Consider the following 43,222-nt stretch of genomic DNA (forward strand, 5'->3'; position numbering starts at 1 on the left):
TGGATCGCGCTAAGGTAGCGCTAATCAGGCAGAACCGTCCTGCTATAAGATCTAAGTTCAGTTTCAACGTGGCTCGCGGCATTCCCTCACGATCTATACCCAATTGCATGACGCTCATAATGAAACCTTTACGTAACGTGGTGGTAGGGGTGGCATTGGTAGGAAGCTTTTCTAATTGGATTCTATCCAACTCCAGGTAAATCAAAAGTATTTGGCGACATGGCCGTTTCGACACATCAATCCGTTGACATTCAGACCAATCAAGCCAAGAAAGCTTCAAAGAATGGCATACCAGAGGCCACAGGATCTACGAAGAATGAAATGAAATCGGAGTCTTGCCCGATTTCTAGGCGGATCATCAAAGAAATATCGGTGGACAGGCGGAAGGCTATGGAGATGTTGGCAGATTTGTAACCATCACTACCACATAACATGGGATGACGCGATTGATGCCCATGATGAAGCCCTTGTTGATGGTGGAGCGCCGGGTATTTTGAATGAGCACGCGATTCGGTCAGCTTTGGCACGGCCGTATCACGGGTATTTTAAGTCTCTCCATGAGAAGGTTGCTGCCCTGATGCATGGGATTATTTCCAATCACGGATTCATAGACGGAAACAAACGAACCGCATTTTATCTGGCGGAACTGCTTATTAGAAGGAGTGGATGCAAACTATTGGCCAGCAATGATCTCATGGTCGATATGATTACATCTGTTGCTCGTGGAGAAATGACTTTTGAGGAGTTGACAGAGTGGCTTCGTGAACAGATTGTATCCGTTGAGAACCCTTAATTGGATTGGATATTTGTGAAGGTTAGAGTATGCATAATCGTGGGCAGAGCATTAACGATAGAACATTGCGCGCATGACTCTTCGGCCTTAATTTTGAGATGAGTCATTAGCCTGGAGCTAAGGAGTTAGTGGAGATGGATGGAGGCGTCAAGTGTACGGCGCCAATACCCTCGGAGGGTTTCAAACCTCACAGGTCGAAGGCTTTGATCAACTAGTCTGACTGGCTATGTTCTATCACCACCTGATATACGGTGCCATCAGATCCGATACAGCCTACGAGCCGCTGGGTGAGGATTGGTTTTCGAAATGATTTACGAATCATGTTGTAGAGGAAAGCAATTGGATTAGCATAGGCGCCGATGCCAGTCTATGGTTGCATTTAAGCTTCCAATGTAACATAAGGGTAATTATGTTACATTAATGAAAACGAATACTCTGAACTTGATATGGATTCTGGGCTCTCTTGGGAATATATGGTTTAGCTACTTGATGACCCACCGTTTACGGCACACAAGATCGCATTCCTAACGTCGGGTATGCGGACGGAACGTCAAACGAGGAGGATTGGGTTACTACTGTTAGATAGACTTCACTTTATCCAAGGCGTAATCATACAGATAATTCTTCTGTTCCTTTGTCAATGTCTGACCTGTAAAGTAAAGATGTGCTGCTAAATCGTCTTTCTTTACTTCCCATAGCCCCTCAGGGATACTAATATTTGTTTCAGGATGCGTCCTGTTCATCTCTAGAGACAGTCTTTCAAAAGATCGATATACTGGGTCTCCAGATTTTCTTGTCATAAGTAGAACGTGCTGTGGTGTCAAGCTCATGATTTTACGATAACTTGACGGATCAACGTGGATATCTCAAAATTGATTCACGGTTTTGGTGTTGTAAAGAGGTGGAATTGTAACTCATCTTGTATTTCGATTGGGGACCTTTAAACTTAGATTCAGGTTGTTACCCCTTCACGTTTGGGATGGCGGTCTGGCGGTTATCAAGCCCGTGAATCGTCTGTGAGGCTATGTAAAACCTGTCTACAGGTACCGAACGGTGAGACGTCAAGGAATCCCGTGCTGATTATAGTTTGAGTTATAATTCCCTTATCTTACACCGAGTATGGCATTGATGCGGGCCTTTGAGTAAATTGACGCTTAGGTCCCGCCAGCGAAGTATGGCATCTTATTGGCGGACAGTAAGTGATTTTCAAATTGGTAAATGAATCAACAAACTGCAGAAAAATTCTCGTTCCAGTTGCCTCGATGCAATCCGAATGATTATGATCGAATTACAAAAGAAATGGGAAAACGTATTGGCAAAGACACGGTTGATTTTGGGTTTGAGATCCTTGTTGAATCTAGCCAGAGATCTGATGGTCGATACTTAAGTCTTAGTTTTCCAGCAGATATTCCCATCCACCCAGAAGTCCTTTTGAGGCTCCACCATATTTTTCAAGTTACACTGGAATCCGTTCTTTCTGATCTTGAAATTCAGCCAATTGGATCTTAGGATTGGGCAGTACAGCTCCAGCATATAGGCCCGGACGAAGCTCCACTTCCTAACAAGTCAGAGCACTAGCTCCGCAATGAACCACAAGATCGTCTTGGACTATTGAATGGGGAACATGCGGCCTAATATCTCCCTGAATAGGGCCCTCTACTAGTTTTAGGAAAATCGATACAATGAACCAGTTGGTGGCTGGAGCGTCCCACGGTGGTTGATATCAATTCCTCAACAACAACTTTAAAATGGCCGGATTATCCGAAAATCATGTTCCTGAAATCACAGTGCAGGAACTCAAACATCTCATCGACAAGGATGAGCAACCCTTTATTCTTGATGTTCGGGAAGAATGGGAATATTCGACTGTGAATCTGGGCGGACACCTGATTCCCCTAAAACAACTTTCGGATCGATTGGATGAACTTGAACCGCACCGGAAAGACAATATGATTGTAGTTCATTGTCGGTCTGGAGGTCGATCAGCCCAGGCGGTCAGGTTCCTGCACGCTGCCGGTCTCACAAATACGAAGAATCTCCGCGGAGGTACTCTCGCGTGGAGCAAAGAAATTGACTCAAGTTATCCAACCTATTAAGTCTTCTAAAACTGCGACACCAATCCATGTAATTACAGGCCCTACCGCAACGGGTAAGACGGCCCTGGGCTTGAGATTGGCTCAAGCTCTGGATGGTGAAATTATTTCTGCTGACAGCCGCCAGATCTATAAGGAACTCACGATAGGTTCGGCAAAGCCCACCGCCGATGAATTAGCGCAGGTTCCCCATCACTTCGTTAACGAATTAAATCTTGGTGAACCATATTCTGCCGGCTTATTTGCCGAACAGGCCTCTGTACGTATTGACGAGGTTTTAGCACGCGGCCGTGTGCCAGTTGTAGTCGGTGGCTCCACACTCTACCTGCATGCACTTGTACATGGCTTGTCTCCAACAGCACCCTCTGACCCAGATGTACGGACAAACATTGAGAAACGACTTGAAGAACTTGGGAAAGAGGCTCTATATAAGGAGCTTTCGAAGATAGATCCATTGTCAGCCAGCACGATGGATCCAACAAAAACATCCCGCTTGGTGCGTGCACTTGAGGTTTTTGAGCTCACCGGTACGCCTCTATCCAAATTTCATGGCCAACCCACACCGCCTTCCCATGAATTTTGTGTCACGGTACTTACGCTTGAGCGCCCTACCCTTTACCAGCGAATTGAACAGCGAGTAGATCGAATGCTGGAAGAAGGGCTTATGGAAGAGAATCGCCAGATTCGAGATCTGCAATTGGATCGAACATTACCTGCCTTAAAATCAATCGGTTATCAGGAACCGTTGGCTTATTTGGATGGCCACTGTAGCTGGAGTGACATGGTCGAACTCATTAAACGAAATAGCCGGCGCTATGCGAAACGACAATTGACTTGGCTTCGTCGCTATGAGACATATCGTCAAATTTACGCGCAAAGCCCAACTGACGAGTTGCTGGAAACAATCCTGGCTTCACCACAACCATGACTTTATCTCATCCAGAAAACCCAATCGCCCGATTCATTCCCCTGAGTGATTGAGCAATAGAGCAGATCAGGCTGGTTCGGAGCTGGGTTGGAGAACGAATCCAGCCGAAGTGAAAAGAACCATGTTAGATTCAAATTCAGCGAGCATGTTAGCTTTGTTGGTAAGGAATAATTCGCGCCATTGCTGCGAGGTTCTGAAGTGTAAGTCTTCTTCCTGGGCATTCATCTTCCCAAATGATCTTAGGCGATTCGCCAATCGGTCCAGGATCGCTAAAAGTTTGTTCTGGAAGGATGTTGTATATACGGACTCAACTACGATTACTCTGCTTCGACAGACACGCATCGCCTCACGGAGTAGCATTTCAGCGTCTTTTGCATGATGTAATACGTAGTAGAGCAGTACCACGTCAAAATGCTTTGAAGGCCATGGTAAGGGCCCCTGTTTTAATGAAATATGGGGAAGATCTGTTTGATTCATCGAAACAACATCGGCAAGTGAGACACTTGCTCCCAATCCCTTTTGGATGGATTCTCCTACATACCCCTCGGCACAACCTAAATCCAGAACGGTCATTGCACCAATATCTTTCGGGAAAAATGGCTGGATTCTTTTGAATTTTTTACTCGCCCTTGCACGCATCAGACTCTGCAACCATCTTGGAGCATATCGAAGTGTTCCAGCAATGCCCCACCCTGCCCATCCAACAATGACGAACGTCCAATACGGGCCACCCACATAAAGGAGATAGGTCCCTATGGACCATACTCCAAGCCAAATCCAATGCCACCCGTGAGCTTGTAGGCTTGCGGTCAAAAACAACGGAACGAGCAGGTACCAAGGATGAACGGTTGTGCTCAAGACAAGATAGCAGCCTGTTGTAACGAGCATTGCACGTGCCAAAGACCAGCGCTGCAACAGATCCAAGATGTACAAAACTGGGATACTGCAAAGAAATATTAACCGCAGGAAAGGACCCAATTGCTTACTCCAATCCTCTCCGGTTAGCCACTGCAATGCAGATTTCAGGCTATAGTAAAGGCCGGAATTGAATTCAAAAAATCGAGCATACAGATCAAGTGATCCTGAAACGTTAGGTAGGACATATGGGGCGGCAAATGGGAGTGCAAGTAGAATTGCTGTGATTGCGCCCGGCCAGACAGCATTCCAACCATACCGCCTCCACAGGTATGGGAAAAAAAGAAATGGAAATAATTTGATCCAGCCTCCAATTGCAAGAAAAATAGAAGCCCACCTCCCGTGATTATTCTGGGCCAGATAAATCACCAAGATCAGTGCCAACAGAAGTGCCGACTCTGTATGAGCCTGGCCCGCTGTTTCCAGAATGACAACGGGATTCCATGCATATAAAAGGACAAACCCCGCTGAAACAAGCCGAGCCAGTATCAGGATGGCGAATAGCTCGGCTAGAATCAATAATCCTTTGATTAAATAATAGCTCAGAAACCCATCGGGTTGATGCCATGCAGTTCCAAACCAAAAAATCAATTGTGAAACTGGTGGATATACACTGATAAAGGATTTAGAATTCAGGCGCTCAAAGGCGGTATCCTGGTGAAGATCAAAAAGAGATGCGTCTTCTGGAGCGAATTTGTATGGATTTATGCCTTCATGCTGAACAACCCCATCCCATACATAGCGGTAGGCATCATCCGAAAGAGATGGCGGAAGGCCTATGAGAGATAGCCGGAACAGGAAAGCATATACGAGGACCGTTTTAAGGGAAAACTTTCCTATACGCCAGCACAATATCCAGCACACACTCCCAAATATGACCAAACCAAATACGAGAGGGAGATGTCCTCGATCAATAGAGACAAGTCCCAACACAAAAATTGAAGTACATAGCCCAACATGGAACATCCACTGCCATACTGGAATTGACCGCAATAGAGCAATCATTGGCTGTACTATCTTATTGATTGTGCTCCGCTTTTGCTACCATGGAATGATCAACATTACCATGGGGCTGTCAGTAGAATGTGGCCCCCGTGAAGTGAGGGGGCGAGTTGGGAAAATTGACGTAAATTTCTTCTTGGAAGCGCTTCCATACCCTTAATCATCTTTACCAAAATGATACATCCTAAACCAGTTTTGGGCAGAGAAACATTCTTTGTCAGCTTAGCGGCTCTAATTCTTGTTATACTCTCGGCTGGAGTTTTATTCCTTCCGTCGACTGCGCCTCCAGTAGACCGCGGTCTGAAATCTGAAAAATCTAAGTTTATCAAGGATCGGTTTGGTTATCCAGACAAATTCCAGGAGTATTTTGCAGATATTGAAGGACTAAATGATGGATATGCCCCCTACCCGCCCGGGCACAAAATGCGGGAGTTCCAAAAAGCGATTTTGAGAAATGCGAAGCGTGGTCGCGGCACAACCACGTTAAACTGGGTTGAGCGTGGACCAGGTCATGTGGGCGGGAGAAGCCGTGCAATCGTACAGGACCTGACGGATCGTTCCGGGGATACATGGTATGTTGCTTCCGTGGGGGGAGGCGTATGGAAGGCCCGTCGTTCCGAGTCGTTCGGGCTACAAAAGATCGAATGGACGCCGCTGACCGACCATTTGCCCAGTCTTGCAGCAACCACTTTGGATGTATCTCAAAGTAATCCCAACGTGGTATACTTCGGGACCGGAGAGGGCTTTAGCAATGTTGATGCCAGTACCGGAGTTGGAATGTTTAAGTCAACGGATAGTGGAGAAACCTGGACCCATTTAACCGCATCGGCTGTAAGTGTGGATCAGGACTGGCGTTTTATTAACCGACTCGCGATACATCCCGACAATCCAGATATTGTTATTGTCGTAACCAACGGGGCAATATTCCGCACTGAAAATGGAGGAGAGTCGTTCGAAAAAGTCTTAGACACTGGCAGGTTGCGCGTACAGGATCTGAAGGTTAACAAAGATAATTTTAACATTCAGTTTGCGTCAGTCAACGGAACTGCGATTATTAAATCTACCGACGGTGGGAACACATGGGAAGACTCATTTAGAGGTTTCGTATATGGTGCAGGGCGGATTGAGCTGGCGATTTCTGAATCCAACCCTGAAGTTATCTGGGCTTCAGTTCAGGGTCTTGGTGGGAATCGAGTAGGTACTAGTCAACAAGGGCTGCAAGCCCCAATCTCAGATCTCTATCGTTCTGTAGATAACGGGAATACCTGGCGTCTGATCGAATTTTCCAGAGATACACCCTCTCAGGCTAATACTTTTCTAGGTGTTCAGGGGTGGTATAACAATTCAATAGCTGTTCACCCATATTCTCCAGACACCGTATATGTTGGCGGCGTCTTCCGCTGGAAAGCATGGGTCAATAATGATGCCACGTTTGAGACTGGAGGCATCACTCGCTTCGAAAATAGTACCCCCTTTCTGGTCTTTCAGAACTTTGGGGCTCCGTTTGCAGGTGGTGCACTGGATGTAGGCTATTTAGACGACGGTGCCCAAGATATTTCCATAAGCGAAATGACATCTGTTGAGGTTCGCTTTGGACCTGGACTCACCCAAATGGCACATCGATTTACTGTACCTCCCAACGGTGGTATCAATGCAGACGGGGGGGCAGGCATTACGTATCCTGAATACATGTATGCTGACTATGTTGAGGTCCCGTTTCAGGTTTGGGATACGGACAGCAACCGGCAATTGATGGTCTCATTCCGAGATCAGGCCAATGATGGAGAATGGAGCCTCATCTCTCAAAATACCGACGGGCCTGGAGAGACACACAGCAGAGAATATATTTTTATTTCAAAGTATGACTATAACGCTTCCGCACCCAAGGCTGAGTATACAGAAAATGGGGGATTCAGTCAAGGTCTTATGTATTTTTTCTGGCCAATTCTCGCTCCGGATTTGGAAGAAGAATGGGACCCTAGCTCCCCTCCAGCTGGAATTTTAGACATAGACTTTGGTGCCATAGAGGGGCAGTACCGCAGTACGGAACTGTGGGAAAATGGGAACGTCCACGTAGATCATCATGCCCTTACGGTTTTGCCGATTAATCCAAGTACGAATGAGTTCCGTATCCTGAATGCAAATGATGGGGGTGCGGCCTTTACACTTGACAGCGGAGAGAATTGGGTCGAGGGAGACGAGACTCCAGGTTTCAATACAGCACAGTTTTATGACGCAACCAAACATCCAAATCTTCCAAGATATTTTGGGGGTACACAGGATAACGGCTCTTGGCTCTCTGGATTTAGCCCCAGCAGTCGTCGTGGATGGCCGAGTGAAGAGGCGCTGCCTGGAGATGGGTTCGATGTGGTCTGGAAGTCCTCTGATTCGTTGATGGGGTCAATTCAAGGTAATTTGATCGCACGATCGCTTGACGGCGGCGGTGGGGATTGGTTTGTTGCCGGTAACATTCTTAATTTTGAAGGACAATTTCTGACATCCATTGGATGGACACCAGAGTCAAAGGACGCTGTCTTTTCAATATCGCCCGAGGCTGGCCTACTTCGATCACTTAATTTCGGGCAGAATTGGGATGCGATTCGGCCTCCAGAGGCTGCAAAATGGGGAGGAGGAAATGGCGGCAGAGTGCGTGTTTCTCTTGCGGACCCCTCAATTGTTTGGGCAGGATATAGGTTGACGCAAACAGGTGGCGGCAGAGTGCTTCATGTATCTGAAAATGCCCTAACCCCTCTTTCTGAAATAGAATTCCGACCGGTCACTGCTCCCAGCTTTGCACCGTCGGCCCAAATTGCTGGATTAGCAACGCATCCCTTTACTCATACTACAGCTTACGTCACATTTGGCGTTGGATGCCAGCCTAAAGTGCTCCGAACTGAAGATCTGGGAAATACCTGGGAAGATCTTTCAGGATTTGCTGGCAATGATGAAGGTACCTGCGAAAGTACAAACGGATTTCCCGATGCTAGGGTATATGACCTTGAAGTCTTCCCTGACATACCGTGGGTTATTTGGGCAGCGACTGACATGGGAATCTTTGAATCGCGTGATCATGGCCAAACTTGGGCTTATGCAGATAATGGATTGCCTGCTGTCAGCGTGTGGCGTATCCGTATTGTTGATGATGAAATTGTCCTTGCCACACACGGCCGTGGAATATGGAGCTTAAACCTCAATGAGGTCCAAACAGACATAGAACGTGTTGCCAACGAGATTCCAGATTCGTTTGAACTGCTAAGTAATTACCCAAATCCGTTTAATCCGAGTACGACAGTCAGCTTTAAGGTCGCAACCCAGAGCCATATTCGCCTGACTGTATTTGATATGCTCGGACGTAAAGTCACGACTCTAACGGATCAGCCGTATACTGGTGGGATACATCAGGTTGAATGGGATGCTTCGGCGATGGCAAGCGGGCAATATATTTATCGCATGGAGGCAAATGATAAACTGATCGGTGCCAAAGCCATGGTGTTAATCAAGTAATCTCTTTGTGCCGCAGGCTACGTTTGGCAGTGAAATATCAAACGTAGCTTGCGGCCTTGTTGCTCAACATGGACCTCGTCTGCCATGGTTCGCATGAAATACTGTCCCCGGCCATGATCGGCCAATCGATTTGCCTCCGTCAGCGGATCACGCTGTGTCCAGTCTATACCATCACCCTCATCGGTCACAATTAGTTCGATCCGATCTCTCTCCTTAACCAAGTGGAGGGTTGCCTCTTTTTTTTCATCCCACTGGTTTCCGTGTTCCATTGCATTAGTCAGGGCTTCGCTCGCTAGGAGGATAACCCGGTAAGCTAAATTATCGTCTAAGTCCAGCGTGGGTACAAAATCCTGCAATGCCTCAACCGCATTGTCCAAATTTTTAAAGCTGGACGGTAATTTTAGTTCAAGCTTTTTCTGATGCATACTCTCCCCTACCCTATGGCGTTTTAATTACGGAGTTCAATACCCCGGCTAACATTTCTGTAAGACGATTACGACTAAACATAGATACAAAGGATTCATCGGGACTGGGGAAATTCTCTTTATTCCAATCGCTTGTTATTTGGTTGAGCGCTTGGATCACATCAGCTTCACTTTCCGGCTTGACTATGTATGCTGCTCCATAACGGAGCAATGTCTGACGGGCAGTCCCTGGTGGAACCAGTGCCAGTATAGGTTTTCCAGTCCCCATGTACTCATATAATTTACCCGTTGAGATACCTGATGAGCCCGGCCTGCTGCCAATGGTCATCCACAATACATCTGCTTCCTGCTGCAATTCAGCGACATGGGCATGTTGTACGTATCCCACGTATTGAACGACATCTTCTAATTTCAGGGTCCGAATCAGATCCGTGAACCCATTTGGTACGAGGCCAGCAAAGATCGCTGAGATTTTGGGGCGCATCGCAGGATTCTTTTTCAAAAACCCGCTGATGCCTCTCAAAAAATACTCTGGTGTCTGAGCATCGTAAAAAACACCTGTATAGACAAGTTTCAGCTTCTCACGCGCACGTATCTTTACAGGGGCCTCGTATTCATCGAATCCATGAGGGATGACCTCTCCCCTTATGTTTTCACCGCGATGCCGTTTCTCTAAGGCATCTAGGATTGGACGGTTGATTGTCGTAATTGCGGATGATTGTATCAGAACCTGTCGCTCCTGTTGAATATGCAGCCTCCGATGGAGGGCTGTTGGGTAGATATGTCTCGGATTACCTACCCAGTCGTCACGAAAATCTGTGATTAAGGGAAGTTTTAGTGTTCGGGAAAGTTTCCTCCCAATCAAGTGACCGGTATAGGGCGGCGCGCTGGAGAAAACGGCATCGAAGCGCTGGGCTGCTGCCTGACGTAAGCCTGCACGTAGTGCAAATAGCTTCCATCCCAATTTATTGTCCGGGATGAAAAGCCAATTGCTAATGTAGGCTAGCGTCTGTCTTCTTGTTTCTTGAGGTAACCGGACGGTAGCACCCGAGCGAAAGAGCCGTGTTGGATCAAGGCTCTTTGTGCGTATGACACGAATACCTGCATCTTCAATGGGAGACCACAGCGATTTATCATGAGCAAAATATCCCCCCGGCTTTGCTGTAATGACGGTCGGTTGCCATCCATATTCCGGTAAATGGCGTACGAATCCTGCAACTCGCTGGACTCCACTCAATCCGAGTGGAGGGAAGTAATATGCTACGACCAGTACATGTCGCATCCAATACGCTCAGATAGTTATCAGGTCGCGCTCAATGTGGGATAACCGCTCACAGGCGGACGAGCCAATCACCACTGTATCCTCAATTCGAATTCCAAATTTGTCCGGCAAATAAACCCCGGGCTCAATTGTAACCGTATGTCCTTTGAGTAAGGTGGCTGATGAGTTCGCCGAAATACGGGGCCATTCATGGACTTCTAGGCCAATGCCATGCCCAGTACTGTGGCTGAAAAATTCTCCCAACCCCTTTGAGGTCAGAATGGATCTAGCTGCTTGATCAACCTCCGAAGTTTTAATGCCATCATGAGCCACTTGTATGGCCTGATCTTGTGCTTCCTGAACCGCTTTATAGGCAGTCCTAAACTCCCCCTCTGGCACCCCGCAATACAGTGTCCGCGTCATGTCTGAAGCATATCCATTAAATATGCATCCAAAATCTAATAGTACCGGGTCACCTATACGTAATTTCTGATTACTTGGGCGGGCATGTGGGAGTGCGCTATTTGCACCAAAAGCAACGATAGTTTCGAAAGCCATTCCAGAAGCGCCACGAATCATGTGACGGTAATCAATCATTGCCGCCAATTCATTTTCGCGAACCCCCGGCGTAATCGACTCGCAAACTTCCTTGAATACAGAATCAGAAATCAACTGTGCTTGTCGCATCCTTGCGATAGCGCCCTCTGATTTCACCGCAACATGGCTGTTGAGTAAATTTTTCCTGGGAAGTAGTGATATCCCAGACAATGAAGTCTCCCAATGGGTGAATTCTGCAAGTGTCATATACTCCGGCTGGACGAGCAATCGGTCTGCTGCGTCCACTAGCTCCTTGTTTATTGCATGATTAACCAGATCACGTGATCCAATATGGATCTGTGCTTGCTGTACTTCCAGGGTTACCTGAGTCTCATATCGGCGATCCGTAAATAAATGTAGTTTGTCTTCTCTCACAAGAAGAAACCCATTTGATCCGGTAAATCCACACGCCCATCGAATATGTGGCAAATGGGTGATGATTAGCCCCGTTGCATCTTCAGAAGTCAGGGTTTCTTGAACCCAACTGCCTTGAATTCCAGATCCGGGTTCAGAGTTATGCACGATCAAGTGGTTTTAAACAGACAGGATGATCTAATGCGGGGTTGCCAATTTTTTTCGTGACGGGATAGACTTCTAAGTCCAAAAGGTCCTCCTGTCCGATTATCTCACAGGCTACATCGGGTTGATTGAGATAGGTATCCATCATGTCATGGTTTACGACTACCGGCATACGATCATGGATAAATGAGATATCCCTCTGTGCGGATCGTGTTAGGATCACGCATTCATTTTCGGTATAGAGCCCGGCGAGAAGGAGGGGGAAACCATTCTTGCTTCGAATACAGTACGGCTGTTTACCATCGGATACGGCACGCCATTCGTAGTACGCTGTAACCGGAATCACGCTGCGCCGTGTTCTGAAGGCATTCCTGAACATCGGTTTTTGCGTTACGGTTTCTGCACGTGCATTGATGACAGGACGTTTCATCTTTGCCCAGGTCGGCAGCATCCCCCATCTGAAGGTGATCCAGGCTTTGTTTTTGTTCTCATTGAGCTGCAAAGCATAAATCCTGCTACCAGGTGCAATATTATAGGAAGGCTCGGCCCAGACAATAGATTCGGCTCCTTGCTGGATTTCCAAAAATTCGCTAACTCGTTCCACGTCAAACGATTGCGCTATACGTCCACACATTGCACACTAAATGGAATCTCCTGAAAACAGTAATCGCCGGAGATCAGATACTCTACCCTGTTCATTCAGTCATCCGAAAAACATTCAGTTGATCATTGTTACTGACTACCATGATACGATGATCAATTTTAACGATTCGGCGTGTGTCTCCACGTATCCAGAAATTTCTACTGCCAGCATCCGTAAAGCCTAATTCTCCATCCCCGACCAACATAAGCCCTCGCCCACTACTCATACGACCTTCCTCAGCCCGATTTGAGTAATCATTACCTACGAGGAAGATATCAAGATTTCCGTCATCATTAAAGTCATAAGCAAGTGCATCTCTGACGGGCGAAAACTGTGCAGACGGGGGGAGAGGCTGAGGATCGAAGATTCCTTCGTCTGTGAGCTCAAAGATTACCGAAGAACTATTCTTTGCTTTCAGCACAATGGCAGGAGGGTCATATCCTGCCATGATTTCATCTGTTGTCGCCGCGGCATAATCTGAGTATTTCGGGAATCGTATTCGGACATCTGGTAATTGAGCGACAATTTGATCCCGCGACGCAACGGGGACATCAATTCCTTTCACATAGCTGCTGTATACAGTCTCCCAAGTTCCAGAGTTGTCAAAGTCTCCTGCGTAAAGGGTCGCCGGGTATTGGGGAGAAGCCTGAATTTGTGTATTTAGGCCTCTATTTCCGGCGATAAGGTCCGTGTCGCCATCCATGTCCAAATCGGCAGGGATCACCTGATTCCAAAACCCATCGGATTCTGTTAATCCCAGTTGACCACTACAATCCTCAAAAATGCCAGAATCGCTGATACAATATGCTCGAATTGGCATCCAATGACCCGCTATCAGGAGTTCCATTTTATCATCGCCGCGTACATCTGCCCAAACTGCCGTGGTGATCATGCCAGGATATTGTAAGTCTGGTGCCCAGCTTACTGTCCGGTCCTGAAAACCATCCGGTGTATTTTCTAATACATAGCTGCGGGGTGGCCTTCCAAATTGACCGGGAAGGTGAAGCCCTCCGACGAATAGGTCGGTATCACCATCTGAATCAATATCATAGGGAGCAATACTACTGGTGACGGTTTGCATTGGAGGCAGCAAATTCGGGGCATACACTAGGCCACCAAAGCCTGTATTGATGTACAGACGGTCCTGCCAGTACTCAGGTCTAGGGCCTGCCCCACTTGCCACATACAGATCCAGTAGCCCATCTCCCGAGAGATCCAGTAGGATCGCATCAACATCCTCATACTCTGCATGCTGCTCAAATACAGGGAGCTCTATCTCTGTGTAGGTGCGATCAATTTGCTGAAGAAACAGGGTTGCCGCCTGCCCCCTTCCACCGCCAATGAAAATGTCAGTTAGACGATCACCATTAATGTCTCCACTTGCAATAGCGGGTCCCTCCTGGGCTAGGTCACGAGGCAAAAGTGGTTGTTGGTCCCAGTCCGAATAATCATCTTCTCTATGCTGATAATTGAGGCCTGAGGACAAATCAACTGCAATAAACTCTTTCCCAGGAAGAGATTCGGTGATGCTCTCCTGATATGCTTCACTGTATTTCACCTGAATGGCCTGCCGAGTGGCAATTTTTTCCAGTCGCTGAAATCGGCCATCAGGCCAGTAAATCTCTACATCAACCTCGTCCCATTCTCCCGTTCCAAAAAACAGGGCCGGCTCAAGAGATGAAAGGTAGCCACGGACAAAAAAAGCTTCTTGCATAATGGATTTCTCCTCACCATGAAGTAAGACCTTTGCTCCGATACCGTGCTCGTTTCCCGGTGGACCTTCCAAAGTGATTCGGAGCGTTCCCCCCCTGCCCTGCTCTTCTGCCTCATTCCGATAGAGAAGTACGTCCTGGTTGATATTGCTAATGACAACATCCAAGTCAAGATCACCATCCAGATCAGTCAAGACCATTCCATTTGAATGAGTTGGGAGTTCAAAGCCCCATTCGGTCGTCACATCCTGAAACTGGAGTCCGTCCACTCCTCGGAATACGTAATTGGGGACGCGCGTCGTAGGCATTTGCTCCACCATTTCCAATCCGGACACCGCCTCTCCTAGCATCTGGGCCTGCCTGGACGCGTTCGGCAACGTGGTGGACAGAAAATCTAAATCCGTATAATCACGCAAGTAGCCGTTCGTCACGATCAAATCTTTGAGGAGATCCCGATCCAGGTCGGCAAAAAGCGGTGCCCAACTCCAGTCCGTATTGGAAACCCCCGCCAGTTGCCCAATTTCAACATAATCGGGGCCACGTCTCAAGTGTAGCATATTCCGCATGTACTGCTCATGGAAGCCATCTATCCGCAGTTGGGTATAGAATTCATAATCCTCTGGCCCCTTGAGCACCTTTTGGCGGTAATTATCTTCGGCAAGCATGTCCAGCGTGTAAATATCCGGTTGTAAATCATTATTGATGTCCGCGATATCTGCTCCCATAGACGCATAAGAAGCATGCGTCAGATATGACCGAATGGATTCAGCGAATGTACCATCCTGTTGATTGATATAGAGGTAATCGTCTTCGATATAGTCATTGGATATATAGAGATCTGGCCATAAATCCCCATTAATATCGCTGACAACTACGCTCAAGCCGTAACTCAGTGGATTGCCGAGAATCCCTGCCTCTTCACTAACGTCCGTGAATTTTCCGGCATCGTTTCGAAAGAGTTTGTCTCCCGCAAGTGAGTCACGCTGTGCACGCATATAGTCTACGACGAAGTGAGAATAGCGCCGTATGGAGTGATTCAGGAGATACATATCTAGATCACCATCATTATCATAGTCAAAAAACGTGGCATGATTGGAATAGGAAGGATCATCCAGGCCGTAGGCGGCTGCCTCATCCTTGAAGGTTAGATTACCCTGGTTGATGTAGAGTGAGTTTCGTCTGCGATCTGTTGTTACATTTCCGCTGCGGCAGACATAGATATCCAGGAGTCCATCCCCGTTTACATCCGCCATGGTTACTCCAGTGGTCCAAGTAGGCTCGTGGGTTATTCCGGCCTGCTCAGTAATCTCTTCGAACGACCAATTTCCACGATTCAGATAGAGGCGGTCAGCAGCCATGTTGGCCGTGAAATATAGATCGACTAGCCCGTCCTGATTCAGATCTCCTGCTGCAACCCCCGCCCCATTATAAAAGTATTCATACTCTAGTACATTGAATGCATCCTGCTCAACAATTCCATTTTCAAAGGATATACCGGTATGTTCCATCCGCGTAAATAGCGGACGCTCCCGGGTACAACCCGTGAGGATAGTCAAACCCAAAACAGTTCCGATGCAGAGCCAACGACCTATCGGCATACACTTGCCTTATTTTAAGATCTCCAACACCATCAAACGATAATGAGGCGGGTTTTTTCCATTCTCTGGATTCAATGCCTGATCGTATTCTCTGTTTTCGCTCAGGAAGCAGACATTGCACGAATTTTTACGGAGCAAGACTTTTCCTCTTATTCAGAAGCTTCGGCCTCTTACCTCGAGTGGCTCAAGCAGGCGGCAGATCCAAACGTGGGTGATCCGGAACAGCTTGCGTGGCATCTGCGCTGGATCGCAATGATTACACCGGAGGAATCAGTTGTCCATAAATCCGCGCAATCGCTCATCGGTGGAAAAGGGACACGTGAGGACTCGGAAACTATTATCAACTGGTGGCACCGCCAGGACCCGTTACCCGCTACGTATCACAATGAACGGATAGAAGAGCATCTGTATCGGGTTTACCACGCAAAACAGCACTATGCTGCTCGTAGAGATTCATTGGGAGTGGATGATCGAGGGCGAATTTTTGTGCGATTCGGTCGACCTTGGCGCCAAGCAGCGATCAACCTTGAAGATCCAAGGCTTCAGGTTTTACCACTGGAATATCGCCTCCCCCGGAATGAGATATGGGTGTACCGTGGCATTCACGATGACGCGCACTATCTTTTTGTACAGCTGTCTCGTCGAAGACCATACCGGATTGATACGCCTGAATCTCTGATTCCCCCCAACCTCCGGGGAACCCGGAGAAGGGTTGGACTCCTCCTTGCCTGGATGGAGGATATATTCGGGCAATTAGCCATGGAACATGACCACTATGGCGCAATCTATGACGCGATCGTAAACTATACAACATTACCCACATCCGTCCCCCTAAGGCCCTATGAATTCTCTCAGTGGGCGATCCAGGATACCCGAACCAGAGATGATCAACATCAGCTGCGTCGTGCGAAATCCGTTCCCCCCAGCGTAACCAATGTGTACGGCAATGCCATAGAACTGACTCCTCAACTAAGGTTCAGTCGATTTTTGGAGCGAGACGGCTCAACCCGGCTGGAGGCATATTGGGGTATTGACGTGAGCAAACTCCGCCCAAGTCGAAGTATGACTCGCCGTTTACAGCAGCTGCAGCAAAGGGTATCGTCTGATTTTATACTGAGTGTCGGCTTAACAAAGCATGGACCTGAATACGAGCCTCAAAATATTCAGCTCCGGCGATACCACCTGCCACAAGGAAGAGACTCAGAACAACGAATTTACTCCTGGATTACCCGTGATTTCTCCACATCTCCCATCACGATGCAGTGGTCTCTGCATTGGACGGTTCCGGATTCGATACCTCCACAACCGGCTGCTGCCTGGGCAATCGGGGTTGCTACGGTAGATACACTGGAATCGCTAAAAGGAGACGGTGTCTCATTGGAACTCAGCGACCTGAAGCCGCTCCGGTTGGAGTCTGCAGATACGTTTGACGGTGCAGTTCCCTACGTCGGTCGTGAGATCCGACCAGATACTCCCTTTGCTCTTTACTTTGAAGCCTATTTTCTGCGATTCAACGAGGAAGATCGGACTCGCTATACGGTTGCATATTCGTTGAGTGGCGAGGACGTAGACCCGATAACAACCTCTTTTGATTATGAGGGGAATGCGGCAACCGTTCGAGAATTTATGGTTATTGATATCGGAGAGTGGAGGGTGCCAGGGCCGCTGACCCTCACGCTAACAGTTACGGACCAGGTTGCAGGCACGACAAAGTCCAGATCTATCGGCTTTGACTATGAGGAGTAATCCCAGGATTGTCAGGCTTCTGTATGATATTCGACCTTGCCAGATTACAACGCACGGGTTGCGGGGCATAATAAAACGGGGGCATCCACAAATGCAGATGCCCCCGTTTGTTTGAGTGCTCAGGACTCAATTATTTGTCCCACCAGACACGTGTGGTTAACTCATCTGGTCCCTGGGCAGAAACTGCTGCAGAATAATTCTGCGGATTGGCTACTGCCTCATTCTCCCTGTAGCGTAAACGGCGAGGAATCGTACCGCCAGTTACATTACCAGGATAATTGACGGGAGTCAGTTCGGGATAACCGGTCCGTCTCCAGTTGGCGAAAGCTTCGTACTCGTTGAGTAATACGGCAGCCCAAAGCTGTGTGTTAATCATCTCCATGCCATTTGCAGCATCGTAGGGATTCGCAGCCAAGTAAGCGTCAATATCATCGCTTGAAATCGCCGCAGCCGCACCATACATCGCAAGGTATTCCATTGCGGCGCGGACACCGTTCGCATAATGAGTCGCAGCATCTCCACTATGCCAGCCACGCAGTGCAGCTTCGGCTTTGAGAAGCTCCACTTCGGCGTAGGTCATAAAGAACATTGGATCATCTTGCCCCTTGATCACATCATTAGGGACAAGGTATACATCCATCCCACACGGCTCGGCTCCGGAATCACAACTTACCCAACTGGAATGGTTTTCAATTCCATGGTCAGCGTCTGATCCACCCGCAATCCGGCCATTCGGCATCCCAATTGGATCGGATCCAGCTACAGGGGTTTGTCCATATACATACAGGCGTGGGTCATTATGCTCGACCATCCAGTTCGCGAAGAATTCGCTGATCCGAGGACTCCTGTCAGCAAGGAATACTAAGCCGTTTCCATTCCTCCAGCCGGAAGGGTCATTATGGGGAACATAGGCAATGTCATCATTGCTTTCCATCGTTCCACCGGCAATGGCCTTCTGGACCCAACTCTGCGCTGCACCGGCATCAACTTTAACTAGGCGCATACCCAATCGAAGCATCAAGGAATTGGCCAACCGCTTCCATTTCTCTACATCTCCCTGATACAGTAGATCGCCACCACCAAAGGACGGGCTACCTGCGCTTAATCCCGCAGCAGCCGCCTCAAGTTTTGCCAACATATCCGGGTAGATCGTTGACTGCGCATCATATTTCGGTTGGGTAACCCCTTCAATGAACCCCTTACCTGCCTCAGAATATGGAATGTCTCCATAAAGGTCGGTGAGTCGGTGATACATGATCACACGCACAATCTGTGTGATATGATGCATGTTTGCCATTTCCGGGTCTTCAGCAGTTTGCAAAAGGAGGTCCTCAATATTCTTGGCGATGTTGGGGTAATACCGATCCCACATCGCAGCAGAATAGGAGGCAATATATCCATACTTGTCACCTGCCCAATAACCAGGCAAGGTGGCAAAATGCTGAATCATTACGGAGCTGTAAATCAGATTGGTACGCCAATTTTCGTAGCGCTCACCGCTTATCCGCAATTGGATATTGGTCAGCTTAAAGTTTGGGTCAATCTGAGAAGCTTGCGTCGGATTTACATTCATCTCTTCAAAACCTGAGTCACAGGAGGCAATCAGGAGAGACAAACACAAAGCAGCCGCTATCGAAAGTCTATTCAATTTTGTCATAGTATTTGAGTTTTTCAAGTGATTAGGGCTACAAACGGACATTGAGATTGATGCCAATGCTTCGCGTTTGCGGCACCCCTGAGTGCTCAAGTCCAATCCCACGGTTCGTGCTGTTATACAGGGATTCTGGATCAAGATTGTCTACGTTGCTGTACAGCAACAAAAGGTTTCTGGCAACGAGAGAAACCGATGCAAATTTGACCGGAGTGCGGACAAACAGGCGTGATGGCAGATTGTAGCTGACCGACAATTCCCGTAGCTTCACGAAACTAGCATCGTAGACGAACTCCTCGCCGATCGTTCCGCCACCAATTCTTTGAAAGTAATCTTGTGGATCGACCTGAACCGTATTTGGCTGACCGTCTTGATTGACGCCATCCCCGACGATATAGCCCACATCACGACCTTCCAAGGTATTCTTATGAAGTCCGTTGGCATAGCCTGCACTGTTAGTAACGGAGAAGATCTCTCCACCAAAGCGCATGTCGAAAAGCATGTTTAGCGAGAGATTCCGCCAGCGCAATGCACTCCGAATGCCACCACTCAGATCGGGGGTGCCATTGCCGAGCACACACAGACTGGAGGTCCGCATCGGTAGCCCGTCTGCATCGTGTACAATTGGACCGGTTGCATCACAATCGGTAGCGTCTTCGCCGGTTGGTACGTTCTGGCGAAGATATTTGCGTCCTTTGATTGATCCGTAGGGTTCCCCGACATCAGCGGTCACAAAATTACCTCTGTGCCGACTTTCGCCGAGACTCAGTGAAGTTTGGCCCTCTACGAGCTCCACAACTTCATTCTGGTTACGTGCAAGGTTGAAATCCACATCCAAGCGCCAGTCTCCCTGGCGGACAGGAGTCGTTGTAATCAGCAATTCAACTCCCTTGTTGGAAATTTCACCTGCATTAATCACCTGGGCGCCAAATCCTGATGCACTTGAAATCGTCGTAGACAGAATCTGATTTGTCGCACTCTCCGTGTAGTAGGTAAAGTCTATACCGAAACGGTTCTGCAGAAAGCGTATGTCAAAACCTCCCTCAATCCCTACGGTTTTCGAGGGTTTTAGGCTGGCCAAGGGGATACTTCCTTGTGCAATATTCCCGCGAGGTTGGCCAAGATGGCTGCCACTTAACCCGTAGGTTAATGCCAGCTGATAGGGGGATGTATCCCCACCAACCTCAGCCCATGAGGCACGGAGTTTTGCAAAACTGACCCAACTGGGCATATCAATCGCATCCGTCAACACAAGACTAGCACTGACAGAAGGATAGAAATAGCTGTTGTTCTCCAGTGGAAGTGTAGACGACCAGTCATTACGGCCCGTCAGCGTCAGGTAGAAAAAATCGTTATAGGACAATTCTGCTGATCCATACAACGAGTTAATCTGTTTCTCATTATAGCCGTAGCCATGTGATCGGGTATTTTGGTTCGTAACGACCTCTAGTCCCGGCACGTTAAACCCTCCCCCACCGCTCAGCGATAGAGTCTCTCTCTCCCGGTAGAGTATATTCCCGCCTGCGGTTGCCTGGAGTCCAATTGAACTGGTCAGGTTGCGATTGACGGTCAGGAGGAAGTCCGTATTAATCTCGGTAATCCGATACTCGGTCTCTCCTTGGCCGCCCAGTGGGCTATACGCGGTTCCCCATGGGGTAATCCCTGTCCGACGTGTCGTATAGGTATCACCTCCAAAACGCCCGGTTAAATGTATGCCTTCGGCAAATTTGTAGCCTAGGGAAACAAACCCGATGGCACGTAGATCTTCATCCTGATTCGTGAACTGATGAGCGGCCCAGTAAGGGTTCTGCTGGTAGATATTCCCGAACAGGCCTCGATGCAGTTCGCGGCCATCTACGTCAGTCCCATACTCCGTGCAGCTTTCATCTTCAGGGGGACACCGCATGGTTTCTACATCCACATTCGGTGCCAGCTGATAGACGGAATAATTTGCATTCCCAGGCGAGTCACTCAACCTTGGGCGATTATTTACAAACTCCCGGATCAGGTTGATCTTTGCATCTGCGCTCAGACGTGAGCCAAATTGCGAAGATCCTCTCACCGAAAGCGATGTACGTGAGAGTCCCGAATTGGGGCTAATGCCCTCATTCGTCAGATGGGACAGGCCAATCCTCAGGGAACTGACTTCGTTTGCTGTCGTCAGGGCAATGCTGTTTGTGCTGGTAAGTCCGGTATTGTAAAAGGATGTCACCGGGTCAGCGGCTAAGCCGTACGGTTGCTGTGTACCGTCCCAACTTATGGTCTGCCCGCCATCAAGTCGAGGACCCCAGGCAGCGTCAACAGTCGAAAGTGCCTCATCTACTGAGGTCGGCTTTTCGCCACGCAAACCCTGACCATACTGGGTTTGCCAGTCTGTATTAACCAGGACATTCTCAAACGTAGTGTTACTGGAAAACTCAATACCTAATCCCAGCCCTGGAGAAGCCCTCTTGGTTGTAATCAGAATGACTCCATTCTTTGCGCGGGTGCCATAGAGTGCAGCCGCCGAAGGTCCTTTCAGGACCGTCACCTTTTCGATGTCGTCAGGATTAATCGAACCAATCCCATCACCACCGTCCGAACCACCCCACATACCAGCACTACCCAGGGTAGTGTTATCAATCGGAACACCGTCTACCACGTAGAGTGGTTGGCTATCTTCGCCGAGTGATGATGCACCACGTATGATTACACGACTTGAGCCTGCGGGTCCAGTAGCGGGTTTTGTGACGACTACGCCTGCTACCTTGCCAGACAGCGCATTTGCGACATTGTTTTCACGAACTTCGCGTAGATCCTCACCACCTACCTCGGTCACGGCATACCCTAATGCACGCTCCCTCCGCTCAATTCCACCTGCGGTCACGACAACTTCCTCCAAGAGTCCGGTATCTTCCTCGAGGGAAATCGTGATGTTATCCCGACCCTCTACCGCAACGGTTTGGCTTACGAAGCCAATAAACGTGATTGAAATCGATGCGTCCGGACTGGACACTTCGAGAGAGAATGATCCGTCTACGTCCGTAGCGGTACCATTCAGCGTGCCGGTCTCGACAACCGAGGCCCCTGGCAGAGGCGAGTTGTCAACGGCAGACACGACCGTACCTTGAACGGTATGGTCTTGAGCATGTGCAACCTTGTCCACTGACATGAGGGATGTCAGTAGGATACATAGACTACACATGTAGAGCCTGAGTATGTTTTTGAGCATGATTGTCCTATTTAGTGAAATGTCGTTGACCAGTAAAGCATCCTTCAAAAGCAGGCAGTATTGCTACGGCATGCGAAAATCTCCAATTGAAATAACTCCAAGTCATACCTACTCCGCAATATTCAATGTGCGCTAACAATGATACGCACCTGAGTCATTAAAATCAAGTAAAATTCAAGGGAATTACATCCGAAGCTGTAACCGACTTGTTTGATCTATTCCCTAAAACCTTAAGTACTGTATCCAAGCATCAGTTTTTTGTTCCACGGAACGAGCATGAAGTCTATGGAAGCCCTTCCAGAGGCCTGTTTTGTGTTCGGCATTAAGTTGTTAAAAGATTCTAGTCTCTACAGTTCAAAATGTGAATCTCAAATCAAGGCGTCGCCCTACAGTTGATCAGCCTGGTTTATAAAGATAGCAACGCTTCGAGTATTTTTCCGTCAACTATGTACTTTATCTGTTACAGAATGAGTAATATTTGTCATATTGCTGTTAATTCGTAATAGGTCGTCTCTTTGGGGGAGAGTTCTGCAAGGATCTCAGAGATATGTATATATGAATGGAGCTACGGACAGGGATTATTTAGACGAGTTGGAGCGCAGCGCTTCCCCTGCGGTGAAGTAGTCTTCATTCAGGTCAATATGATGAAGAAGAATCCCAGCTCTTGTCATTCTGATGATTATACGGGATGCTCTTCCGGGGTGAATTTTTGCACGTTTAGCGAAACCGTGGACGCTCACTCGACCTACCTGTTCAAGAAGATGCAAGAGAAGACGTTCCTTCTCGCCGAGCTCAATCAACACATTCTCCGTTTCTGGTGATCGCTTCATTAGTTTCCGCGCCTCACGGCTCGCCACGATACACATATCTCTGTATCTAACAAAGACGGATCTTTGGTGAGTAGATAGATCCCTGACATAGTGAGGGCGAACCGGGCTCAATGGGATCTTGATCACGACCACTGTACGGGTTCGACTGACCTTAATGTACTCTGACTTCAGGGCTATCGCGGGAGTACAGTATTTCTCAAGTGCATGATTGAGAGCGTACATTTCCTCTTCCGGATCCTTCACACCACTCAGATTACCGTCATCCGTAACCCCAATTAATAGGTGTCCTCCACTCGTATTTGCAAGGGCAGTCACTTCGCGAGCAACCCGCTCACTCTCGGGTAGGCGATGTTTAAATTCAAGAAATAAGCCCTCGCCGTCTGCCACTATTTGTTCCAAGTTTCCCTGGGTCATGGCTGCCTATAACCTTTGAAAAGAACCTCCAGTGAGCACAGGATGAGTCCTACGACACTCCACACCTACATAGTAAACATCCGGGACGAAAAGAGCAATCTTTGGAGCTGAACTGAAGCGCAGGTTCTGCTTTAGCGCTCCTGAACCTGTAGCCATTCCTCCTGTTTCGCCGATCGTGTCATTAACTCCTGAACTACGTCATGAGGCCGCTTGCCCTCGAAAAGAATGCCGTACACTGCTTCGGTGATCGGCATTTCAATACCGAGTCGCTGTGCCATGTTGTATACTGCCTTTGTGGTCCGGACCCCTTCCGCCACCATACTCATGGATTTTGTTATCTCATCAAGTGTCGCCCCGCGCCCGATCGCTTCTCCAAGATGACGATTACGACTGTGTTGGCTGGTGCATGTGACCACTAGGTCTCCAAGGCCAGTCAAACCTGTGAAGGTTTGGGGATCGGCACCCAGTGCACTTCCCAAGCGCTGGATCTCTGCAATCCCCCTCGTGATGAGAGCTGCCCTGGCATTATCCCCATAGCCAACTCCATCACTGATTCCAGATGCGATCGCCATGATATTCTTAACGCTTCCCCCAATTTCGACCCCTTTCACATCGCTGTTCACATAAATTCTGAGCCGGTCCGTCATGAAAATCTCCTGCACAGCTTCCGCCCGTCTCATATCGGTTGATGCAGCAACCAAGGTCGTCGGCTTCCTTGTTCCAACTTCTTCTGCATGACTCGGACCATATAGAACTACCAGGTTTCCTCTGGGGATGGGCGGGCTTACCACACCTGCCAGCACCGCAGTCGTTGTAAGTCCTGTCTTTGTCTCAATCCCTTTGGCAACAGATATTACCGTTGTCTCCTGGTCACAGAAGGCTAGTAAATCTGTGGCTATTTTGCGTACTGTGTGCGAGGGGGTTGCGATCACCCAGCAGCTTGCCTGCTGCGCCGCGAGAGCAAGATCAGCCGTAACAGTCACGGATGCTGGAATTGAGATATCTGGCAAATATTCAGGATTGCGACCCTCGTGCTGGATCGCGTTTGCCAGATCCTCTCTGCGGGCCCAGAGCGTCACTGCATGACCTGCGCTAGATAAACTCACGGAAAGTGCAGTGCCCCAGCTGCCAGCACCAAAAACGGAAATTGCACACGGCATGCAATTGGCGGAGGCTATAGCTCACCACGCCCACGCATGCCATGGGCCAGTCGAAAATTTTGGACCTTATTCTCTTTACCCGAAACAAGTCGCTGGATATTGCTCCGATGAGCATAAAGAATTGCAATCGCGAAGATGCAACCAAATAAGAGCAGACTCCGGTCCAATGCCTCAATATCAAAAACGAACATTCGAATGGCCACTGTCGCCGGAAACATCAACGCCGCAGTAATACTTGCTAGAGAAACATATCTTGAGCTAAACAACACCAAGGTAAAAACCCCGATCACAATCCACATCGTCTTCGGTGTAATTGCAAATAAGACTCCTGCAGCGGTGTTCACGCCTTTTCCCCCTCGAAATCCGGCCCACACAGGAAGCATATGACCAACAATCGCAGCGATACCGGCTAACAGGCGGATAACGGATTCCACCTGCCAAAATGCAAACCCTGATGGAAGCTCATCAATGCGAATAGACGCAATTACGCCCGCGGCCAATAATCCCTTACCGACGTCGATGATTGTGGATAACACCCCCGCTTTCCATCCCAATACTCGAAAAACATTTGTTGCTCCTGCATTCAAGCTGCCGTGCTTACGTACATCAACCCCATACAGTAATTGCCCCACCCATACGCTTCCAGGGATAGATCCCGCAAGGTAGCTCAAAACCAATATCAGAATAATCGAGCCCATCAAGAATAAAAGATTTGGCGGCGGTTTAACGCGAAATTGGAGACTTAAACGCGCGACTACAGCTAGTATACTGATCCCATCGCAATGGGATTCTCATCATGCGCCGCTACAATACGCCGGATGTCCTGCTCTGCCGAAGCAGGCGCAATCACGACCAATCCGATCCCCAGGTTAAACGTATCTCGCATGTCGTCTTCCGGCACAGCGCCGCGCTTCTGGATGAGATCAAAAACAGGCGGGCGCTCCCAGCTTTCGTAGTCCACCTGTATATGAAGCCCGTCAGGGAGTACGCGATGGGTGTTTCCTTCGATCCCACCTCCGGTCACATGAACAAAAGCATGTGCATGCTCTTTGAGCTCGCGGATTAAGGATAGATAACACTTGTGTATGCTTAATAATTCTTCTTCAATGCTTGTCCCTTTCAGTTGTGCAGGCCTTTCGTTCAGATGAAATCCCGAAAGGGTTCCTAGGAGAACTTTGCGTGCAAGGGAGTAGCCATTTGTATGAAGTCCAGACGAAGGGATTCCCCAAAGCGTGTCTCCCTTCTGGATCTTGCTACCATCGATAATATGGTCCTTGTCCACTAGGCCCACGATTACGCCCGCTAAATCGTAATCCGTAAGTGAGTACAGGTCGGGCATCTCGGCGGTTTCTCCTCCAATCAGAGCAATCCCGGCATTTTTGCATGCGCGAACCATCCCTTTTACCACTGCTTCCAGAACTACGGGGGATAGTTCTCCGGCCGCGAAATAATCAAGAAAATACAAGGGTTCAGCCCCACACACGGCAATATCATTTATGCAGTGATTGACCAGATCTTCCCCAACCGTATCGTGAACCCCCGCTTTTACGGCGACCTTCACCTTCGTCCCTACACCATCGATTGAGGATACCAATATGGGCTTCTTGTACCCAGAAAGGTCAAGTTGGAAGAAGCCTCCGAATGCCCCGACATCTCGAATCACTCCTGGGGTATGCGTTGACCTGATTAAAGGCTTCAGGCGTTTTAGCGCCTCGTTGGCCGCTTGGATATCTACACCTGCATCCTTATAGTCTGTCATCGAATCGTTTTGCCTGTATAGACCTGCAAATATACGCGTGTTTTGTCTAGTAACGTAAGTTCGACCGGCTTTGACCAAACATCAAACTTCCGCGACTCTATCCGAGCCAAGGTATGTAGTCCACCGGTCCAGTAGATACGAAATCGCCGTCGACACCAGCCGCTGAGGTCACTGTTCAAGGTTCTGCATGAGGCGTATGCATCTCGTGCATAAACGACCTGTTTCCAGAGTACTGAGCGAAGTCCGGAAGAAAGCCTGCCCTCCATCAGGTCTGTACTGTCCACATTATTTTTCTGCAGTAGATCAAGCGGAATAAACTGTCGCCCTGCCTGTAGATCTTCTTTGAGGAACATGAGGGATCGCGTTAGAAACACAGCTCGCCCAAATTTTCTGACTGGATCCTCGACCCAGTTTGCGGTATATCCTGCCAGCTTTGCCAACAGAAGTGCATGTGAGCCCGTAGAGCGGTCCATGTAGTCAAAGAGGTCCGTAATCGTATGGATCGTCGGAACTCCTTCTTCAATGAACTGAGCATCAACTAGGTGAGCCGGTAAACCAAACTCCTCGCATATTGCGTGCGCTTTGCTACGATGGACAGGTGAGTCCTCACCGGCCCGTGCCGCATAGTGCCATTGCCAAAGAACTTCCGCTGCCGCTCGGAATTCATTTTGCGGCCAGTCCGATGGAGCGAAGGGGGGCATCAATCAATTCCAAGATTCGAGTTTCAAACGGAGTGCGTCTGATGTTGGTTCAAGTGATTGAACACGAGTAGGCATTGATTCCAGTTTCGTCAATGCACGGACGGAAGCAGGAGCATGCCCCAGTGCCCGTTCCACTGTATCAGGAAATTTGGCAGGATGGGCAGTTGACAATACGACCACCGGTGCGGGTCTATTACGTACAGCTGCCAGTGCGACCGCGGTATGTGGATCAGCCGTGTAGCCAGTTTCTTCGTAAACACGCCGGATGGAGGTCAGTGTGTCCTCGTCAGAGCATGAGTTGCCTTGGATCATGCGGCGCATCTGATTTTCCGGCAACAAAAATTTAAGACGCTCAAAATTACTAGGGCGACCTACGTCCATTGCATTCGACAGCGTTCGGATGGACTCTCCAAAAGCGCTTTTATTACCTGCAAGGAATTTAGGGTATCCATCGTTTGCATTATGTGCAGCAATGAAGTTGCGTACCGGAAGTCCGCAAAGCGACGACAGCACTCCCGCAGTCAGATTGCCAAGGTTACCGCAGGGAACACATACATCAGCACTGCCCCACTGCCCCTGTGCAAAAGCCCAGTAGTAATAGAGCATCTGTGGCAAAAGACGTCCCACATTGATGGAGTTCGCCGCAGATAGGCGCAGGCCTCCAGGGGAAACCAGCAGTTCTTTGACCATTGCCTGGCAATCATCAAAGGTCCCGTTGACCGCAAATGCACGCACCCCCTTCCGCTGTACAATAAGCTGCTTCTCCTGCGTGGGGCTGACTTGGCCTTTTGGGTACAGCACGGCAACCCGCAAGTTCGGGAGATTACCAAAGCCATCCGCCACTGCACTTCCTGTATCTCCCGAGGTGGCGACCAAGATCGTCAGCGGCTCATCTTTGACCAAATGGTTCATGAGCCGGGACATCGTACGTGCACCAAAATCCTTGAATGACAAGGTCGGGCCATGAAAGAGCTCCAGGACCCATACATTCCCCACCTTTACCAAGGGGACCGGGAAATTAAGTGCTTGCCTGAGTATGGATGCCAGGACCGTTTCGGGGATTTCACTACCCAGCCATGGCGTGAGGATCCGCATAGACATTGCGGAGAAATCCGTAGCTGCCTTCCAGGCTTGCGTGTCTATCTCTGGAAGTTTTTCTGGGACAAAGAGCCCGCCACCCGGCGCCAAGCCTTGTAATAATGCCGTCGGAAAATCAACGGGCTGCACATTCCCACGCGTACTCACATACCACATGAGCTATGTACATTCTCGAACGCCATGCATATCTGCCTGCGTGACGATCCCATTCGCTTCCTCTCCAGCCGCCTCAACCATTGCACTGCATATCTCTGATGCCGACTTCGCATCATTTACAATCGCAAACATCGCCGGTCCTGATCCAGTTAATGCCACTGCACATGCACCGGCATCCATTGCTGCTTCACGTACGGCAGCATAGCAGGGTAAAAGGCTTGCCCGTGCGGGCTCTACAATGCGATCTCGCATCATGTAAGGAGCAAGTGTATCCCAATCTCCCGCCATTAATGAATGCAGTACAAACGCCAAATCACTGGCATTATGTACGGCTTCAAGTCTCGGGACAACACTAGGCAGAATCGTTCTTGCATCGGTGGTGAGAATCGTCCTTTTGGGTAATACAACCACCAGGTGCATCGGTCTTGTCAATTCAATTCGACGATAATCAAGGGGGCTGACAGGAGAGGTAAGGATGAGGCCTCCCAAAAGAGACGGTAATGCATTATCACCATGAAGTGCGCCTCCACTGGCCAATCGCTCGGCTTCTAAAACTTCGAAAGCCAGTTCTTCCTTGGTGAATGGCTTGCCTAGAAGGAGATTCGCGGCCCATGCACCAGCTGAAGCACTGGCAGCAGAGCCACCAATCCCCGAGCCAATGGGAATGCCCTTCTTTATGTGTAAATGAAGCCCCCTCTTATCCCCGGCCTTCGTCATAACCAGATGGGCTGCACGTCCTGCCGTATTATTTCTGGCTTCCAGCGGAATAGGGGCCGAAGAGGTGATGGTGATTCCCGGCTTCGAGGAAAACTGGGCTTCGATAACGTCTCCCATTCCCTTGAGGCACAATCCCAATGTATCGAAACCCGGCCCCAGATTGGATAACGAAGCGGAACCAAAAACGCGAACGGTATGATTGTCTGAGTTACTCAAGTGTCAAGTATAGTATTGGTTTTATACGGATCAAAAGCAATGCCCTGTGATCAATTTACAGGTGATCTATCACGATTTAGAGAGCGTATTTTGCTTTCAGCTGCTTTACAATTTTCAATGTGTTTATGGGCACTGCTTCCTCTTCTGAGGCCAACCGGCGCAGGTCGTCCGGGGTATCTACATCGTACCACTTTGGCAGTTGAACGACGTTCGCCCCCGATTGATACGCTCGGGTTAAGGTTAACTCAAAAACATCTGGTCGGCTGTAAATCATATCGTCAAACAGGCCGTCAATAAATGGATTCATTCCCAAAAGATAATATCCTCCGTCTTCTGTGGGCCCGATACATATACTTGGCAAATCCGATAATGCATGAAATGCATCTTGGATGAAAGCGTCCGGCAACGTAGGATGGTCGGTCCCGATAATGACCATCTGCCGATATCCTGCTGCAGCTGTTTCCTGAAAAGCATGGCGCATACGTTCGCCCAGCTCCTTCCCGCATTGTTGTTTGATCACTGCCCCGTAAACGGGAATATCGGGAGGGATGCCATCTGACATGTACAGACGCACCGCCACATTGAGTGATGCGTACTGCTTCAGGCTGTCCACCAGAAACATCCGATATAAATCTGTTGCCTCCTGTGCAGAGATGAGTTTTGTCAGCCTGGACTTCACTTGGCCGGACTTGAGAGAACGGGCAAAGACAATCAGCGCCCTACCCTTCATGTTGCCTCTGCGCTTGCATTCTTTTGACAACCTTATGGATGCAGGCTACCGTCCTCTTGATATCCTCTTCTCCCGTCAAACGACCAAGTGAAAGCCGTAGTGATGCACGGGCGGTGGACGCGGGGATTCCCAATCCCAGTAGAACGTGACTCGGGGTGATCGCCCCACTGGTGCACGCGGAGCCGGCAGAAGCATACACGCCTTCCAGATCCATATTCAGAAGCAGCATTTCCCCATCCAAGGGTTTGCCATCTATCGGCTTAAATGCAACATTAAGGATGTGCGGGGCTGCATTCGCCGGTGTGTTCACGACCAATTGATCTCCGACCGCCGCCGCTAGCTGTGTCTGCAACTCCTGACGGAGTTTCGTGACGCGGGACGCATGTGCATCCCGATCATTTGCAATCAAATCCATTGCTGCTGTCATTCCAATCACTGCGGCTACATTTTCTGTGCCTCCTCGGCGCCCTCTTTCCTGTGAACCGCCAAAAATTTGTGGCATGAGTTGCACACGATCCCGAACATAAAGGATACCAATCCCTTTTGGGCCATACATTTTGTGGGCCGAAAGCGACATCATATCCACACCGAGTCGATTCACGTCGATGGGGAACCATGCAGCCGCCTGCGCCGCATCTGTGTGTAGAAAGAAATCATGCTCATCACGGAGGGCGGAGATTTCCTTTAGTGGAGTCACTGCACCGGTTTCGTTATTGACATACATCACAGAGACTAGGCGCGTGCTCGAGCCTAAAGATTTTGCAATGTCATCCGTGCTCAGGACACCGGTTTCTGGATTGGGTGCAAGGCGAGTAACCTGTACACCCGAGGATTCCAGTGTTTTGACCGGTTCCAGTACAGCTTTGTGCTCAATGCTTGATGTGATTAAATGCTCTCCCGCGCTCAGGAAATTGAATGCAAGGTTATTCGCCTCTGTGGCTCCACTAGTAAAAATGATTTCCTCCGGTTTTGCATGAAGATGTTCTGCGATTTTCTCCCGACTATTTTCGATGGCCCCTCGCGCAACTCTTCCCAGATGATGAACCGAGGATGCGTTGCCAAAGTTGGCCCCGAAATACGGTAGCATTGCTTCCAGGACAGCGGGATCCAGTGGAGTGGTCGCCGCATGATCCATATAGACTGGTGCAGGATTTTGGCCGTTCCCTTTCATACTTCGATCAGTCTGCAGATAAACCTGATATGCAACTCAATGAGCGACTATTTTCCCAAGAAGGACATCCGCCGGGTAAAAATTTTTGCAGTCAGGGTCAGTCGAATTGAAGAATTTATGTTAGTACAGCGAAATTCTTCAACCCTGCCGAGACTGCATCCATGTTCCTTGTACTACGAATTGGAAATTCGATTCATATGCAAGAAACTCATTCTTTAGGAGTATGGATTTCATGTGCACTCATTGGATTCTTTTATCGTTGAACAAAGTATAAGGGTGCCAACGCCCTGTCCTATAGAGTGAGCATTGAATGTAATGGATGCACTCTGAGATCTATCTCAGGAATCAACCTCCTAGATTGGGGAAATCAATGGACGCTCTGACCGTGCAATTCCGTTCAAGAAGGCGTAGACCTTTCTATGATCTCGCCGATCGATAAACTGACTGATTATGGATAAACTTGTCATTCAAGGAGGTCAGCCGCTTGGTGGCACACTCGCAATCAGTGCGTCCAAGAATACAGCATTGCCGCTGATGGCCGCTGCAATTCTGCCTCACGGAGTGACCCAATTGGACCGAATTCCTCATCTGCGTGACATTACTACTTTTTCTCATGTACTCCGAATTACGGGAGCTTCGGTAGAACGCAAAGGCCGTGGGCTCGAGATTGATGCAACCCGGATTGGATTCCCGGAGGCGCCATATGAATTGGTGAAGAAAATGCGAGCCTCTTTCTACATGTTGGGGGCATTGATCGGGCGCAGTCAACAGGCACGGGTTTCATTGCCTGGTGGATGTGCCTGGGGTCCCCGCCCTGTGAATCTACATCTCGAAGGCTTGAAGGCACTGGGAGCAGAGATTGACCTAGATGAGGGATATGTCGTGGCACGGGCCCCTCGCGGAGGCTTACCTGGGGGATCTTACCGGTTTGAACCGTCCAGTGTCGGCGCTACGGTCAACCTGCTTCTGGCGGCCAGCTTAGGTCGTGGTGGCAGTCGAATTGAAAATGCGGCGATTGAGCCAGATGTAGTCGTGTTCTGTGAAATGCTTCAGGCCATGGGAGCGAAACTGGAAGGGATTGGAACACGGACGATCGAAATTGAAGGAGTCCCGGAATTACAAGCCGTCAATTATAGTAATTGCCCTGACCGCATTGAGTTAGGTACCTTTATGATTGCTGCGGCAATCGCTGGCACGCCCGGTGAATCCATACGCCTGACCCATACCCGTCCAGATCATCTGGGAGAACAATTTCTGGATGCATTTCGAAGTACTGGAGCCGCCTACACCATTGAAGATGATTCGGTCATTGTAACACCACCCGAAAGCGTAAAACCTGTTTCCATTACAACTGCCATTTATCCTGGATTCCCGACGGATTTACAGGCCCAGTGGACAGTGCTTCTAGCCTGTGCAAATGGAACTGCAACGGTTACCGATCAAGTCTATGGTGATCGTTTCAATCATATTCCAGAATTGGCTCGTATGGGCCTTGAAGCCTTCGTCCATGGAAACCAAGTCACCGTTCACGGTGGAAGGAAATTAACCGGTGCACGTGTTATGAGTACCGATCTGCGTGCAAGTGTATCGCTCGTACTTGCAGGATTGGTTGCCAAGGGAACTACGCATGTGGGCCGAATTTACCACTTGGATCGAGGTTACGAAGAGCTGGAATCGAAACTCAGCCAGTGCGGAATTGATATTCGGCGGGAGCAGTACGACGAATTTGCCGCGCCGAATCAGGGCTGACGCTGTACAGGGTACAAGCTATGCTGATGGATGGGCTGTGCCTCAAGATTATCGGATGGATGGCGCTGCTTGTAGGGGCCAGTGACGGCAAGGGCCGTCTCGTCGTCTTTGTGGAACTCGTATAGTCTCTGTGCTTCCTGGAGCTCCTCGGTCCGGTCCAGCGCACCGAGCGTGAGCATCCTGTTGTATAAGCCTCCCAGATCCTCAGGATCGATTGTAAGCACGCGATCAATCCATTGCAGAGCCATATCGTAGCGTTCCATCAGATAATGCATCCGTGCGATTGCGAGCAAAAGCACGCGATCATTCGGGTAGACCTCGTATACTTTCAACCATTCTGTAATCGCATCATCGTACAACCCATAACCCCTCAGCACTTCAGCACGGAAGTACGCAGTTTTGAGATATCCTGGTGATCTTTCTTCTGCTTCTTCAAGCTGCGTTTCCGCTGCTTCCAGACTGCCTTCAGCAAGATGCACCCGGGCCAAGTTGATGGGCCCTTCCGGGCTTTGCGGAGCAACTATCGAAACCTGATTGAATGCCTCCAGTGCCCCACGCGTATCTCCCTCGAGAAAAAGTCCAATTCCGTAGTCATTCCAACGCTGCCATAACGCATACGTCGTATCTGGTTGACCTCCTTCCAACCGTCTGGCGGAGGCCATCAAAGTGATCGGAATCTCGGGAGCTTCGCCCGGTCCCAATTCCCATTTCCGTAGATCAACCTCTTTACGTGCCAGGGAATCCGGCTGACCTGGAGCCACACGGCCGCGAAATGTCCAGTTGTGAAAGTACCACTTGAACTTGCGGTGATACAAACGGGCAGACAAAGTGTGGATGTCTGTGTTCGATGGCACCCGAAAACCATAATGCACCGTATGCGCTGTGCCTGGTCCTATCATATGGGCGTAGACGGTAGCGATCCAGTCCTGGGCATTACGCCGACTAATCAAATAGCTAGCGCGATCCACCTGTACTGCACCCCAAAAATGTGCCGTTGAGTCTACTCGACCCTCTGCATCTAAATCACCGGAGATCAATATCTCTGTCCCCATTGAATCCTGGGCAGAAAATTCAAGCCACATTTCATTGGAGTCGTTCGTTCCTCCGGGAAGTAGATGCCCTACGCGCCGGTTCCGAACGACTACAGTGACCTCCACTTCCGCCCCTGGTCTCAGAGGAGGCATGATATCATTGGGGCCATAAATCCGGCCATCGACGGTAACCGAAAAAACATCAACCGATGCAGAAGATCGTAACATCTCCTGGGCATCTTCTACCTGCTTGGGGTATCCTTCAAGTGTAGGGATTGCAGTATTCGCTGTCGCAAACGTGTGACTGCGGATAAACCCATCTATCCCCCCCTGATCCTCGGACGCTACCCGTGGCATATGACAATCAATGCAAGAGAGGGGCTCCTCGGGCAAATAGAATGACCGGACGGTATTCCCACTCGTGCCACTGCTTTGCCAGGCATCGTATTCATTTTGCCCGCGCTTCCAGCGATAGTTATTCACCTCAGGAGGCAAGCCTACTTTATGGCAGGTACCACAAAACTCCATGGTCTGATGGACAGGTTTCAGCATAGCTTCTCTATGTGGACCGGGATTGGCACGCAAAAGCGTATTGTGAATCCATTTACGGGTATCATCATTGGCCCGGGCAAATGGATACTCATCTGGCGAAGAGATCACATATCTGCCGTTTCCTTTGACATCTCTCAGGGCCTCAATTGCATGACAGGAAAAACATGTAATTCCTGCCTGAGAGGTCGGATGCTCAAAGTCCAAAATCTGCTCGTCAGTTAACCGCCCTGTAAAGAGGACCAGCGGATCGTGGCAGGATGCACACCATCGGGCAGGATCATTACCGCCCCGCTCAATCAATGCTTCGATACTCTTCAGGTAATAGGGGTTATTGAATGACGAGAAACGATGAACGGATGCCTCCCACTGCGCCAGAACATCTGGATGGCATCCCTGCTGACCACAGGACTCAGAATTACCCAAATCCTCATCGCTAAGATATCCTTCATGGGCTAGGATTGCCTGAGACGCGGCCAAAGGGTTCTCCTCCATCTCTTCCACATAAATTGAGCCACCGCCCTGCAACCATGGCACAAGCCCAACCAGAAACGTCACGGCAAGCCCGCTAATCAATGTCAGCGACAGCGGATGACGCCATGCATGGGCCCCACCCGAACGAAACGCCTGTCCCCATTCCAGAAATCTGTACCGTATGCCCTCTTTCAGGGAAACGTGGACCACAAATCCGATGACCGATGTAGCGACGCAAATCACATGTAAAATGAGTAATGCCCCTGCCCCCCATGTCGAACCCAGAAATACCAGCCCAAACCCTGTGGAAAGCAATGTGATGAGTGACGCTCCCGTAAAAGTTCCGGCGAAGGTTGCTTTCCAGTTGCTGCGCAGTGGCATCTTTGACAGATGCAGTGTCAGGAAGATTACTGCGGGAAGGACAAACAATGTCCCGAGACCAATATGCAGGAGCACATTGCTCATATAGAGTAGCGCCGTCGATCCCTCAACCAGGTACAGGAACAGACTGTTGACTAGCAGTACAGCAAAACCGCCCAACAGCACAGCAACCAATCGTCGCTGACGCTTAGGTAATCGTATGTAGCGAGTACGCGGGCGTCTCATTCACTAGTTAGTAGATTGATTCGGGCCATCGCAACTGCACTCCCTGCTCCGTTAATAAACTCTGGAACTCATTCAAATGATTTGCGCGCACTCCTCTTGGTGTTGTTGATTTAGCAATACACCAGGCAGCAAGCGCGCCGACCGATTCACCGATATTCCATTCGACCGGGTGTAACCGATAGCATCCACCGGTTATATGCGTAACTCCAATATTTTTTGCCGCGGGCAACAAGTTCTCCATCCGGACCGGAATCAATGCACCCATCGGAATTTCGAAAGGCAGCGAGGCCACATCAATGTAGTTGTCCCCTCCGGTAGATGGATGTAAATCGATGCGATAGCTTCCCACTCCGATTGAGTCATCAAAATGTTCAGCCCGATTCGTGCCTTCCCGAGCTTCTTTTCCCACATGATGCTCGGTGACCGTAAACTCCGACTGAATCCGCCTAGATTCCCGTAAATAGGGTGATTTTGCAAGTCCGTCCGACGTTCCCATCACATCACCACGTAATCTGAGTCCGGGCCAGCCTTGACCACCATCTTCTCGTGGAACTTCAGTTTGTAGCCAGTAGAAGAGTGACAGGCTTAGGTCGTGAGCAGCTTGTCGATGAATGCTGCTGTCGGGCGTACCAAAGAGATTACCGTTGATATAATCGTTCTGAGGCCAGTTTACCAGGGAAATTCCCCCAGAATATGTTCCTGGTGCAAATAACCCTGGATCTATGAGCCTGCGATAAATCCACAGATTAAAGTTTTCGGTGACCGCTCCGGGTCGTGGGTCAAATGATGCAGTCCTGGGCTCAAGGGTAATGGGATGGCTGTAGGTCAAGCTGAGGAGCTTTCCAGGCCATGGAGGTTCAATTGGAGGGACATAGTCCCGCCAGTATTCGTACGACTCGGGTCGCTCAATTGTATGATCCTCCCCCGGTCTATAATCCATTGCAAAGCACCATGTAGGAGCCTGCAAATTATGGGGATCGGGACGTGTGGATGCATGCAACTCACCAGTGTCCGGCTCTGCGCCCATCACATATTCTGTCTGCGAAAGATCAAGAAGCGACCCATCCTCGGTCGCATCAATAAAGTACTTTGCCCGGATTATGCCCTGCATGGGTGATACGTGAACCGCTTGGATTTTGTCACCATGGACTTCTGCAGAAGTAGGCCGGGTATTCAATAATATTTGGAGTTGTCCGCTGCTGAGGTAGGGAGCAAACCAGTCATTGAGGATTGCAAGGGCGGCCCGAGGTTCATGACAGAGTCGCGAGACTCCACAGGTGCCCGGGTTCAAAAGCTCTGTCTCAGGGCTGATGAGTGGATAAAGCCTTCGATAGTAGCTACGGATTTCATTCCGGAATGCCAGATAGCTGGCGGTTGCCCCGTGGGCTTCAATCCACTGATGTTCATCCGGCGGGACCCCTTGTTGCGTGAACTGCCCTCCAATCCAATCGGTCTCCTCGGTGAGAATAACTTTTTGATTCATTCTTAGCGCCGCCAATGCTGCGGCACATCCTCCCGTTCCCCCTCCAATGATCGCTATGTCTGCTTCCCATTCGCTATGAAATTGGGACAACGCCAGTAGGCCTCCACTGGAAAGTTGCAAGAATGATCGTCTTGAGAACATGGATCAATCTGGAATCAATATGAATTATGAGGCAGATTGGAAATTGATCCAATCTATTTATTTAACGAGCATCATCGAACGTGTGACATGATGCTCCCCGGCATGAACCACATAGCGGTAGCTTCCCGAAGCCAACCCTGTCGTCGTGATCCATACCACATGTTCGCCAGCACTCAGTGTCTCTCTTACGGATTGGGCTTTACGGCCAGTAATATCGTAGATATTGATTTCTACCAACCCGGGCTCAGTCAGTGAAATCGGGATTGCAGTTCCTGTCCGAAACGGATTTGGGAAATTCTGACCAACGGTAACCGTTTCGATTTTCTCTGGTAAGGGGCTGGTACGCGTGGGTGTGGCGTCCGTTGATTTGACCTCACTAATAAGCGTCAGGTTTGGCAGCACATCGTTCGTCACTTCGCAGTAATACTCTGCAACCGGTTCATTGGCGTTAACGCGAACGGATGCAGAATTGGCCCCATCCATAGCATTCCCGTCCCGATACCACTGATATACATTCCCGTCTGCCGAATCAGCCACGCTGAAAATGACTTCTGCATCGGTTCTCTGTACCCATGTAATCAGGGAGTCCTGTGGTGCATACGTAAATGAGTCGCGATTAATCAACCCAACATTTGATAGCAAGTCTGTAAAGTTGAGCTGATTCCCGGATACATCGACTGTATCTAGAAAAGCCCACTCGATAAGCGCACCAATCTCGTGGAGATCATTGTTGGCAAGATCCAGATATTCCAGGTAATAGATTGTCCTGCGCGGAGGTGAAAACCCACCGGTGAACTGGTTATTGCTTAATCGAATGTCAATCAGCCTCTGATGCCCGTAGATCACTTCGAGCGTCCCCGAAAAAGCATTTTCTCTAAGATCGATTTTTCGCAGTGATGTGAGTGGGCCGATGATTGAGGGAAAATCTCCGCTCAGTTGGTTCTGGCGCAAATGAAGTTCGTCTAATGTGACCGGCAGCGAATTCACCTCACCGGTAAGCTGGTTATCCGAGAGATTCAGGATTCGCATATTTGCGCTGCTTCCCAAGTCGAATGGCACGTTGCCAGTCAATTGGTTTCCCTCCAAATCCAGAGTACCGAGAGAAGCTACTCCTCCAAACCCTTCGGGGATGGGTCCACTGAGGAGATTGTGGGCCAGAAGTAATTTTGTCAGATCTCTCGCCGTTGTCAACTCAGAGGGAATTGTACCCGTATGCTGATTACCTTCCAGGGACAAATTCTGCAGCGCGGGCATCGTTGCTAGTTCCGCTGGAATCGATCCGGTTAATTCATTATAGCCGACAAAAAGCGATTCAAGGGATCGTAATTGCGCTAATTCTGGTGGGAGGGTCCCCGTCAGGCTGTTCGCATCCACAAACAATTCAATGAGTCCTTCAATATTCGCTAATTCAACGGGAATCGTGCCTTCCAACCCATTAAAGTCGAGGAATAATCGTTTTAATGTCTTGATGGATCCCAATTCTGGGGGGATCGGTCCACTTAATTGATTCAAGAAGAGGGATAGCTTTTCGAGCGCCGGCATTTGTCCTAGTTCAGGAGGAATAGGCCCGGTGAGTTGATTGCCCCAAAGAATTAATTCTCTCAGTGAACTCAAGTTGGAGAGTGAGACGGGGATTGAACTAAAGAGCCCATTTTCTGAGAGATCCAGGATTTCCAGTTTCTCCATCGTTCCGATTCCAATCGGGATGAACCCCGCCAATCCGTTACCACTGAGATCAACTGAGGTAACTCGACCATCGTCGTCCAGAGTTACGCCATACCACTCGGAAACGGGATCCTGGAGCCATCCAGAATTATCAAACCAGGACGCACCTCTAGAAAAATTGTAAAGACTTACTAGCACCAGTGAATCTGCTTCGGATGCAGTCACTTGGGCACTGATGATACCACCCCGCTTGGAATTCACTGTACGCTGCTGAATGCGCTCCGAGAGAACCCTCTGCATACGCACTTCCCGGTCTTGAGCATCAACCTGTGTAGCCATTAATAGAGTGCACAGAAGCAGACAATCAGTAAATCGTCTGATCACATTGCAGAAAGTAGCACATGCCCTACCCTCCCTCTTTCGTGGAGTCTGGAAAAGCTGATCACCACCTACCTGATGCTTCATGACACGCAAGACATAGTACGTTCGACGGTACGCCTCAAAATAATGGGAATTATACCGAAAAGTTGCAGGCTTTTCGCTTTTATGAGTGGGTAACCGTTATTGAAAGCCTTCGGGATACAGATCTAATCCTCTGAGATAGACGTAGATTGCATCGGCAAAGCGCTGTTTGTTTAGGAATTTACGGGCACGAGCTTTGACGACTTTGTGTCATGAAATTGAATTTGCCACCAGTTGACCTTCAAATTGTGAACCTGTTGGGGTCCGTCGTTCTTGGCTTTATTCATAGAATTTTCCGTGAAAACACATGTGCTAAAATTCCTAGGAATTCAGGCTAGGAATTTTTCGGGCAATCACTAGTTACGGCAGACGTACATCTATTCTCGCATTTGTAATGCTTGAGCCCTCTGGTACTTAAATCGGGAACACGCCCCGTCAAGGTATGTACAGCTCCAAGTCAACTATCCAGAGCCAGAGGGCCAAAAATATGGACAACAACGCGAATATCTGTAGGTGTTGTATCTGTGAATCGAGGGCGGAATTGAAGCCCGTCCCTAGGGGCAAAGATTCTCTCCATTTGTTATGTACGCAATGTGGTGAGTTTGAGATATCCGGTTCGGCCGTGGTTACTTTAAGTAAGTATACGTCTACAGAAAATGTGGTCAAATTTTCAGGATGGATTCTTCACGAAAATCGTGCGGACAAAATTCCAATACTTCACACAGACACGTTGAAGGACATCGTTAACCGTCCCATTCCCGGTCGCGAAGTGCGAATGATGAGTTTGCTGGTTGAACTGGTATGCATGCGACAAGAGGTAGGTACGATGATTAATGTTACCAAGGAGCCAAGACTGCTTGCGGCCACGTACACCTCGCAAGGGGGGCGTGAGGAAATAATGGGGTTGGCGCGAATGTTGAAAGATATAGGCTTAGTCGATGTCCCAGGGCGATCGGAAAATGGTACTGTCCGCGTGACTTCACAGGGATACAGAGCAGTGGATCGCATGAAGGAACCAGGAGCGGGAAAAGGACCGATGGGTTTTCAACTCCTGTAGAGCGCCAAGACATACCTACTGACTGCTCCGCGCGCCTTGGGGATTTCATTATTTACTAGATCGACTGTCCCAGTTCCAGCGGGTTTCCCAATTAATTGTAGTGAGATACTGTGAGATATTTCAATTATTCGCAATAGTCCCCTTCTTTATTGGTCACCTTTATTCAATTTCCTACGGTTGGATAATAAGCGCCATGTCAGTTGAGATACCCGCGCACGGTTCTGTAAGGGCCGGAGGATGAAAGCCCTTCCGACTACTTAACACTTCCAAAGTAATATCGCCCCAGTAGAGAGACTTACGTATTCTGGAGTCGAATCGCCAAGTTAGTCAACGATTTTCGATTACGCTTTAGGGAGGTTGACGGCATCTCCGTGGGCCAGGAATAAAAGGTCGGGATTTTGAATTTTGGAAGATGTTGGGCAAGAAAATGTGTTAGGTCATCAAAGTCTGAACATCCGCGAATAAAGGCTACCGGACGTTGACCAAATCTGGAATTAGGCACCGGTACTACGACAGACTCCTGGACTCCAGGGAAAGAATGCAGGACCTGTTCGATTTCTTCGGGGCTGATATTTTCGCCACCAGAAATAAACATATTGTCCTTGCGCCCCAATACATACAGCTGCCCAGTTGGGTCCAGTTTTCCCAGATCGCCGGTATGGAGCCAGCCATCATTATCCACTGCACTTTGCACGCTGCCTCCATGTAGATATCCCAAACACACCGCCGGGCTACGGACTAGGATTTCACCATCTTTGGCAATCTTTATTTCATTCCCCTGAAGTATATGCCCCGAGGAGCCATAGGGGAATTTCTTACCGCCGAGGGTTATCATTGAGCTCGTTTCGGTCATACCATATGTTGTTCGAATCGGCCAGCCCCCTCTTATTCCCCGATCCAGAACATGATGAGGTGTAGGTCCACCTCCTACAATGGCGGCACGCAGACTTGCAGGGGGCCGCTGATCTATGACCTGCATGAGCTGGGCCGCGACCATGGATACATGAGTGATCTCATGGACAGAAAGTGCTTCGACGAGCGGTGTGTCCGGGTCGGGAATTACGATTTTTGTCCCCGATATTAAGCATCGGAAGATGATGCTCATGCCAGATACATGCCACAGAGGGAGGCTGAGTAACCACCGATCACTGCTCCCCAAATTCAGCTTTGAACAGGCGCTCTTAGCACTGACAATATGATTGTCTAGGGTATGGACGACAGCTTTAGGCCCACTGGAGGTCCCCGAAGTATGCAGTATTGTGGCAATCTTGCCAGAACCTGCGCGAATCTCCGGGTAATCCACACGATTCGTGTCGTAAGAATCTGGATTGATTCGATTGGTCTTGAGATCTTTTCTTTTGGTTACGACATTTGTAATCCCCAATTGATCCAACGCCTGATCTACGGCTGCACCTGGCCACTGCGTACTCAACATGCACACAGGCACACCTTTCTGGATGTATTCCAAGATAACTCCAAGCGTTTGCCTACTGGTTTCAAGACAAATTCCTATACCATGGAAAGAGTCATCTATGAAGCGCTTAGGTGGATTATGCAACGGGCTTGATTTTGTGGTCATTATTGACTTTTGTCACTCCTGTTCTATTTCAAAACGCAGTTGATTGAATCTGTTGACAAGAAGATCAAGTCAAGGAAATATCTCCAAAGTTAAAGTGTAAAGATCACGTGGGAATACAAGTTAATGGTTTGACGGTAGGACAATCGCGAACCAAGCATGAAATACCCAACGACGCGGTTCATCACTTCACGTATTGTCTATGTATGACTCAACACTCCCCTTACGCCTTCGACCTTAGGGTGCAGTGCCTCTTCGGAGGCCCTTGCTTCTTAATGAAAGTTCATGAAAACTTTCATCTATGTAGACGGGAATCAACCTCTATTACAGACCCCTAAAGAGCACATCGTTCGTGTAGTTTGATATGTTGCTCTAATTTTGGACTATATCGCAGCCACATCAGGGGATGCCAATTATAAAGTAAGCAGAGCATGCTATTTTCCTCTGAATTTTTGGGATTGCACAGGTCATCTAATCGGTTGCTCAATTAAAAGCCACTCTTAGTGATCTCAGCATTGAAAAGGTATCCATATGCCCAACATTGAATTGTTTACAGGCATCTGGAATTTTCACGATATTCTTGGATAGCGGTGCAGACTTTTCATTTGTCACAAGGATTGCATCATGAACATGTGCGAATGCAACTAGCCACGCATCAGCAGAGCTCGCGAATATTGCTTGGGCTTGATCTGAGTAGGTTGGATGATCTTGAGCCCAATTTACAATCCTCTTGTATGCCAGAATCACTTCAGTGGAGTTTTCTTCCAGAAAGAAGCTGCACGGAAGCTCATTCTTCACCCATTGGAGTAGCTCATCTGTATCATTTCCCTGGTATAGTAGGACGGCCGTCAGATAAGGCTACGGGGCGCTATGTATTTC

At 49.0% G+C, this 43,222-nt stretch carries 30 protein-coding genes; 8 read left to right on the forward strand and 22 right to left on the reverse strand.

The window, feature by feature from the left end; all coding sequences use genetic code 11:
- Positions 1-406 precede the first annotated feature (406 nt).
- The 4 genes from F4Y64_06585 to miaA all read left to right on the forward strand — a co-directional run bounded on the left by F4Y64_06585 (position 407) and on the right by miaA (position 3,814).
- On the forward strand, positions 407-793 hold the full coding sequence (locus F4Y64_06585; GenBank protein MXX97264.1) for a type II toxin-antitoxin system death-on-curing family toxin: 387 nt from the start codon (positions 407-409) through the stop codon (positions 791-793).
- A gap of 1,218 nt (positions 794-2,011) precedes the next feature.
- The gene (locus tag F4Y64_06590) at positions 2,012-2,302 is read left to right on the forward strand and encodes a hypothetical protein (protein MXX97265.1); all 291 of its coding nucleotides are present in this window, start codon (positions 2,012-2,014) and stop codon (positions 2,300-2,302) included.
- Positions 2,303-2,541: 239 nt separating this feature from the next.
- The gene (locus tag F4Y64_06595; GenBank protein MXX97266.1) at positions 2,542-2,889 is read left to right on the forward strand and encodes a rhodanese-like domain-containing protein; all 348 of its coding nucleotides are present in this window, start codon (positions 2,542-2,544) and stop codon (positions 2,887-2,889) included.
- Positions 2,876-3,814: a tRNA (adenosine(37)-N6)-dimethylallyltransferase MiaA gene (gene miaA / locus F4Y64_06600; GenBank protein MXX97267.1), complete on the forward strand. Its 939-nt coding sequence runs from the start codon at positions 2,876-2,878 to the stop codon at positions 3,812-3,814. The genes F4Y64_06595 and miaA overlap by 14 nt, the downstream gene beginning before the upstream one ends.
- A gap of 66 nt (positions 3,815-3,880) precedes the next feature.
- Here miaA and F4Y64_06605 read toward each other — a convergent pair whose 3' ends face one another.
- Complete coding sequence (locus F4Y64_06605) at positions 3,881-5,734, reverse strand: class I SAM-dependent methyltransferase (protein MXX97268.1); 1,854 nt, start codon at positions 5,732-5,734, stop codon at positions 3,881-3,883.
- A gap of 171 nt (positions 5,735-5,905) precedes the next feature.
- On the opposite strand from F4Y64_06605, the gene F4Y64_06610 reads away from it, so the two are divergent.
- Positions 5,906-9,235 carry a T9SS type A sorting domain-containing protein gene (locus F4Y64_06610; GenBank protein ID MXX97269.1) on the forward strand — a complete coding sequence of 1,110 codons (3,330 nt, stop codon included), beginning with the start codon at positions 5,906-5,908 and terminating at the stop codon, positions 9,233-9,235.
- Positions 9,236-9,252: 17 nt separating this feature from the next.
- Here F4Y64_06610 and F4Y64_06615 read toward each other — a convergent pair whose 3' ends face one another.
- From F4Y64_06615 to F4Y64_06635, 5 genes are all read right to left on the reverse strand, one after another.
- A complete protein-coding gene (locus F4Y64_06615; GenBank protein ID MXX97270.1) occupies positions 9,253-9,660 on the reverse strand; it encodes an ATP-binding protein in 408 nt (135 codons plus the stop codon).
- 13 nt (positions 9,661-9,673) lie between these two features.
- Positions 9,674-10,942: a glycosyltransferase family 4 protein gene (locus F4Y64_06620; GenBank protein ID MXX97271.1), complete on the reverse strand. Its 1,269-nt coding sequence runs from the start codon at positions 10,940-10,942 to the stop codon at positions 9,674-9,676.
- 9 nt (positions 10,943-10,951) lie between these two features.
- Positions 10,952-12,046, reverse strand: coding sequence for an aminopeptidase P family protein (locus F4Y64_06625; GenBank protein ID MXX97272.1), 1,095 nt, complete (start codon positions 12,044-12,046; stop codon positions 10,952-10,954).
- Entirely contained in the window at positions 12,033-12,671 is a 639-nt protein-coding gene (locus tag F4Y64_06630; protein MXX97273.1) for an SOS response-associated peptidase, read from the reverse strand. Before F4Y64_06630 ends, F4Y64_06625 begins: the two co-directional genes overlap by 14 nt.
- A gap of 61 nt (positions 12,672-12,732) precedes the next feature.
- Positions 12,733-15,990, reverse strand: coding sequence for a VCBS repeat-containing protein (locus tag F4Y64_06635; GenBank protein ID MXX97274.1), 3,258 nt, complete (start codon positions 15,988-15,990; stop codon positions 12,733-12,735).
- 42 nt (positions 15,991-16,032) lie between these two features.
- Between F4Y64_06635 and F4Y64_06640 the strand changes: the two genes are divergently transcribed.
- Positions 16,033-17,736 (forward strand): GWxTD domain-containing protein, encoded by a 1,704-nt coding sequence (locus F4Y64_06640; GenBank protein ID MXX97275.1) that lies wholly within the window; start codon positions 16,033-16,035, stop codon positions 17,734-17,736.
- 130 nt (positions 17,737-17,866) lie between these two features.
- Here F4Y64_06640 and F4Y64_06645 read toward each other — a convergent pair whose 3' ends face one another.
- From F4Y64_06645 to F4Y64_06695, 11 genes are all read right to left on the reverse strand, one after another.
- Complete coding sequence (locus tag F4Y64_06645; protein ID MXX97276.1) at positions 17,867-19,393, reverse strand: SusD/RagB family nutrient-binding outer membrane lipoprotein; 1,527 nt, start codon at positions 19,391-19,393, stop codon at positions 17,867-17,869.
- Positions 19,394-19,421: 28 nt separating this feature from the next.
- Positions 19,422-22,571: a SusC/RagA family TonB-linked outer membrane protein gene (locus tag F4Y64_06650; protein MXX97277.1), complete on the reverse strand. Its 3,150-nt coding sequence runs from the start codon at positions 22,569-22,571 to the stop codon at positions 19,422-19,424.
- A 605-nt stretch (positions 22,572-23,176) separates the two neighbouring features.
- Positions 23,177-23,842, reverse strand: a complete 666-nt coding sequence (locus F4Y64_06655; protein ID MXX97278.1) for an ATP-binding protein — start codon at positions 23,840-23,842, stop codon at positions 23,177-23,179.
- Between the two features lie 131 nt (positions 23,843-23,973).
- On the reverse strand, positions 23,974-25,002 hold the full coding sequence (locus tag F4Y64_06660) for an NAD(P)H-dependent glycerol-3-phosphate dehydrogenase (protein MXX97279.1): 1,029 nt from the start codon (positions 25,000-25,002) through the stop codon (positions 23,974-23,976).
- Positions 25,003-25,016: 14 nt separating this feature from the next.
- Positions 25,017-25,700 carry a glycerol-3-phosphate 1-O-acyltransferase PlsY gene (gene plsY / locus F4Y64_06665; protein MXX97280.1) on the reverse strand — a complete coding sequence of 228 codons (684 nt, stop codon included), beginning with the start codon at positions 25,698-25,700 and terminating at the stop codon, positions 25,017-25,019.
- 62 nt (positions 25,701-25,762) lie between these two features.
- On the reverse strand, positions 25,763-26,761 hold the full coding sequence (locus F4Y64_06670) for a phosphoribosylformylglycinamidine cyclo-ligase (GenBank protein MXX97281.1): 999 nt from the start codon (positions 26,759-26,761) through the stop codon (positions 25,763-25,765).
- Positions 26,758-27,462, reverse strand: a complete 705-nt coding sequence (locus tag F4Y64_06675) for a hypothetical protein (protein ID MXX97282.1) — start codon at positions 27,460-27,462, stop codon at positions 26,758-26,760. Before F4Y64_06675 ends, F4Y64_06670 begins: the two co-directional genes overlap by 4 nt.
- A 3-nt stretch (positions 27,463-27,465) precedes the next feature.
- Entirely contained in the window at positions 27,466-28,716 is a 1,251-nt protein-coding gene (thrC, locus tag F4Y64_06680; protein ID MXX97283.1) for a threonine synthase, read from the reverse strand.
- Between the two features lie 3 nt (positions 28,717-28,719).
- Complete coding sequence (locus tag F4Y64_06685; protein MXX97284.1) at positions 28,720-29,649, reverse strand: homoserine kinase; 930 nt, start codon at positions 29,647-29,649, stop codon at positions 28,720-28,722.
- A 76-nt stretch (positions 29,650-29,725) separates the two neighbouring features.
- The gene (locus tag F4Y64_06690) at positions 29,726-30,379 is read right to left on the reverse strand and encodes a glycosyltransferase (protein ID MXX97285.1); all 654 of its coding nucleotides are present in this window, start codon (positions 30,377-30,379) and stop codon (positions 29,726-29,728) included.
- The gene (locus F4Y64_06695; protein ID MXX97286.1) at positions 30,369-31,550 is read right to left on the reverse strand and encodes a cysteine desulfurase; all 1,182 of its coding nucleotides are present in this window, start codon (positions 31,548-31,550) and stop codon (positions 30,369-30,371) included. Before F4Y64_06695 ends, F4Y64_06690 begins: the two co-directional genes overlap by 11 nt.
- Positions 31,551-32,000: 450 nt before the next feature.
- Between F4Y64_06695 and murA the strand changes: the two genes are divergently transcribed.
- The gene (gene murA / locus F4Y64_06700; protein MXX97287.1) at positions 32,001-33,299 is read left to right on the forward strand and encodes a UDP-N-acetylglucosamine 1-carboxyvinyltransferase; all 1,299 of its coding nucleotides are present in this window, start codon (positions 32,001-32,003) and stop codon (positions 33,297-33,299) included.
- On the opposite strand, the gene F4Y64_06705 is transcribed toward murA, so the two are convergent.
- The 3 genes from F4Y64_06705 to F4Y64_06715 are packed head-to-tail and all read right to left on the reverse strand — an operon-like array spanning position 33,290 to position 39,713.
- Positions 33,290-35,959, reverse strand: a complete 2,670-nt coding sequence (locus F4Y64_06705) for a hypothetical protein (protein MXX97288.1) — start codon at positions 35,957-35,959, stop codon at positions 33,290-33,292. The two genes, murA and F4Y64_06705, sit on opposite strands and share 10 nt — an antisense overlap.
- 7 nt (positions 35,960-35,966) lie before the next feature.
- The gene (locus F4Y64_06710; protein ID MXX97289.1) at positions 35,967-37,583 is read right to left on the reverse strand and encodes an FAD-dependent oxidoreductase; all 1,617 of its coding nucleotides are present in this window, start codon (positions 37,581-37,583) and stop codon (positions 35,967-35,969) included.
- Positions 37,584-37,640: 57 nt separating this feature from the next.
- Positions 37,641-39,713 (reverse strand): T9SS type A sorting domain-containing protein, encoded by a 2,073-nt coding sequence (locus F4Y64_06715; protein MXX97290.1) that lies wholly within the window; start codon positions 39,711-39,713, stop codon positions 37,641-37,643.
- 619 nt (positions 39,714-40,332) lie between these two features.
- Here F4Y64_06715 and F4Y64_06720 point away from each other — a divergent pair.
- Positions 40,333-40,767 carry a hypothetical protein gene (locus F4Y64_06720; GenBank protein MXX97291.1) on the forward strand — a complete coding sequence of 145 codons (435 nt, stop codon included), beginning with the start codon at positions 40,333-40,335 and terminating at the stop codon, positions 40,765-40,767.
- A 295-nt stretch (positions 40,768-41,062) separates the two neighbouring features.
- Here the strand turns inward: F4Y64_06720 and menE are convergent, their stop codons facing one another.
- Positions 41,063-42,346 carry an o-succinylbenzoate--CoA ligase gene (gene menE, locus F4Y64_06725; GenBank protein ID MXX97292.1) on the reverse strand — a complete coding sequence of 428 codons (1,284 nt, stop codon included), beginning with the start codon at positions 42,344-42,346 and terminating at the stop codon, positions 41,063-41,065.
- 480 nt (positions 42,347-42,826) lie between these two features.
- Positions 42,827-43,195 (reverse strand): DUF4411 family protein, encoded by a 369-nt coding sequence (locus F4Y64_06730; GenBank protein ID MXX97293.1) that lies wholly within the window; start codon positions 43,193-43,195, stop codon positions 42,827-42,829.
- Between the last annotated feature and the right edge of the window lie 27 nt (positions 43,196-43,222).

It is taken from the genome of Rhodothermaceae bacterium (assembly GCA_009838195.1).
Classification (GTDB): domain Bacteria; phylum Bacteroidota; class Rhodothermia; order Rhodothermales; family Bin80; genus Bin80.

What these genes read in the sequence shown, in the direction of transcription:
- F4Y64_06590 (MXX97265.1), top strand. Translation starts at nt 2,012, where the DNA reads ATGAATCAACAAACTGCAGAAAAATTCTCGTTCCAGTTGCCTCGATGC.
- F4Y64_06595 (MXX97266.1), top strand. Translation starts at nt 2,542, where the DNA reads ATGGCCGGATTATCCGAAAATCATGTTCCTGAAATCACAGTGCAGGAA.
- F4Y64_06605 (MXX97268.1), bottom strand. Translation starts at nt 5,734, where the DNA reads ATGATTGCTCTATTGCGGTCAATTCCAGTATGGCAGTGGATGTTCCAT.
- F4Y64_06610 (MXX97269.1), top strand. Translation starts at nt 5,906, where the DNA reads ATGATACATCCTAAACCAGTTTTGGGCAGAGAAACATTCTTTGTCAGC.
- F4Y64_06615 (MXX97270.1), bottom strand. Translation starts at nt 9,660, where the DNA reads ATGCATCAGAAAAAGCTTGAACTAAAATTACCGTCCAGCTTTAAAAAT.
- F4Y64_06620 (MXX97271.1), bottom strand. Translation starts at nt 10,942, where the DNA reads ATGCGACATGTACTGGTCGTAGCATATTACTTCCCTCCACTCGGATTG.
- F4Y64_06630 (MXX97273.1), bottom strand. Translation starts at nt 12,671, where the DNA reads ATGTGTGGACGTATAGCGCAATCGTTTGACGTGGAACGAGTTAGCGAA.
- F4Y64_06635 (MXX97274.1), bottom strand. Translation starts at nt 15,990, where the DNA reads ATGCCGATAGGTCGTTGGCTCTGCATCGGAACTGTTTTGGGTTTGACT.
- F4Y64_06640 (MXX97275.1), top strand. Translation starts at nt 16,033, where the DNA reads ATGAGGCGGGTTTTTTCCATTCTCTGGATTCAATGCCTGATCGTATTC.
- F4Y64_06645 (MXX97276.1), bottom strand. Translation starts at nt 19,393, where the DNA reads ATGACAAAATTGAATAGACTTTCGATAGCGGCTGCTTTGTGTTTGTCT.
- F4Y64_06650 (MXX97277.1), bottom strand. Translation starts at nt 22,571, where the DNA reads ATGTGTAGTCTATGTATCCTACTGACATCCCTCATGTCAGTGGACAAG.
- F4Y64_06655 (MXX97278.1), bottom strand. Translation starts at nt 23,842, where the DNA reads ATGACCCAGGGAAACTTGGAACAAATAGTGGCAGACGGCGAGGGCTTA.
- F4Y64_06660 (MXX97279.1), bottom strand. Translation starts at nt 25,002, where the DNA reads ATGCCGTGTGCAATTTCCGTTTTTGGTGCTGGCAGCTGGGGCACTGCA.
- plsY (MXX97280.1), bottom strand. Translation starts at nt 25,700, where the DNA reads ATGGGCTCGATTATTCTGATATTGGTTTTGAGCTACCTTGCGGGATCT.
- F4Y64_06670 (MXX97281.1), bottom strand. Translation starts at nt 26,761, where the DNA reads ATGACAGACTATAAGGATGCAGGTGTAGATATCCAAGCGGCCAACGAG.
- F4Y64_06675 (MXX97282.1), bottom strand. Translation starts at nt 27,462, where the DNA reads ATGCCCCCCTTCGCTCCATCGGACTGGCCGCAAAATGAATTCCGAGCG.
- thrC (MXX97283.1), bottom strand. Translation starts at nt 28,716, where the DNA reads ATGTGGTATGTGAGTACGCGTGGGAATGTGCAGCCCGTTGATTTTCCG.
- F4Y64_06690 (MXX97285.1), bottom strand. Translation starts at nt 30,379, where the DNA reads ATGAAGGGTAGGGCGCTGATTGTCTTTGCCCGTTCTCTCAAGTCCGGC.
- F4Y64_06695 (MXX97286.1), bottom strand. Translation starts at nt 31,550, where the DNA reads ATGAAAGGGAACGGCCAAAATCCTGCACCAGTCTATATGGATCATGCG.
- murA (MXX97287.1), top strand. Translation starts at nt 32,001, where the DNA reads ATGGATAAACTTGTCATTCAAGGAGGTCAGCCGCTTGGTGGCACACTC.
- F4Y64_06705 (MXX97288.1), bottom strand. Translation starts at nt 35,959, where the DNA reads ATGAGACGCCCGCGTACTCGCTACATACGATTACCTAAGCGTCAGCGA.
- F4Y64_06710 (MXX97289.1), bottom strand. Translation starts at nt 37,583, where the DNA reads ATGTTCTCAAGACGATCATTCTTGCAACTTTCCAGTGGAGGCCTACTG.
- F4Y64_06715 (MXX97290.1), bottom strand. Translation starts at nt 39,713, where the DNA reads ATGAAGCATCAGGTAGGTGGTGATCAGCTTTTCCAGACTCCACGAAAG.
- menE (MXX97292.1), bottom strand. Translation starts at nt 42,346, where the DNA reads ATGACCACAAAATCAAGCCCGTTGCATAATCCACCTAAGCGCTTCATA.